Below are 49,839 nucleotides of genomic sequence, written 5' to 3'. Positions count from 1 at the left end.
AGCCGCTGGTCCCGCGCCATCGACGCGGCGGCGGGTCGGGGCGAGAAGGGCAGCGTGGCGCTGCTGGCGGCGGTCGGCATGCAGACCGCCGACTGGAACCGCCTGCCCGCCTTCCACCTCTATCATATCGTCGCGGCGCTGCATCGCGTCGGCCTCGATCCGGAGGCGCGGATGATCGCGGCGGAGGCGATGACGCGGCTCTGATGGGCGACGACGCCGCCCTTATCGACCGTTTTCTGGAAATGATGGCGGCCGAACGGGGCGCGTCCCGCAACACCCTGCTCGCCTATCGCGCTGACCTGACCGGCGCGGGGGAGATTGTCGGCGGCCTCTCCGGCGCGACCAGGGACGGCCTGGCCGACCTGACGGTGGCCTGGGCGGAACTGGCCGCATCCTCCGTGGCGCGCAAATCCTCCGCCCTGCGCGCCTTCTACGCCTTTCTGGAGGAGGAGGGGCTGCGGGCCGACAATCCCTCGTCCGCCCTGCCGCGCCCGGTGACACGCCGCTCCCTGCCCAAGATCCTATCCACGCAGGAGGTCGATTCGCTGTTCGCGCTGATCGCGGGCAAGCTGGCCGTCGAACATCCCGCGCCGCTCGACCTGCGCCTGTCGGCGCTGATCGAGCTGCTCTACGGTTCCGGCCTGCGCGCGACGGAACTGGTGTCGCTGCCGCGCCGGGCGCTGGCGTCCGACCGGCCCTTCCTGATCCTGAAGGGCAAGGGCGCCCGCGAACGGCTGGTGCCGATTTCGGACCGCGCCCGCGCCGCCGTGGCCGCCTGGCTGCACCATGTGCCCGCCGACAGCCTTTGGCTCTTCCCCTCCGGCAAGAGCCATGTCAGCCGCATCCGCCTCTACCAGATGGTGAAGGCGCTGGCCGCTGCTGCCGGAATTGCGCCCGAACGGGTCAGTCCCCATGTGCTGCGCCACGCCTTCGCCACCCATTTGCTGGAGGGCGGGGCGGACCTGCGCGCCCTGCAATCGATGCTGGGCCATGCCGATATCGGCACCACGCAAATCTACACCCATGTCGACAGCCGCCGCCTGGTCGAACTGGTCAACAGCCGCCATCCGCTGGCCGGCATGACGCATCGGCGCGTTGACGGCGACGTTTCTCCGCCCTAACGCCATGCCCCATGGTTAGTTTTCTCGAATTCGAAAAGCCCATCGCGGAACTGGAAGCCCGCATCATCGAACTGCGCGCCACCGCCAATGCGGGCGACATCGACATCAGCGGCGAGATCGACAAGCTGGAGCAGCGCGCTTCGAAAATGCTGGTCGACACCTATGCGAAACTGTCGCCGTGGCAGAAGACGCAGGTCGCCCGCCATCCCGACCGCCCGCATTTCAAGGATTATGTCGCGGGCATGTTCGACAATTTCATGCCGCTGGCCGGGGACCGCGCCTTTGCCGACGATCAGGCGATCATCGGCGGCTTCGCCACTCTGGACGAGCGGCGCGTGGTCGTGATCGGCCATGAAAAGGGCGACGATACCGCCAGCCGCGTCCGCCACAATTTCGGCATGGCCAAGCCCGAGGGCTATCGCAAGGCGATCCGCCTGATGCAGTTGGCCGACCGTTTCGGCCTGCCGGTGGTGACGCTGGTGGACACGTCGGGCGCTTTCCCCGGCGTGCAGGCGGAGGAGCGCGGACAGGCGGAGGCGATCGCCCGCTCGACCGAACAATGCCTGGCGCTGGGCGTGCCGATGGTGGCGGCCGTGGTGGGCGAGGGCGGCTCCGGCGGCGCGGTGGCGCTGGCGGCGGCCAATCGCGTGCTGATGTTCGAACATGCCGTTTATTCGGTGATCTCGCCCGAAGGCTGCGCGTCGATCCTCTGGCGCACGGCGGAAAAGGCCAGCGACGCGGCGACCGCCATGCAGGTGACGGCGCAGCATCTGAAATCTCTCGGCGTCATCGACCGCATCGTGCCGGAGCCGGTCGGCGGCGCCCATCGCGAGCCGGTGCAGGCAATCGCCAATCTGGGCGCGGCGATCGGGGAGGAACTGGATTCGCTGGCGGGCCTCAGCGCCGATGCGCTGCGGACCGATCGCGCCGACAAGTTCCTGGCCATCGGCGTCTGACCGCGCCATCCTCTGTTTCGGGGAACATCCGCCTGCTATTGCTCGTTACGCGAAGGTAACAGGGATGCAGGAGGCGCCGTGAAACGAATATCATCTCTTGCTGCCGCCGGGCTGGGCCTGACCGTCCTGGCGGCCGCGCCGTCAGTGGAAGGTCAGCAGCGGGCGATTCGCACCGTTTCGTCGATCAGCCCGCAGGAAAAGGAAGCCGGCGCCAAGCAGCATCCCCAGTTGCTCAACGAATTCGGCGGCGCTTACGCCGGACCGCAGGCGAAATATGTGGAGGGCGTGGGACGGCGCATCGCGGTCCAGTCCGGCCTGTCCAACGCGCAGGGGGACTTCACCGTCACCCTGCTCAATTCGCCGGTGAACAACGCCTTCGCCATTCCTGGCGGCTATGTCTATGTGACGCGCCAGCTCATGGCGCTGATGAACGATGAGGCGGAACTGGCTGGCGTGCTGGGTCATGAGATCGGCCATGTCGCGGCGCAGCACGGTCAAAGGCGGCAACAGGCGGCGCAGCGCAACGCCATTGGCGGCACCCTGCTGCAAGTGCTGACGGGCGCCCTGCTGGGCGATTCGGCGCTAACCGGCCTGCTGCAAAAGGGGATCGGGCAGGGCAGCCAGTTGCTAACGCTCAAATTCTCGCGCAGCCAGGAATATGAGGCGGACGATCTGGGCATCCGCTATCTCGCCTCCGGCGGTTACGATCCCAAGGCCCTGTCGTCCATGCTGGCCTCGCTGGCGGCGCAAAGCAGCCTGGATGCCCGCGTCACTGGGAGTTCCCGGTCGTTGCCGGAATGGGCAAGCACCCATCCGGATCCCGCCTCGCGCGTTGGGCGCGCTTCCCGCAATGCAGTCGCCAGCGGATCCAGGAGCACGGTCCGCAACCGCGACGCGTTCCTGAACGCGCTCAACGGCGTCCTCTATGGCGACGATCCGAAACAGGGCGTGATCGAGGGCAGCCGCTTCCGCCATCCCGATTTGCGGGTGAGCTTCGCCGCGCCATCGGGCTTCGGCATGGAAAATGGTGCGAGCGCCGTCACGATCGCGGGATCGGGAGGCCAGGCGCAGTTCAGCGCAGCACCCTATTCCGGCGATCTGTCCGCCTATATCGATTCGGTGTTCGCCAAGCTGGGCGGCGGCAATGGCGGCGTTCCGCCGGGCGAGATTCGGCGCACCACCGTTAACGGGCTGCCCGCGGCCTGGCGCACCATCCGCGCCAGAACCCAGTCCAGCCAGGTCGATGCCACCGTCTTCGCTTATGATTTCGGCGGGGGAAAGGCCTATCACTTCCTGCTGCTGACTGCGGCGGGGCAGGGGATCGGTCCCTTTTCCACCATGGTGCAGTCGGTGCAGCGCCTGTCGACGCAGGAGGCGGCCGCGATCAAGCTCCGCCGGGTCGATGTCGTGACTGTAAAGGCTGGCGACACAGTCCAGTCCTTGGCCAAGCGCATGGCTTATACCGATTATCCGCTGGACCGATTCCTGACGATCAATGCGCTGACGGCGAACAGCGTGCTGCGGCCGGGCCAGCGGGTCAAGATCATCACCTGGTAGACGTCGAGACCAATAAAAAGGGCGACGAAATTGCTTCCGTCGCCCCTTTTTCTTCAATGTGGTTCGAGCTTACTTCAGATTGCCCGAGACATTGTTGAAGGTGTTGCCGAGCTTGCCGCCCAGGCTGGTCATGGCGCCGATGGCGGCGACGGCGATAAGCGCAGCGATCAGGCCATATTCGATGGCGGTCGCGCCCTTCTCGTTCTTCATCATCTTGCGGATGAACTGCATTGGAAGTCTCCTTGCGTCAAATTTCACGTTTAACTACCCGGCCGTCCCCCCGCTTGAATGAAGGTCAGCTTCGGATGGTTTAGAGGGTGTCGGTTGATAAAGATTTAATGGAGCGAACCATCTGTCAGATATTGATGGTTAATGCGCCAGGACTTCCGTCGCGACATTGTTCCACATGCCGATGGTCTTGTTGGCAACGTTCGACAGGGCGCCGACAATGGCCAGGCAGATAAGGGCGAGGATCAGGCCATATTCCACCGCCGTCGCTCCGCGCTGGCAGTAGATCAGCTTCCAGAAGCTGAAATTTTTGAATAATGCCCGCATGCCGCACCCCATTTACACACAGCCCCTGATACCCTTGTAAAAGGGGCAGAGTTAACAAACCCCTCAAGCGGGACCATTATGACGATAAATTCTCCTCTGCTGGTGGTCGCCGCCGCCCTGGTCGACGCGGATGGCCGCGTGCTGTTGCAGCAGCGCCCGCCGGGCAAGCCGATGGCGCATCTCTGGGAATTTCCCGGCGGCAAGGTCGAACCGGGGGAGGCGCCCGAAACCGCGCTGATCCGGGAACTGGAGGAGGAGTTGGGCATCCACACCCATGCGAGTTGCCTGGCGCCCGCGACCTTCGCGAGCGAGCCCTTGGGCGACCGCCACCTGCTGCTGCTGCTCTATGTCTGCCGTAAATGGCGGGGCATAGCCGAAGCGCGGCATGCGACCGCGCTGCGATGGGTCAGGCCGGCGCAAATGTATGCGCTGGAGATGCCGCCGGCCGACCTGCCGCTGATCGGCCTGCTCGATTCGCTGATCTGACGCGAGGTGACGGGCCGGCGCGCCATTGGGCCAGCCCTGCGATCGAGGGCTTATTCCTCCGCAGCCTTGCTCTGTAGCTGGATATAATTCTGGATGCCCATGCGCTCGATCATCTCGAACTGGGTTTCCAGAGTGTCGACATGTTCCTCCTCGCTTTCGAGGATGTGCTGGAACAGGTCGCGGCTCACATAGTCGCGAATCGATTCGCAATGGGCGATGGCGTCCTTCAGCACGGGCAGGGCTTCATATTCCAGTTCCAGGTCGGCCTTCAGGATTTCCTCCACCGTCTCCCCGATCTTCAGGCGGCCGAGCAACTGGAAATTGGGCAGCCCGTCCAGGAACAGGATGCGCTCCGCCAGCTTGTCGGCATGCTTCATCTCGTCGATGGACTCTTCATATTCGAACTTGGCGAGCTTCTCGATGCCCCAGTGATTGAGCATGCGATAGTGGAGGAAATATTGGTTGATCGCGGTCAGTTCGTTCTTGAGAACCTCGTTCAGATATTCGATGACCTTGGCGTCGCCCTTCATGGCGTTCTTCTCCGGCTGTAGGGAAAGTGCCGGGAGCATAAGCGTTTCGCTTCCGTTTGTTAATCCGGAAAGCCGCAGAAATCCGCCATTTTTCGCTGCGCTATTGCGTCAAGTTCGCGTCAATCCGATGCGCTTGATTCGCAATCACTTCAAATGGAGGCGCGTTCGGCCGCTATGATGGTGCGGGCGAAGGGGACGCACTGGCCGCATTTGGGCCGACGGCCAAGGCGGGCATAGGCGCTGCAGGGGGTTGCGCAACCTTCGCGGGCGACCTGTTTCAGATCCTTCTCACGGATGGCATTGCAGACACAGACAACCATGCAAATCTCCTGAAAGGGGAGATAGCGCAGATGATAATAGGTCGCAATAGGAATTCAGTCGCTGTTGCGAATCTTTTGCGTTTGGCCCCTCGCAAGGCTGCGCCACAGCCACTCCGCCGGTCCCAGCGCGAATCGGCGCTGCCACAGCGGCGACCAGATCAGCATCATCGCCCATGCCGCGATCACGAACAGCGGCAGCCTGTGGTGTGGAACATGGCCGAACAGCCCCAGTCCCCAGCCATAGAAGATCGCGCACATGAGGAGGCTGCTGCCCAGATAGTTGCTGAGCGCCAATCGGCCCGCGGCGGCGACGCGCGCGGTCAGGGCCGCGCCGCGATGGCGCGTGAACAGCCACAGGATCAGCGCCGCCCATCCCACCGCCAGCGGAATGCGGAAGGGGAAGGACCATGCCAGTGCCGATCCCAAAGCCGTCAGCGGAGCGAACCGGCTGGAGATGATCCATGCCGCGAGCGCCGCCATCGGAATCAGCCCGATCAGGAAACAATGGCGCGCGGTCCGCCAATATTGCTCAGCCTCCCAACGGCCGGACAGGAATCCGCCCTTCAACATCGCCATGCCCAGCAGCATGAACCCCAGCGTGTCGAATGCGACGAACGGCAGGGTGGTCAGCCACTGCCCGCCGAACAGCGCGACATGATGCAGGAAGATGCGGGCAAAACCGCCGCGATAGATTTCATATTCGCTGCGAATGGCCGGATGGTCGGGGTCGGAAAGCGACGCGATGAAATTGGCGAAACCCGCACCGACATGGCCGGGGGCGCCGGGCGCGGCGGCGGCATGCCCCCATGCGTAGAGCGTGCCGACGAAGCCCGCGCAGATCAGGAAATGCGCGAGGAAGAAGAAAAAGGCCCATTTGACGAGCGACAGCGGATCCCTGCGCGCGAACGGCAGCGCCGCCAGCCCGACCAGCGCATAGATCATCAATATGTCGCCCCACCACAGCAGCAGATAATGGGCCAGGCCGAAGACGAACAGCCAGCCGACCCGGATCACCTGCGCCCGTCGTCCGTCGCGGCCGGCCATTTCCTCCCTGTCGATCAGCAGCAGCATCGACGCGCCGAACAGCATGGAGAACAGCGCCCGCATCTTGCCGTCGACAGCCATGAAGCTGACCGTCCAGAAGGCGATGTCTCCCCTCGAGAGCGGCCCCGCCGCCGCGGGATTGAAATAGGCCTGTTCGGGCAGGGCGAAAGCCGCGATGTTCATCCAGAGGATTCCCATGACCGCGCAGCCGCGCAGAACGTCCATGGCGGGAATCCGGGCGGAAGGGGCGGTCATCGGTCGGCGCTGTCCTTTGAAGGGCTGGAAAAGAAGGTGCGGCTCTGCCAATGCGACTAGCCATGAACGGCCACCGCAAGCAACGAATAAGCGACGCCTTCGGCGCGGCGGCGGGGCATTATGACGATCATGCCGGGCCGCAGCGGCTGGCCGCCGCGCTGGTGGCCGATCTAGCGCAGCGGCAAAGGCCCGATGGCGTCGGCCGGATATTGGAGATCGGTTGCGGCACGGGCTTCCTGACGCGCCACATCCAGGCGCGCTGGCCGGGCGCCGAACTGGTGGTGACGGATCTTTCGCCCGACATGCTGGCCCGCGCCGCCACGGGCGGACTGGTCGCGGGCACCTTCCTGGCGATGGATGGGGAAGCGCCGATCTTCGAGGGCGAATGGTTCGACCTCATCCTTTCCAGCCTGGCCTTTCAATGGTTCGACGATCTGGAAAGCGCGGTTGCGCGGCTGGCGGGATTGCTCCGACCGGGGGGCAGCCTGCTTTTCTCGACCATGGGGCAGGGCAGCTTCGCCCGCTGGCGTTCGGCCCATCGGGCCGCCGGGTTGAGCGCCGGCATCCCCGACTATCCTTCGCTGCAAGCATTGCGATCGATACTGGCGCGCCATGACGACGCCTTCGCTTTCGACGAGGAATATGCCCTGCCATGCGGCGGCGCGAGGGGACTGATCGCCCATCTCAAGGGCATCGGCGCCGTGGTGCCGGGCGAGGGGCGAAAGCCGCTTCCTCCCCGCGACCTGCGCCGCGTCATGGCGGCTTTCGAAGAGGGCGGCGGCGACGACGTCTATCAGATATTGTTCGGGCGGGTGACGCGCGCGCCGGTCAGGTCTGGCGGCCGTCCGCCCCTAAGGACGCCACCAGCGCCTTGAGCGCGGGCGCTTCCCGCAGCCCTGCCGCCCGCGCGCCATAGAGAAATCCGACAGTCCGCCGCTCGCCGAAATCCTTGAGCGCGACCCGCGCCATGCCGGGCCAGCGATAGCTGTCCGGCATGACCGTGATGCCCAGCCCCGCCGCGACCATCTGCATCACGCGCTCGTCATTGGTCGAGCGCAAGGCGAAATGCGGGCGGACGCCGCGATCGACGAAATAGCGGCTGGTGGCGGAGAGCGCCTCGCAATGGCGGCGCACGATCATCGTTTCGGAGGCGAGTTCTTCGGCCGCCACCATGGCCCGTCCCGCCAACGGATGGTCGGCGGCCATGGCGATGCCATAGCCTTCCTCTATGATCGATTGCGTCGGGAAACGGTCCGCGCCCGGCCTGATCAGGGTGAGCGCCACGTCGATCCGCTCCGCGTCCAACCGCCCCAGCAACTCGCGCTCGCTGCCGGGAACGATCTCGATCCGGCCTTCCCTGGGCATGGCGCCGTCCGCAATGGCGCGGGCGACCAACTCCCCCGCAATGCTCAGCAGCACGCCGATGCGCAGCACGGGGGCCTGCTCCGCCTTTTCCCCCGCCATTTCGGCCAGGTTGAATTCGCGCTCGATCCGCCTGGCATGGGTCAGCAGCCGCGCCCCCGCCTCGGTCAGTTCCACCCGCTGGTTGCTCCGCAGGAACAGCGGCGCGCCGACCGCCTGCTCCAGCTTGGATATGCCCACCGACAGCGTGGGCTGCGACACTAGGCAATGCGCGGCGGCGCGGGAGAAATTGCCCTGGTCGACGACGGCCAGGAAATAGCGCAGCAGATAGCGTTCGATCATAGACAGAAACTATACATTATCCCGCGCCGTTTCAATTTTTCCTGAACGCCGTCGCGCGTTAGGATGCGCGCCAAGGAGAGTTCGCCATGCCCGACTTCGATTTCGCCCTGGGCGAGAATGCGGAGATGATCCGCGACACGACGGCCCGCTTCGCCGCCGACCGCATCGCCCCGCTGGCGGCGGAGATCGACGCAAAGGATTGGTTCCCCCGCGAGCTGTGGCCCGAAATGGGCGCGCTCGGCCTGCACGGCGTCACCGTGGAGGAGGCGGACGGGGGCCTTGGCCTTGGCTATCTGGAACATGTGGTCGCGCAGGAGGAGGTGGCGCGGGCGTCCGCCTCCATAGGTCTCAGCTATGGCGCGCACTCCAATCTCTGCGTCAACCAGATCCGCCGCTGGGCCACGCCGGAACAGAAGGCGCGCTACCTCCCCAAACTCATTTCCGGCGAACATGTCGGATCGCTCGCCATGTCGGAGGCGGGCGCGGGGTCGGACGTCGTCTCGATGAAGCTGCGCGCCGAAAAGCGGGGCGACCGCTATATCCTCAACGGCGCGAAATTCTGGATCACCAACGCCCCCTATGCCGACACGCTGGTCGTCTACGCCAAGACGGGCGAGGGCGCGCGCGGCATCACCGCCTTCCTGATCGAAAAGGGGTTCAAGGGCTTCTCCATCGGCCAGAAGATCGACAAGGTCGGCATGCGCGGATCGCCCACCGCCGAACTGGTCTTCGACGATTGCGAAGTGCCGGAGGAAAATATCATGGGGCCCCTCAACGGCGGCGTCGGCGTGCTGATGTCGGGCCTCGACTATGAGCGGGCGGTGCTCTCCGGCATCCAACTCGGCATCATGCAGGCCTGCCTCGACGTGGTGCTGCCCTATGTGCGCGAACGCAGGCAGTTCGGCCAGCCCATCGGCGCCTTCCAGTTGATGCAGGCCAAGGTGGCGGACATGTATGTCGCGCTCAATAGTGCGCGGGCCTATGTCTATGCGGTGGCGCAGGCCTGCGACCGGGGGAAAACAACCCGCTTCGACGCGGCGGGCGCGATCCTGCTGGCCAGCGAGAATGCGATGAAGGTTGCGCTGGAGGCGGTGCAGGCGTTGGGCGGCGCGGGCTATACGAAGGACTGGCCGGTCGAACGCTATATGCGCGACGCCAAGCTGCTCGACATCGGCGCGGGCACGAACGAAATTCGCCGCATGCTGATCGGCCGCGAACTGATCGGCGCGTGAATGTGGCCCTGACCTTGCCCAAGCCTGTTACGTGTTCCTGCGAAGGCAGGAACCCAGTTCAGACGGCGGGACTAGGCTCCTGCCTCCGCAGGAGCACGCTGCACTCTCAGGACCGTCCCACGAACAGGAAACCCACCGCCGCCATGATGCACAGGAAAGCGGCCAGATGGCGCCAGTGCAGCGGTTCGCCCAGCACCGTCACCATGAACCCGCCGAAGACGATCAGCGCGATGGCCTCCTGCGCGATCTTGAGCTGGCCCGCGCTCCATCCGCTGGCGAAGCCTATGCGGTTGGCGGGCACGGCGAAGCAATATTCGACGAAGGCGATGCCCCAACTGATCAGGATGACGGCGAACAGGGGTTTGTTCATCCCGCCCTTCAGGTGCCAATACCAGGCGGCGGTCATGAACAGGTTGGAAATGGTGAGGAGCAGGATGGTCGGCATGGATGGCCCTGGATATGCAACCGTGGGGCAGGGGAGCGCAAGGGCATGAGTGCGCCTGTTCTCGATACGAAGCTTTCGGCGGAGAGCGAAAGCTTCCGCGCCAACGCCGCGCATAACCGCGCCCTGCGCGACGAACTGCGCGAAAAGGTCGCCCACGCCGCGCTCGGCGGCAGCGAGGCGGCGCGGGCCAAGCATGTCGCCCGCGGCAAGCTGCTCCCCCGCGACCGGGTGGAGCGGCTGCTCGATCCGGGCAGTCCGTTTCTGGAGGTGGGCCAACTCACCGCCAACGGCATGTATCATGGCGAAGTGCCCGGCGCGGGCATGATCGCGGGCATCGGCCGCGTGTCGGGCCGGCAGGTGATGATCGCCTGCAACGACGCCACGGTAAAGGGCGGCACCTATTATCCGCTGACCGTGAAGAAACATCTGCGCGCCCAGGAAATCGCGATGGAGAACCGCCTCCCCTGCGTCTATCTGGTCGACAGCGGCGGCGCGAACCTGCCCAACCAGGCGGAGGTCTTCCCGGACCGCGAGCATTTCGGCCGCATCTTCTACAATCAGGCGCAGATGTCGGCGCGGGGCATCCCCCAGATCGCCTGCGTCATGGGAAGCTGCACGGCGGGCGGCGCCTATGTGCCCGCCATGTCGGACGAAACGGTGATCGTGCGCAACCAGGGCACGATCTTCCTGGCCGGCCCCCCGCTGGTGCAGGCTGCGACGGGCGAAGTCATCTCCGCCGAAGACCTTGGCGGCGCGGAGGTCCACGGCCGCCGCTCCGGCGTGGTCGATCATGTCGCGGAAAATGACGAACATGCGCTGACCATCGTGCGCGACATCGTCTCGACGCTCCAGCCCGCGCCGCAAATCGACCTCAACCTGCGCGAACCGAACCCGCCGAGATACGACCCCGAAGAACTGTACGGCATCATCCCGCAGGACGTCCGCGCCCCCTATGACGTGCGCGAAGTGATCGCCCGCATCGTCGACGGCAGCGAATTTCACGAGTTCAAGGCGCTCTACGGCACCACGCTCGTCTGCGGCTTCGCCCATATCTGGGGCATGCCCGTCGCGATCCTGGCCAATAACGGCGTGCTGTTCAGCGAAAGCGCGCAAAAGGGCGCGCATTTCATCGAACTGGCCTGCCAGCGGCGCATTCCGCTGCTGTTCCTCCAGAATATCTCCGGCTTCATGGTCGGCGGCAAATATGAGGCGGAGGGGATCGCGAAGCATGGCGCGAAGCTGGTGACCGCGGTCGCGACAGCCGGCGTGCCCAAGATCACGGTGCTGATCGGCGGCAGCTTCGGCGCGGGCAATTACGGCATGTGCGGCCGCGCCTACAGCCCGCGCTTCCTCTTCACCTGGCCCAACAGCCGCATCTCCGTGATGGGCGGCGAACAGGCGGCGAGCGTGCTGGCGACCGTCCACCGCGACGCCGCCAAATGGACGCCGCAGGAAGCCGAAGCCTTCAAGACCCCGATCCGCCAGAAATATGAGGATGAGGGCAATCCCTATTACGCCACCGCCCGCCTGTGGGACGATGGCGTGATCGACCCCGCCCAGACCCGCGACGTGCTGGGCCTCGCCTTCGCCGCCACGCTCAACGCTCCAGTAGAGGAGGCGCCCCGCTTCGGGGTGTTCCGCATGTGAGGGGAGGGGACGAAATACCTCCCCGGAACGGGGAGGGGGACCGTGCGCAGCACGGTGGAGGGGTGTTCTCGGCAACGACTGAAGCCATCCGCATGGCACGCAAGGAACGCCGCAGCGGCAATCTACCGGAAGTCGTCCTGTGGCGCGCCCTGAAGGCACGCCCCGGCGGTTTCAAATTCCGGCGCCAGCATCCGATAGACCGCTACAGTCTCGACTTTGCCTGTCTTTCGGCACGACTGGCTATCGAAGTCGACGGCGAAGTCCATTCACGCGGCCATCGGCCCGCCCGCGATCAGGACCGGGATGCTGCATTGGAACGGCTGGGCTTTCACACCCTCCGCATTCCTGCCCGCGATATCCTCCAGAATCCGGACAATGTCGTCAAGGCGATCACAGCCGCCTGTGTTGCGCGCCAGCCCCTCCACCAGCCTGCGGCTGGTCCCCCTCCCCATATTGGGGAGGTATTTGGGAGTCTCTCATGATCCAGTCCCTGCTCATCGCCAATCGCGGCGAGATCGCCTGCCGCATCATCCGCACAGCGCGCCGCCTCGGCATCCGCACCGTCGCGGTCTATTCCGACGCCGACGCGAAGGCGCTCCACGTCCGCGAAGCCGATGAAGCCGTCCATATCGGCCCATCCCCGGCCCGCGAATCCTACCTCATCGGCGACCACATCATCGCCGCCGCGAAGGCGACGGGCGCGCAGGCCATCCACCCCGGCTACGGCTTCCTCTCCGAAAACGCCGCCTTCGCGCAGGCCGTCATCGATGCGGGCCTCATCTGGGTCGGCCCCAATCCCGCCAGCATCACCGCCATGGGCCTGAAGGACGCCGCCAAGAAGCTGATGTCCGAAGCGGGCGTCCCCGTCACCCCCGGCTATCTGGGCGAGGATCAGAGCGCGGAGCGCCTGCAATCCGAAGCCGACGCCATCGGCTATCCCGTGCTGATCAAGGCGGTCGCGGGCGGCGGCGGCAAGGGCATGCGCCGCGTCGACGCGCCGGAAGCCTTCGCCGACGCGCTCCTCTCCTGCCAGCGGGAGGCGGCCGCCAGCTTCGGCAACGACCAGGTGCTGATCGAAAAATATATCCTCTCGCCCCGCCATATCGAGGTGCAGGTGTTCGGCGACAGCCACGGCCAGGTCGTCCACCTGTTCGAACGCGACTGCTCGCTCCAGCGCCGCCACCAGAAGGTGATAGAGGAGGCTCCCGCGCCCGGCATGGATGCCGCCACCCGCGAAGCCATTTGCGGCGCGGCCGTCCGCGCCGCGCAGGCGGTGGACTATGTCGGCGCAGGCACCATAGAGTTCATCGCCGACGCCAGCGCCAAAGAAGGTGGGGGCCTGCGCGCCGACCGCATCTGGTTCATGGAGATGAACACCCGCCTCCAGGTCGAACATCCGGTGACGGAGGAAATTACCGGCGTCGACTTGGTCGAATGGCAACTCCGCGTGGCCAGCGGCGAACCCCTGCCGAAGAAGCAGGAGCAATTGTCGATCAACGGCCACGCCATAGAGGCCCGCCTCTATGCCGAAGACCCCGCCAAAGGCTTCCTGCCCAGCCCCGGCCGCATCGACCGGCTGCTGTTCGACAGCGGCGCGCGCGTGGAAACCGGCGTGGAGGCAGGCGATACCGTCAGTTCCTTCTACGACCCGATGATCGCCAAGGTCATCTGCCGCGGCCCGGATCGGGAGGCGGCGCGCACCGATCTGCTCCGCTGGCTGGACGGCAGCTTCGTCGGCCCGCTGCACACCAACAAGCCTTTTCTGCACGCCTGCCTGTCCATGGCCGACTTTGCCGAGGGCCGCCTCGACACCGGCCTGATCGAGCGGCAGGGGGAGGCACTGACCGCCGTCGACGGCCCGTCCGACCGCGTTCTCGCCGCCGCCGGACAGCGTTTCCGCAAGGACTGGACGGGCCGCGAGGACAGGGAAGGGCTGTTCGGCTTCCGCCTCAACGCAGCGCCGAAGACCCATGTCGATCTGTTCGTGGACGGCCGCCATGTCGTCGCGGACGCCGCGTCCGGCGACCTGCGCACCGACCTGCGTTCCGCCATGGAGCGCGACGGCACGATCATCGTCACCCAGGCGGGGCAAAGCTGGTTCTTCAGCCAGACCCCGCCGGTCAAGGCGGGCGGCGCCGCCGCATCCGACGGCGCGATCCTCTCCCCCATGCCGGGCCGCATCATCGCCGTCGCCGTGGCGAAGGGCGACCGGGTCGCCAAGGGCCAGAAACTGGTCACGCTGGAGGCGATGAAGATGGAACATAGCCTCACCGCGCCCTTCGACGGCGTGGTGGCGGAACTGGATGCGACCGAAGGCGGCCAGGTCAGCGAAGGTACGCTGCTGGTGCTGGTGGAACGGGGGGAAGACTGATGGCGGGCCGCTATTATGACGAATGGACCATCGGCGACCGGATTGACCATGAAATCCGCCGCACCGTGACGGAGACCGACAATCTCCTCTTCTCGACGATGACCCACAACCCCCAGCCGCTGCATCTGGATGCCGAAGCCGCGAAAGCCTCCGAATTCGGCCAGATCCTCGTCAACGGCACCTTCACCTTCGCGCTGATGGTGGGCTTGTCGGTGGGCGACACGACTTTGGGCACGCTGGTCGCCAATCTCGGCTATGACAGGCTGGTCATGCCCAAGCCCGTCTTCATCGGGGACACGATGCGGGCGGACAGCGAAGTCACCGACCTCAAGGAAAGCCGCTCCCGCCCCGAGGCGGGCATCGTGACATTCACCCATCGGCTCATGAACCAGCGGGACGAAATCGTCTGCCAATGCCTGCGCATGGCGCTGCTGAAGAAGAGGCCCGCATGAAGCTCCGCTCGCTGCTTTTCGTCCCCGCCGACCGCCCGGAACGCTTCGCCAAGGCGGCCGCCAGCGGCGCCGACGCGATCATCCTGGACCTGGAGGATTCGGTCGCCCCGGAACGCAAGGCCTATGGGCGGGACGCGATAGCGGAATGGCTGGCGTCGCCCCGTAACGGCGTGGCCTTCGTCCGCGTCAATCCGCTGGACGGTGAGCACACGGCCGCCGACCTAGCCGCCGTGCTGCCAGCATCGCCCGACGGCATCATGCTGCCCAAGGCGGAAGGGGCGGCGAGCGTCCAGGCGCTGATCGCCCTGTCCGGCGGCGCGCCCCTGCCGCCGATCCTGCCCATCGCGACCGAAACCCCCGCCGCCCTCTTCGAACTGGGCAGCTTCCGCCAGGTGCGCGACAGGCTGGCGGGGCTGACCTGGGGGGCGGAGGATCTGCCCGCATCCATCGGCGCGTCGACCTCCCGCGAGGAGGACGGGCGCTACACCGCGCCCTTCGAAATGGCGCGCAGCCTTACGCTGTTCGCCGCCCATGCCGCGGGCGTCCCCGCCATCGACACGGTCTTCCCCCGGATCGAGGCGATGGACGATCTCAAATCCTATATCGGACGTGCGCGGCGCGACGGCTTCACCGGCATGATGGCGATCCACCCGGTGCAGGTTGCCGCCATCAACGAAGGCTTCACCCCCACCGATGCGGAAATCGCGCGGGCGAGGGCGGTAATCGACGCCTTCGCCGCCAATCCCGGCGCGGGCGTGCTGAAACTGGACGGCAAGATGATCGACCGGCCCCATCTCATCCAGGCGCAGCGGGTGCTGGCCGCCGCCCAATGAAGAAGGCCCGGCATTGCGGCCGGGCCTCCTGTGCTTCCGGGCGACCTTATCGGTAGCGGCCCTTTTCGTAGGTCGAACCGCCAGCCCCGCTGAAACGGGCCTGGGCGTCATCGTCCTGCGATCCGAACAGGGCCTGCTGCTCCCGCTCGGTACGCCATGCGGTCTGCGCCTGTTCCGCGGTCTTTTCCAGCGTCACCTTCTGCGCATCCACCGACCGGATCCAGGATGACGGGATCGAATGATGGACGCCGCCCGCCTCCTGGTCGTTCTTGGTCAGGATGATGCGGTCGCCGCGCAGCTTGTCGACCGTGCCGACATGTTCGCCGTCGCTGCCGACGACTTCCATATGCTCGCGCACCTGCTGGACCGCCTGACGCTGCTCGCCGCGGCGCGTGCGCCAACTGCCGAACTCATTGTTGAAGCGTTCGCGGTTTTCGCGCTGATATTCGGCATAGTCGCGGTCCAGTTCGTCGATCCGCTGCTGGCGCCAGGCATGGTAATTGGCGTCGTGATGCTCGCCATAATCATGGTTCGGGCCATAGGCGCGCACGCGATAGCCATGATCCTCGCTGCCGAAGCCGCTGCGTTCGCCGGTATAGGGCGCGTAGCCGCGATTGGGCAGGTAGCGGCCCGTATTGGCGGCGGAGGCATAGCCGATCCGGCTGCTCTGGTCCCGCGGATCGCCATAGGGGCGGTTGTAATAATCGTCATATTCGCGGCGGCGCTCCGCCTCCTCATCGCCGAACCAGCTCCGGATCTCGTCACCGGCGCGGTCGAGGAAGCCCCGTTCGTCCGGATCATAATCATCCGCCGGACGCCGGTTGCCCGACCCGCCATATCCCGATCCCGGCCCGCCGAACTGGCCGCGCGTGCCATATCGATAGCTGCGATCGTCCCGCCAGTCGCGCCGCGCACGGTAACGGTCGGAATCCCGGTCCCAGTCCGTCCAGTTACGATCGCCGTCACCATAGCGACGTCCGCCTTGGTAACCCATTGTCCGTCTCCTTGTCTGCTTTTGCGTCTGCTTCTGCACGACGTCCCTCGAGATGCCGTCACCGCACCAATGAGCATGCCGCCGCATCGTTCCGGGCGTTACGCAGGAGTAATGTCCCGCCTTTGCCCCGGCAGACCGGCCGCGCCGGACGATGGAGGGCGGCTCCGTTTTTTGCGCAAAAAGACCGTTGCATGGCCGCAATCCGTCGCTTATAGGCAGCGCTCCTTAACGGGGCCGTAGCTCAGCTGGGAGAGCGCGTCGTTCGCAATGACGAGGTCAGGGGTTCGATCCCCCTCGGCTCCACCATTTTCCAGACAAGTCCTGGATTCCTACCCGACAGGCAGGCATTCGGGGATTTTTCGTCCATCTGCCGCATCGGTGCCGATGCGCAGGCGTGGAAGCCATGTCCGCGCCGCCACATGTCGCTGGACGGGCGAAGCCGATCTGCCGGGCAAGCGCGGCAGGTCAAAGCGGAAAGGACTTCGCGCCGATGGAAAGGCCGTCTCAAACGGCGCTTTCCGTCCGTTCAGGCGTCCGCAATCGTCGGATCCGCCGCGCTCATGCGTCGAAGTCGGCTTCGGTGAGGGCACGGACCTGATCGAGGTCGACGCCGGGCGCGCATTCGATCAGGCGGAAGCGGGCGCTTCGGTCGGCGCGCGCAAAGACGGCCAGGTCGGTTATCAGCATGTCGACCACCGCCGATCCCGTCAGGGGAAGGGTGCAGCTCTTGCGGAACTTGGGCGTGCCGTCCCGCGAGACATGGTCCATCAGCACGATGATGCGCCGGACGCCCGCTACCAGGTCCATTGCGCCTCCCATGCCCTTCACCATCTTGCCGGGGATCATCCAGTTGGCGATGTCTCCATTTTCCGCGACCTCCATCGCGCCCAGGACCGAAAGGTCGATATGGCCGCCGCGGATCATGCCGAAACTGTCGGCCGATGACACATAGCTGGTGCCGGCGAGTTCGGTGATCGTCTCCTTCCCCGCGTTGATGATGTCGGCGTCGACATGCGCGGCATCGGGATAGGGGCCAAGGCCCAGCATGCCGTTTTCCGACTGCAGCGTCACGTCCATGCCTGCGGGAATATTGTCGGCGACCAGGGTCGGAATGCCGATGCCCAGATTGACGTAGAAACCGTCGCGCAGTTCGCGCGCGGCGCGGGCGGCCATGTCGTTGCGGGTCCAGGGCATGTCAAACCTCCTTGCGCACGATGCGCTTTTCGATGCGCTTCTCGTTCCGTTCGGCAATGATCAGGCGCTGCACGAAAATGCCGGGCGTGTGGACATGGTCGGGATCCATCGCGCCGGCGGGAAGCAACTCCTCGACCTCCGCGACCGTGACGCGGCTGGACGTCGCCACCATCGGGTTGAAGTTGCGCGCCGTCTTGCGATAGACGAGATTGCCCTTCTCGTCCCCGCGCCATGCCTTGACGATGGCAAGGTCGGCCGTCAGCCCGGTCTCCAGGATATAGCGCTCGCCGCCGAATATCTTTTCTTCCTTGCCCTGCGCCACGATCGTCCCGACGCCCGTCCGCGTGTAGAAGCCGGCGATCCCCGCGCCGCCCGCGCGCAGCCGCTCCGCCAGCGTGCCCTGCGGATTGAATTCCAGTTCCAGGGCTCCGGTCAGATATTGGCGTTCGAACTCCTTATTCTCCCCGACATAGGAGGAGATCATCTTGCGTACCTGCCGGCTCTGCAACAGCAGGCCCAGGCCGAAATCGTCGACGCCCGCATTGTTCGAAATGACGGTAAGATCCTTGACGCCGCTGCGGCGGATCTCGTCGATCAGCGTTTCGGGAATGCCGCAGAGGCCGAAGCCGCCCGCCGCGATGGTCATTCCGTCGAAAAGCAGGCCCGAAAGAGCCTCGCTGGCCGTGTCGTGAAATTTTCTCGCCATGTCGTTGGACTCGCATGCTGCTGAGGTGGGGCCGCTATCGGCGGCGGCGATATGTGGGCGTCGGAATGCGGGGCGGCGATCGCGGGCGCCGTCTTGCCGCTAGGCACTCCCGGCCAAAGCATGTATGGAACATGATTGTAGAACAATCAAGAGGGGTCCTATGGAGGCCGGTTTGGAGTTTGAGCCTGCTGGCACGGCGCGCAAGGTGGTCCTGGGCATATTGGCCGGGCTGGACGAGCGGCAACTCGTCCCCGGCCAGCGGCTTGCGGAAACGGACCTCGCGCTTCGCTATGACGTCGGCCGTAACGCGGTGCGGGAGGCCATGCAGCATCTGTCGGTGCGCGGGATCATCGAACTGGAGGCCAATCGGTCGCCCTCGATCCGGAAGCTCGACCTGGCCGAGAGCATGGAGGTGCTCGACGTCGCGGAGGCGATGACGGCGCTCGCCGCCCGCACCGCGGCCGGCCGATATGTGGAGCGCCTGCACGGGAAGCCCCTGCGCGACGTGCTGAAGCGCCTCGACATGGCGGCGGCCGACCGGGAGGAGGGGGCCTTCAACACGGCGCGGCGTCAATTTTATCGCGTGCTGCTGCGGATCGGCGACAATCGCGAGTTGCGCAGGCTCTTTCCATCCGTGGGCATGCACATCATCCACGTTCAATATTCGATGCCCGAACTCCAGAAGGTCCGGCGCCGCGACTATGCCGATATGGCGGCCGCCGTCATGAAGAAGGATGCGGCGCTGGCGGAGGCGGTGGCCCGCCGGCACGTCGACAATGTCCGCGGCGCCATCGCCGATTGGCATGCGCAGCGGAGCGACGGCCATATGGGGGCGCGCTGATCATGCCCAAACCGGAAGGCTGGCGGCTCGACCCCGGCAATTACCCGGTGCGCGGAGACTTCCAGACGCGGTTCCAGGACCTGGACGTCAATGGCCACATCAACAATGTCGCCTTCGCCGCGCTGTTCGAGGGCGGCCGCGTCATGCTGAACCGGCAGGTCGGCGCCCTGGCCAACCGGCCGTCGAACGAGCGCACTGTGGTTGGCGACCTCCACATAAGCTATCTGGGCGAGGGCAATTTTCCCGATCTCGTCCATATCGCGTCGGGCTTCGGCCGCCTTGGCCGCACGAGCTGGACGATCCATCAGGCGATGTTCCAGAACGGCCGCATCATCGCGACTTGCGATACGGTCATCATATGCCGCACGGACGGGCAGGCAAAGCCGCTGCGCGACGAACTGAGGGCCGATCTGACCGCAAGGATGGCGAAGCAGGCATAGGGTTTTCAAGGCGGCCGTGGAGGTCCGACAAGCCCCGGAAGCGCGGCTCCCTGGTCTCCATCCGATTTTAGGGAGACTAACGTTCATCCGCCCTGCGGAAAACGGCCGCCGGAACGTTGAAGGGCGCGCCGCCGCCATTGATCCCGATGTAACGGCAATGCTCTCGGCGGAAGCGGGAAGGGGCTTCGTCAGGCTGGCAGCGAAGATCGCGCCATGGGCGCGGCAGGCAATGGGCGGCGGCTCCTTTGCCCTGCTTTCATGCGCAATGTTAATTTAATATATCGTCGAAATCTCTTTGACAGTTTCGATATATGAAACTATAAACGATAGAAAGTTCATTTTATGGATGAACGCCAAGGCATTTTTTGCGCATTGCCGCCGAAGGTCGGCGCGGCGCCGGTTTTCCGTCTGGAAATGCGCGTGGCCGCCTTGGGGCCAGGGAATAATGTATAAAGGGGAAGTGGGAGATGGACATGACTGAAAGGGCGAATCTTCATTTGCGGGGCAGGCTGGTCTTTGCGGCGGCATCGGCCGCGATTGCACTGGTGGGCGCCATGCCGGCCCATGCGCAGTCGGACGCCGTTCCGGGCGGCGCCGATGCCCCCAGGGATTCAAGCCAGGACATCGTCGTCACCGCGCAGAAGCGCGCGTCGCGCCTGTCGGACGTTCCCGCCGCGATCTCGGCCTTCAGCGGCCAATATATCCAGGAGCGCGGCGTCAGCGACTTCGAAGGGATCGTGGAGCAGACGCCCGGCGTCAGCATCACGTCCGACTTCGGGGGCAGCGCGTCCAAAGTGATTTCGGTTCGCGGCCTGGGCGGCAGCGACGATTATCGCCCGAACGGCAGTTCGTCGGCGGCGCTGCATATCGATGACGTCTACCAGACGTCCAATCTCTTCCTCTCGCTTCCCTTTTTCGACGTGGAGCGCGTGGAGGTGCTGAAGGGGCCGCAGGGCACGCTCTACGGCCGCAACAGCACGGCGGGCGTGATCAACGTGCTCACGCGCGATCCGGGCAAGGATCTCGACGGCTATGTGACGGCCGAACTGGGCAGTTACGAACGCTATCGCATCGAAGGCGCGGTCGGCGGTGCGATCACGCAGGATATTTCCGCCCGCATCGCCGTCCTGCGCGAATGGGGCGGCGGTTACATGAACGGCAAGGGCGCCGGCTCGCTCGCCGGCACGCGGGTCTTCGCGGGCACGCCGGTGGTTCCCGATCCGGGCGCTCGCAGCGGATGGGGCGACCGCGACATGCTGGCCCTGCGCGGCACGCTGCTCTGGACCATGCCCACTGGCGGCAAGTTGAAGCTCAAGGCCTTCATGAGCCGCGACAAGGGCGAGAACCAGATCACCGACAGCGTCCAGGGCATCAACAACAACGGCTGGCTGGAACCCGACAACGATCCCTACACCTTCTACTCGTCCCGCTATCCGATGCGCGACATCCGGATGCATGGCGGTTCGCTGAACTATGAGCAGCCGCTGACGGATGACATCACGCTCACCACCATCCTGGGCTACCAATATGGCAAGCGCTTCGTGGAGGGGGCCACCGGCGGCCCGGCGCGCGTATTCGATTGGGATTTCAACGACCGCGTGCGGCAGAAGTCGCTGGAAGCCCGCCTGGCGGGCGACCTCGGCCCGATCGACTGGGTGGTCGGCGTCTATGCGATCAACGACAAGGTCAACTTCATGACCGATCTGGACTATACCGATGTCGCCGCGACCCGCGTCCGGACCAATTATACCCAGACGCGCAAAAGCCGCGCCGTCTTCGGCCAGGTCGAATGGCCGATCACCGACAAGTTCACCGTTACCGGCGGCCTTCGCTACACGGACGACAAGGCGCGGTTCGCCGGATCGACGATCGACCTCAATCCCTATGGCATCTCCCAGGGCGCCAGCCGCTTTCCCGCGGTGCCCGTGTTCTTCGACAACCGGGCGCACGACAATAATGTGTCGGGACGGCTGACGCTGTCCTACAAGCCGATCGAGGAGATCAAGGTCTACGCGTCCTACGGCACGGGCTACAAGGCCGGCGGCTTCGACGGATCATCGATCTTCAGCGCGGTGGAGGCGCTGCCGCTCAAGCCTGAGAACGTCAAGGCCTATGAGGCAGGCTTCAAGGTTTCGACCGCCGCCGGCTTCTATGCATCGGTCGACGGTTTCTATTACGACCTGTCGGAATTGCAGGCATTCACCATCGTTGCGCCCAACACGCCGAACGTCCGCATCAATGTCGGCAAGTCGATCCTCTACGGCGTCGATTTGCAGGTCGGACTGAGCCTGTTCGACAATGATCGGCACAGCCTCCGCCTGGAAGCGGGTGGGACGCTGCTCGACAGCAGGATCACGGAATTCCAGGGCACGCCCGCTCAGGTCGCCGCAAACCTTGGCAACGATCTTCCCGCCGCGCCGCATCGCACCGCCAACGCATCCCTGGTTCACAAGCTCCAGCTCGGCGGGGGGCTGGAGTTCACGACCACGTTCGACGCCCGTTACAAGAGCGCCGAATTCAAGCGCCTGAACAATGTCGCGACCTCCAGGGTGCCGACATATGCCCTGTTCGGATTGCGCGGGGAACTGTCGTCGGATGCGGGCTGGTCGGTATTCGCCTATGTCCGCAACCTCACTGACGAGGTGTATGCGATCGACCGCAATCTGGCGCAGCGCCTGGTCGGGTCGCCGCGGCTGTTCGGCGGCGGCGTGCGGTATGAATTCTAAGGCCCGCTCCGCTTCGCTTGCAGGGAAATCGGCGCCCTGGAATATTGTCTGAATTGGCTTTCCAATCCGTCCGGCGCCCTGTGCGCCGGGCGGCCCGGAAAGCGCCTTGGGAAGGCCGGAACATGTCGATCAAACGCATTCTGATCTTGTTGCTTGCCATTGTCGGCACGTCGGTTGCGCAGGCCGAGGACGGGAAATTCACGATCGCCGTCATTCCGGACACCCAATATTACACCGATTACCGCCATCAGACCGAGGAGGGCTTTCCCTTCGATGCGCGGGAACTCTTCTTCGACCAGATGCGCTACATCGCGGAGAACGCGGAATCGCAGGGCGGCGACATCGCCTTCGCCACGGCGCTCGGCGATGTCTGGCAACATGCCAGCCAGCGCATGACCCCGGAATATGCCGCCCAGGGGTACAAGCATATCCAGACATATCTGACCAGCCTGCCGCAAATCCATCCGGATTCCCGCGTGCTCACGGTCGAAATGCCGACGGCGCGCCGGGGATATGAGATGATTGCCGGGAAATTGCCCTTCTCGGTCGTGCCGGGCAATCACGACTATGATTCGAACTGGGCCGATTCACGCTGGCCGGAAGGCCAGGGGGGCCTGCCCAACGGCATGCTCGCCTATGGCGGGCTCAAGAACTGGACGTCCATATTCGGCGCGGACACGCCCTTCTTCAGGAAGAAGTCCTGGTATGTCGCCAGCTATAATGGCGGCGCCGACAGCGCCCAGCTCTTCGATGCGGGCGGCTACCGCTTCCTGCATATCGGGTTCGAGATGGCGCCGTCCGACGCGGTGCTGAAATGGGCGGAGGGCGTGATCAAGCGCTACCCCGGCCTGCCCACCATCGTCAGCACGCACAGCTTCCTCAACCGCGCAGGCGAAAGGCGCGAAAATCCCGCCGTGGATTTCAAGGCGGTCAATCCCGTCCACAACAATCCGCAGGACGTGTGGGACAAGTTCCTGTCGCAGAACGACCAGATCTTCCTGATGCTCAGCGGCCACCAATATGGGCAGGCCCATCGCGTCGACCTCAACAGGTTCGGGCACAAGGTCTATCAGGTGCTGTCGGACTATCAGGGGCGGCGGCAATCCTTCGTGACCGCCGCGCCCGCGCGAGCGAACGAGCGCGAGACGATCGGCGACGGATGGATGCGGCTGATGCAGTTCGACCTGTCGGGCCCGAAAGCCAGCGTGCAGGTGAAGACCATCTCCACCTATTACAAGAGCACGGCTTCCAAGCTGCCGACCTATTCGGCATTCTACAAGGAAAAGGAAAAGCCGACTGCCACGGACGAGGAGTTCATCGCGTCCGACGAATTCGCGCTGGATCTCGACGATTTCCATGCCCGCTTCGCGCCGGCGCGGTCCGCGCGCGGCGACGGGCGCAAGTGACGGGCCTGTCGAAGCGACAGTCTCCGGAAGTCATGGCGGGCGCCGGGCCGAACGCGCCGAAGAAAACGGGAAGTCGCGACCCCATGTGAAGCCAGTTTTGATGGGCGCTGCGGGGGCAATCCCGCCGCCACATCCGCGCCCCTGGCGCCGGGAGAGAAAAGTGGATGAAACCAATCAAGTTGCGACTGCTGCGGCCGCCGCCGAAGTGCGGAACAGGTCGGGCGCCCGGACGATGCTCTGGATATTGCTCCTGGTCTATATTTTCAACTTTCTCGACCGGCAGATCGTCAACATCCTGGCAGAGCCGATAGCCAGGGATCTTTCGCTGTCCGACACCCAAATCGGCTTGATGACGGGCCTGGCCTTCGCGCTTTTCTATACGGTGCTGGGTATTCCCATCGCCCGGTTCGCCGATCGCCCCACGACCAATCGCGTCGGGCTGATCTCCATCTCGCTCGCGACCTGGGCCGGGATGACGGTGCTGTGCGGCATGGCCCATAATTTCATCCAGCTCCTGCTCGCCCGCATCGGCGTCGGCATAGGGGAGGCGGGCTGCACCCCGGCGGCGCACTCGTTGATCAGCTCCACGGTCGAACCTTCGAAGCGTTCGTCGGCCATCGCCTTCTATGGCCTCGGCATTCCCATCGGCACCCTGTTCGGGCTGGCCATAGGGGGGTTCGCCAACGATCTGTGGGGATGGCGCTTCGCGTTCATGCTGGTGGGGGCTCCCGGCATCCTGATGGCCATGGCCCTGCCCTTCCTGATCCGGGACGAGCGCAGACGGCCGGCGGCCGCTCCTCCGGCGCCTGGGGCCGACCTGACCGTCGTCGGCGCCCTGCGGGAGGTGTTCGGCACGCGCACCTTCCTTCACCTCGCCATCGGGGCCTCTTTCACGGCCTTCCTCACCTATGGCAAGAATGTCTGGGCCTTGATCCTGTTTCAGCGCTCGCACGGCCTCAGCGTGGGAGAAACGGGGCTGCTGCTTGGCATTGCCATCGGCGCGGCGGGGATCGTCGGCACCTGGCTGGGCGGTTACATGGCGGACCGTTTCGGCCGCGTGGACAAGCGGCATATGCTGACCACGCCCGTGATCGGCATGGCGCTCGGCGCTCCCATTCTCTTCCTCGGCTATTGGATCGACGAATGGCATATCGCCCTCGTGCTGATCTTCATACCCACGGTGTTCAATGCATCCTATTACGGCCCGACCTTCGCCTGCCTGCACGGGCTCGTGCGGCCAGAGGCGCGGGCGATGGCCAGCGCCATACTTCTGTTCATGCAGAATCTGGTCGGGCTGGGACTGGGACCGCTGCTGTTCGGCATCTTGTCGGAAATGCTGAAGCCCGCCGTCGGGGCCGAAAGCGTGCGATATGTCCTTTATGGCGCGGCATGGCTGGGCCTGATCCCCGCCTTCTTCCTGTGGCGCGCAAGCCTGCGCCTCAATCGCGAACTGAAGTCGGGCTGAAGCCGGGAAACGGCTCCTGGAAATGCTTGCGCGGCCAGGCTCCTGCTACGCGCCGCCGGCAAGCGCCCTGATCCGGGCGGCAAGCGAAACGAGGCGCGGCCCGACATCGTTCCGCATCTCATTCTCATTGGTCCGGAAAGCCGGAACGGCGCACACCAGCGCCAGGCATTCCCCATCGGCGGTCCGCAGCAGCGGAGCCGCCACCGCCAGCGTTTCGGCCCGCCAGGACGAGGCGAAGCAGAAACCGTCCGTCTTGCAGTCCTCCACGCCCTGGTCGGCCTCCGCCTTTCCATCGGCCAGTTGCGGGGCAGTCTCCAGGGTCCGCTGGTGAAGCGCGGCGCGCTCCTCCGGCGACATGAGCGACAGGATCGCGCGGCCGATGGCGGTGCGATAGAGCGGTACGGAAAATCCTATGTCGGAAATATAGTCGGGCAGCGCCGTGTCGTCCGATCGCGTGACGTCCAGCATGATGGCGTTGAGGTCGTTCGACATGGCGATCGACACGTTGCCGCCGGCCCGCACGGCGAAATCGCGCATGAAGGGGCGCGCGATCTGCCGGATCTTGAACCGCGCCAGCAGCGGATAGGCCACGGAAAGAACCTGGGAACCCACGCGATAGGACCCGCTTTCATTGAGGCCCAGATAGCCCAGTTGGACCAGCGTGTTGGTCAGGCGCGAGACGGAGGATCGCGGCATTCCCGTCCGGGCGGAAATCTCCGAATTGCTGAGCCACGCGTCATCCGGGCGGAATGCCGCAAGAACCCGCAAGCCCCGCTCCAGCGTCGTGGCGAAGAAGGGGTCGGAATATTTGGAGGAACGCTGCCTCGTGATCGATCCCTGGTCTTCGGCCGGCACAGATTTTCCCACTTCCATCCCCTCGCGTCCGATTCGCCTGTCGGCACCCGCGCACCAGCTTCCGCAATTACACAGGAACTGGAGCGGCCAAAAGCATCCTCCTGATAGGCCATGCCGAGAAAATTTAAAAGTTCCGACATACCGACGATAATCCTTTGACAGTTTCGATATATGGAACTATTATGACTTATCATTCAAGCTAAACCGTGGGGGGAGGCGCCGGATGCAGCAGGCCTGCATCCGGCCCGGCCTGAGCCGCGGGTCGCACGAAATGGAATATTCCCAGCATGAGCATGGCGCATAACGATGTCCGGACTTCGTACGATTATATCGTGATCGGCGCTGGATCGTCGGGATGCGTCGTCGCCAGCCGGCTCAGCGAAAGCGGGGAACATTCGGTGTTGCTCGTCGAAGCGGGCGGCCCGGACACGCTGTTCTGGATGCGGGCTCCGCTGGGGACCGGGCAGATGCTGCGCCGGACCGACGTGATCTGGCCCTATGAGACGGAGGGGGTGCCAGCGCTGAACGGCCGAAGGCTGAGCTGGCCGCGGGGCAAGGTCGTCGGCGGTTCCAGCTCCGTCAACGGCACCATCTTCATCCGGGGCCTGCGCGAGGAATATGATCGCTGGCGGCAAATGGGCAATATCGGCTGGGGCTATGACGATGTCCTGCCATTCTTCAAGAAATTCGAGAATTTCAAGGGCGGAGACCCGCGCTACAGGGGGCGGGGCGGCCCGATTTCGGTGGAGCGCCTCAGGCTGGATCTGCCGGTCACCGGCGCGTTCCTGGATGCGTGCGCGCAGGCCGGCATAGCGGCCAATGCCGACTATAACGGCGCGTCGATCGAGGGGGCGAGCCCGTTGCAGTTCAACACCCGCTATGGACGGCGGCAAAGCGCCGCCGTCGGTTATCTTTCCCCGGCCATGAAGCGCAGGAACCTGCATGTCCTGGCGAACACGCGGGTCAGGAAGATCGATGTCGTCGGCGGAAGCGCCAGCGCCGTGGTCTTGCAGAACGCCGGCGGGGAACAGACTATCCGCGCCGATAGAGAGATCATCGTCAGTGCAGGCGCGATCGGTTCACCGCAGTTGCTGGAGCTTTCCGGGATCGGCAACGGGTTCATCCTCAAAGATGCCGGCATCCCTGTCGTCCACCATTTGCCCGGCGTCGGCGAGAATTTGATCGATCACCTGCAAACCCGCATCAGCCTGAAGGCCAGGAATACCGCCGGCCTGAACGAACTGGTCCGCAATTACCTGTTCCGCATGAAGGTGGGGGCGGAATGGCTGTTCCTGGGCCGGGGGCTGATGTCGACCCCGCTCGCGTCGGCGCATGCCATCGTGCGGTCCCGGCCGGATGCTCCGATGCCCGACCTGAAGCTCCAGCTTCACCATTTCAGCGGCCAGGACCGGATGGCCTACAGCAAGGATCTGGGGATCGACCCGCATCCCGGCTTGACGATAGGCGTCGTCCAATTGTCGCCGCGATCGCGCGGCCATCTCCACATATCCTCGCCCAACGCGAATGCCGCGCCCCTCATCTACCCCAACCAGTTCGAGGACGAAGAGGATGTCCGGGTTCTGACCGCGGGGATCAGGATGGCGCGGACCATCGCGTCGCAGGATGCGCTCTCCAGATTCGTCGTGACGGAATTGCGGCCCGGCGCGGCGGCTTCCTCCGATGAGGAGATCAAGGAATATATCCGGCAAAGCGGCCAGACCTCCTACCATCCGATCGGCACGTGCAAGATGGGGCGCGACGACTGGGCGGTGGTCGACGATCGGCTGCGCGTCAGGGGGGTCGACCGGCTTCGGGTCGTGGACGCCTCCATCATGCCGACCATGCCGTCCTCCAACACCAATGCGGCGGCCCTGATGATCGGGGAAAAGGGCGCCGATCTCATCCGCCGGACGGCGGCGTGAGGCAGCCCCCATCACGCATTCTCAATCCTGGAGAGGATCATTGGCAGAGATCGTTCGGCGTTGCGAGGAAGCAATATCGCTCGGCCTGAAATGGCTTGTCGAGCGCGTATCGGACAGCGGCGAGCTTGAAGGCAGCGAGTCCATATTGTTCGGCTATTACAAGGCTCTCCTGACATTGACCGTCGCCGGCCGCTATCTGGAGGCGGAACGCGTCGCGCGCAAGATAAAGCGGGACTTCTACCGGGACGGGCAGTTCGGGGGCGAGCAATATCCGGCCGCGACGGTCGGACCGATCTACCGGGATTCGTGGCTGACCTGGGGAGCCCATCTGGCCGGTCGCTACGACATGTCCGTTCCGGCGGCGAACGCCATAAGCCGGCAGCTTTGCCCGACCACGGGCGGCGTCCTAGTCGACGGACAGGGGCGGGTCGTCGATGTCGGCCTGACATGCTGCGCCCTGACGGCGCTGCTCGCCGCTGGGAGGAGCCATGACGTCGCGAAGGGAGCCGATCTGGTTCGCGCCCTTGTCGAGGACCAGCCCGAACCCAGGGAGGCGTTATATTTCCGGTGGTCGCCTGAAAGGGGATATGTGCGGCCGGCGGCGGGGGAGGATGGCAGGGGCTGGACGGTCCGGCGGTCGGAAAGCGGGCAGATATATTGGTATATCGGATATGCTCTCGCGTTGATGGCGCAGATGAACCTGCTGACGGGCGAGCGCAAATGGATAGATGCGGCGGAAAAGCTGCTGGCGTTCGTGAACGGATGCCATCCGGAAATATCTGAATCGACCTCCAACGGCAAGATCGCCTGGGGCTGCGCCGAACTGTTCGCCGTGACCGGGGACAACGGGTTCAGGGATGTTTCCGCGCGCATGACGCAATGGATATGCGATGTCCAGGCGCAGGACGGCCGCTGGTATAGATCGCCCGACCAGTCGACCCCCGTCGCGTTCGACGCCACGTTCGAGCGCGTCTTCTATCTCAGCCGGATTGCACGGGCGCTCCAGCGGTAGATAAGGGAAACAGCATCCGCGGCGCGCCGGGGATATGGGAGAATGGCCGTGATGAAGCTCAAAGACGTCTATCCGCTCTATCTCAACAACCGGGCGGCGCAGCCCAATGCCGACCTGGCGGTGACCGACAAGTTCACCGGGGAGGTCGCTTTCCGCACCGCGCTCGCGACGCCGGAGATCATTTCCGAAGCCATCGCCGGGACGGTGCGCGCAGCCGAGCCGATGGCGCGGCTGGCGAGCTTCGAACGGCGAGACATACTCGCCCATTGCGTCGCCCGCTTTCAGGAGCGCTTCGACGAACTCGCCTATGCCCTGTGCGTCGAGGCGGGCAAGCCCATCGCCGACAGCGAGGGGGAGGTCGGCCGCCTGATCGACACCTTCCGCATCGCCGCCGAGGAAGCGACCCGCAATTATGGCGAGGTCCAGCCGCTCGACATTTCGGCCCGCGCCAGGGGCTATATGGGCATGTGGAAGCGCGTGCCCATCGGCCCGTGCAGCTTCATCTCGCCGTTCAACTTCCCCCTCAACCTCGCCGCGCACAAGATCGCCCCGGCCATCGCGATCGGCTGCCCCTTCGTGATGAAGCCCGCGTCGCTGACGCCGCTGGGCGCGATCATCATGGGGGAAGTGCTCGCCGAATGCGACATATTGCCGGAGGGCGCGTTCAGCATCCTGCCCGCATCGCGAGCGGGCGCCGACCTGTTCACCACCGACGACCGGCTGAAGCTGCTCAGCTTCACGGGTTCGCCGGACGTGGGCTGGGACTTGAAGGCGCGGGCGGGCAAGAAGAAGGTCGTGCTCGAACTGGGCGGCAACGCGGCGGTCGTCGTCGACAAGGACGCGGACCTGGAGCATGCGCTGGCGCGGATCATCTTCGGCGGCTATTATCAATCGGGCCAAAGTTGCATCCATGTGCAACGCGTGATCATCCACGAGGATATTTACGACAGGTTCCGCGACATGCTCGCCGCGAAGGTCCGGACCCTGAAATCCGGCGATCCCAAGCTGCGCGACACGTTCATTGGCCCCATGATCTCGGTCAATGAGGCCGGGCGGCTGAAGGGCTGGATCGACGATGCGGTCGCGGCGGGCGCGACCCTGCTCGCAGGCGGCGGATGCGAAGGCAACATGCTGGAAGCCGCCTTGCTCGAAGACGTACCCCACGACACCGACCTTGTGCGGGAGGAGGCGTTCGGTCCGGTGGTCATCCTGTCGAAATTCGTCGACTGGAGGGCTGCGCTCGCCGAGGTCAACGACAGCAAGTTCGGGCTTCAGGCCGGGCTGTTCACGCGCGACATCCACAAGGTGCTGGAGGCGTGGGACCATCTCGACGTCGGCGGCATCGTCGTCAACGACGTGTCGAGCTACCGCGTCGACAACATGCCCTATGGCGGGGTCAAGGACAGCGGGCTGGGGCGCGAAGGCGTGCGCTTCGCCATGGAGGACATGAGCGAAATCCGCAACCTGGTGATCCGGCGAAGCTGACGCGGCCGTGGCATTCGGTTCGACGCGGTCCGATCAATCCCCGCGCTCGACGGAAGGGCCTTTACCGCCGGCGATTTCGGCGCTTATGCCGGTTCCATGACAGATATGCTTCCCACAGGCCGCGCCGCCGCGACGGTGGTCATCCTGCGCGACCGCCCCGGCGCGGACGCGGAAATCCTGATGGTGGAGCGCGCATCCAGCATGGCCTTCGCAGCGGGCGCGCTGGTCTTTCCGGGCGGCGCGGTGGATGCCGGCGACCATGCCCTGGCCGCGACGATCGCCGACGGCCTGCCGTTGGACGAAGCGGCGGCGCGGATCGCCGCCGTGCGGGAGACGCTGGAGGAAAGCGGCCTCGCCATCGCCTTCACCTCGCCGCCGGGGCCGGACCGGATCGCCGTCATGCGGCGGGCGCTGGCGGCGGGGGCGGGGCTGGGCGACATACTCGACGACCATGGGCTGGAAATCGCGCTGGATAGGCTGCTGCCCTTCGCCCGCTGGCATCCCGCGCATCTGGATCAGGCGCGGCGGGTATTCGACACCCGCTTCTACATCGCCCGGGCGCCCGAAGGACAAGTGGCGAGCGTCGATGCGACAGAGAATGTGGCGCTTTTCTGGAGCAGCGCGGCGGACATGCTGGCGCGTTGCGACCGGGGGGAGGGGCAGGTCATCTTTCCGACGCGGCGCAATCTGGAGCGGCTGGCCCGATTTGCCAGCTTCGACGATCTGGCCGCCCACGCCTTGTCGATCCCGGTCGAAACCGTGACGCCCTGGCTTGAGGAACGGGATGGAAAGCCGCATCTCTGCATCCCCGATCATCTCGGCTATCCGGTGACGGCGGAACCAATGGGGACGGTCCGGCGTGCTTGAGCCATGCGACGAATCCATGTCTTCCTGCGCCGCCTGGTCCATGTCGCGGCGATATTGATCCTTTGCCTGGTCGGTTATGCCTATGTCGCCCGCCAGCCGCAGAATCTTCCCTGGACGCGCCTAGACCTCTCCCAGCCCGTCGGCCTCTTCACCGGGCGCAAGCTCACCATGCTGGCCGCCCGTCCAGCCGAATGCCGGGCCCTGCTGGATCGGGCGGGCGTCGCCTATGCGCGGATGAAGCCGGGCGGCGAGGGCCGTTGCGCCTATGCCGACGCCGTGCGGCTGGCGCCGGCCGAGGGCGCCATCGCGCTGGAGCCGGCGGCGGTGGCGCCATCCTGCCCGGTTGCGGCGGCGCTCAAGCTCTGGGAATGGCAGGTGGTCCAGCCCGCCGCCCAGCGCCATTTCGGCCGGGCGGTTCGGAAGGTCACGCATTTCGGCGCCTATAGCTGTCGCCGCCTCTATGGACGCAGTGCCGGGGATTTCAGCGAGCATGCCACCGCCGACGCCATCGACGTGGCGGGTTTCATCCTGACCGATGGCCGTCGGATCGGCGTCGCGGCGGACTGGAAGGGAGAGGGGAAGGAAGCGGATTTCCTGCATGAGGTCCGCGACGGCGCCTGCGCGCTGTTTTCGACGGTCCTGTCGCCCGATTACAATGCGGCCCATCGCGACCATCTGCACCTCGACCAGGCGGAGCGCGGCGCATGGGGCGGGCGCGCCTGCCGTTGAAGGCCTGGGGCCATCGACATTCAGCCCTAATCCAATATCGCCCTCGAACATGGGGCATGGAGGGTCTATGATCCCCACGCCTTTCAGGCAGGAGAGGACGCCATGCCGCAATTCGTGATCGAACGGGACATGCCGGGTGTCGGTGGATTATCGCCCGATCAGCTCAAGGACGCGTCGCAGGGATCCTGCAATGTCCTGCGCCAGCTTGGCCCGGACATTCAGTGGGTTCACAGCTATGTGACGGACGACAAGATTTACTGCGTCTATCGCGCGCCCAGCGAGGAACTGATCCGTCGGCACGCCGAAATGGCGGGGTTTCCGGCGAACAGCATCGCCCGGATATGCGCGACGATCGATCCGACGACGGCGGACTGATGCGTCGGGGAAGGGACGGGGCGGAGGTGAGGCGCGCCGCGCCCCTTCGCGGAAGCAGGCGACGGCGAAACGATCGCCGGGCCGAACCCTATTGTCGCAGCCTTTCGATCGCCTGCGCCAGCGCGACATAGAGCTTGCCCATGTCGGAGGAGAGGATCGCCACGCCCAGCGCATTGCCGTCGCGGGCCGACAGGATGATCCGCAGCATCGATTCAAAATCGTGGATATAACGGTTCACATGCTCCTGGAATTCAGGATCATTGTCGTAATGCAGGGCGATTTCGCGGGACTCGCCCGCGTCCAACAGCTTGACGGCGCGGCGGGTGAAGACGCCGCGGTCGCCCTTCAGATAGGCTGACCAGGCCGAATCCGTCACATCGTTGGACAGGATCTTCGAAACGTCGATGGCCGTGCTGTTGAGCGATTCGATGATCAGCGCGGACCGTCGCGCGAAATGGTCGCGGTCGCGGTCTTCGGCGGCGCGCTCGGCCTCCTCTATCCGCGCCTCCACGCTGGCGCTGGTGTCGGCGATGGTCAGCAGCTGGCGCGTCAGGCGGTCGGATGCCTGATGCGCGGCCTTCACCGCTTCCTCCGCCACCCTGGCGACCATTTCGATCTGGGCCGTGACCTTTTCGTCGATGGCGCGCTGCATTGCCTGCTCGCTGGCGTCGGCAAGCGCCTCCGCCGCTTCCGGAATGGCGCGGCTCAGCGCCTGGCGAGCGCGTTCGGCGGCCTGGTCGGCGGTGTCCTTCACCCGCAGCAGCGCGGTGACGAGCAGCGGACCGGCTCCCTCGGTGATGCGGGTGGCGTCCTGATGCGCATTGTCGAGCGCGGTGCGCAGCTTCTCCACCAGTTCGCGATTGGCGTCGACGCCGCTCTGCGTGCTTTCCAGCCATTCGGTCAGGCGTCGGCCCTGTCCGCGCAGCAGTTCCTCGGCCTCCTGGGTGCGGCCGAGCAGCGCTTCGGAGATCGCCTCCAGCCGTTCCATTTCCGGCGCCGCGCTGTCGAGCAGGGTGCGGCTGGTCTCGATCCGCCCGTTGAAGCGCTGGAGCGCGGCGGGGAAGGTTTCGTCGAGTTCGCGCACGCTGGAATCGAGCGCCATCATCAGCGTTTCCGCGCTGCCGATCAGCTTTTCGGCGGTCATGCCGCCAGCCCCCAGCGCGGCGTCGATGCGCTGCGTTTCGGCGGTCAGGCGCGACAGCGCTTCGGTCAGCCGCTCATTGCGGGCGAGGGCGGACTGTTCCATCGCGGCAAAGCGCGACTGGGCGGAATCGACCGCCTCGTCCAGGCTGCTTTGCAGGCCGGAGACAAGCGCCCGCTGGCCCTCGACCAGATCGTTGATCTGGTGCAGGCGGCTTTCGATCTCGCCCACATGGTCCGCGAGATGGGCGACGGTGTCATCCCCGATGGCGGCGATGCTGTCGCGCGACCGGGCTATCAGCGCCTCCAGCGCCTCCTCGTGGCGGGCGATGCTCTCGTCGCTCAGCCTGATGCCTTCATGGGTTTGCGCAATGGCCGCTTCCACCCGGCGGCGCAGTTCGGCCTCCACGGTCTCGGCGTCGCGCGCCAGTGTGGAAAGGGCGGATTGGCTGGTGGCGGCGATGCCGGCCTGCGCGCCCTCGATCAGCGCCTTGAGCGACGCGGCCTGCGCGGTCAGATTGGCATCGACCGCCGCCATGGTTTCCTGCGCCCGCCCATGGGTGGTTTCCAGGCGGTGCAGCACGTCGATCTCGACGCGGTTCAGTTCCTGCGTCAGCAGGGCGATGACCGACTGGGCGGTCTCCGCTATTTCCGCCTTTGTCCGGTCGGCGAGGCCGCTCAGCAGGATCGACTTCTGTTCGATGTCGAGCCGGCTCTCCTCCATCGCCTTGCGCGCGCTCTGGGTCGTCGCCTCGATCCGGCCCGAAGCGACATCGGCCATGCCGGTCACTTCCTGCGCGGCAGAGCGGGTGGCTTCCTGAAGTTCGGTGAGCTGGCTGGACAGGCTCTTGGTCGCGGAAAGCGTCCGGCTGCGGGCGTCGTCGGAAATCTCGCCCAGCGCATGCAGCCGCGCCTCCAGCATGTCGATGCGTTCCGCCAGCGCATGACCATTGTCCATGATCTGCGCGGACATGCGGGTTGCGCGATCCTCCAGTTCCGGGATGGCGGCGACCAGCGCCTCCATGCGCTGCACGAGCGCCAGCCCGGCGCGTTCGGCGGCCTCGGCGCGTTCGGCGGTGCTGTTGGCCCGGCTCGCGATCAGTTCGGCCGAAGCCTCCATATTGCTGCTGGCGGCGGCGCCATAGCTGTCGAGCAGTTCCGCCTGGTCCTGCATGCTCTGGCGCGCGGTTTCCAACTGGGCGGCGATTCGCGCGACCCGCAGTTCCAGCAGTTCGGCCTCCGTCCGGAGGGCGCGGGCGGTGTCGCGATAGCGGCGGGCTTCGCTCCGGCTGTTCCGCAAGAGCAGCAGGTAGCAGACGCCCAGCAGGATGAGCGGGACCAGGATGGTCGCAACCAGCCCCGGCCACGCCGCAGGCCCGGCGCGCCATTGCCCGGAGGACAGCGTCGCCCAGCCGGAAAAGCCGATCCAGCCAAGGCCGGCGGCGAGCAACGCCCAGGTCGCGGCGCGCATGCCATGGCCTTCGCTTTCCGCGGGCATGCCATCGTCCTCCAGGTCCAGGACGGCCTGTTTCAACAGCAGGGCGTCGTCCGCCCGCGCCGCGTCATCGGTCGCCGCGTCCTTGTCCCGCCAGAATTCGACGATTGTGCTGCCCCCGTTCATGCGGCCCATCCTAGCAGCTTTTGCGCGTACGAAAATGCCCTGTTACCAAAACTTAACGCAAGCCAGATAGCGTTGGCCCCATGTCCTATGATCCAGGCGCCCTGAATGCCGCTCTTGCCGCCGCTGTCGGCGACGACAGACCGCTGATAGAGGATCTGCGCGTCGCCTTCATCGAAAGCGCCGAACGGCAGGTCGATCTGCTGGGGCGGTCGCGCTGCGATGCGAACTGGCAGCTTGCCGCCTGGCGGCTGAAGGGGCTGGCGGCCAGTTTCGGCCTGACCGGCCTGATGGCGATGGCCGATGAAGCGGCCGACGCCGCGCCGGGCGACCCGCGCATATTGCGGCGGCTGCGCGCCGCGCTCGACGACCTTACGCAACGTTGACGCGTCAGGCTGCTTGCGCGATGCCCTCCGCCTTGTAAAGGTGGACTGAACAAGGATCGGGTCGGTTTCATCACGCATGACTTTTGCGGCTATTCTCAGCGCGAGCCGGGCTGGCGGCGATTCGGCCGGGTCGCTGCGCGCCAGCCTGCATTTCGCCGGGCAGACTCTGGTGGAATATCAGGCGCGGCAGGCGGTGCGCGCCGGGGCCGACCGGGTGATGATCCTGGTCAGCGTCATCACCCCGGCCCTGTCGCAGGCCGTGGACCGGCTGTCGGCCGACGGCATCGCCGTCGCGCTGGTCCGCGACATGGTGTCGATGGTGCGCGACGCCCCCCGCGAGGCCGACGCCCTGCTGGTCGCGGACGGCGCGATCATCGGACAGGCCTATTTCGAGGCGATGGCCGCCCATCAGGGCGATGCCCTGCTGGTGACGGACGACAGCCGGGCGAGCGCGCCGTTCGAACGGATCGACGCCGGGCAGCGCTGGGCGGGCCTCGTCCGGGTCAGTCCGGACCTGCTGTTCAACACGCTCGACATGATCGGCGACTGGGATCTGGCGCTGACGCTGGTGCGGGGCGCGGTGCAGGCCGGCGCGCGCCGGATCACCGTGCCGCAGGACGACCTGATGGAGGGCCGCGTCGCCCTGGTGGAGACGCAGGAGCAGGCCGATCTGGCGGCGCAGGCGGTGCTTGCCGGCGGACCGCGGCTGCGGTGCGTCCGGGGCGCGGCCGAACAATATCTGCTGGGCCCGGCGGCCCGGTTGATCAGTCCGGCGCTGATGCGCATGCAGGTTCCGGCATTGCAGGTGCGGATCGCCGCCATGGCGCTGGGCGCGATCGCGCTGGTGCCGATCGAACTGCTCTGGACCGGCACCGGCTTCTGCCTGCTGCTGCTGTCGCTGCTGCTGGCGGAAACGGCGGACAGGCTGGACGAAATGGCGTTGCGGCCGCTGCCCATGGGCTGGCTGGCCTTCGTCGCGCCGGCCTTCGCGCTAGGCGGGATCGCCTTGGCGGGGGGAGGGACGACGGCGACCTATCTCGCGCTGATGCTGGCGATCGTCCAGATGGCGGATCGCTGGCAAAAGGCCGGGCCGCTGCGGCCATGGATGATCTTCACGCCCGCCAGCGCGCTCATTCCGCTGCTGCTGGCTTCGGCGACCGGAGCGTTGGCGCCGATGTTCGACCTGGCGATGCTGTGCGCCATCGCGTCTGTGGGAACGATGATCCTGCTCCGCCGGAATTGAACGATTTTGCTCGTTACGGTTTAGTGCATTTTAACGACGTGCCACTATGCTGGCCGGCATGAGCGCCTATTCGTCCCTGATCGGACCGACCCGGGCGGACTGCTGGCCGATGGCGCAAGTCATGGCGGGCATGTCCGCCGTGCCCGTCGGCCATGCCATTGATCTGGCGTTTTTCTTTCCCGACGACGGACGGGAACGGCACGACGCGCTGGTGGCGGAGACCCGGCGCCATCTGGGCGGGTGCCTGACCGCGATGGAGATCGGATTGCGCCTGGCGCTGGAGGAAACGCCGGAAATCGCGGCGGCTCTGGCGCAATGGCCGCAACCCGTTTGCTGGCCGACGCTGCGCGCCCAGCCGACCCTGCTGGGACCGGCGCTGCTCGCCCATATGCAGATGCGGGGCGGGATCAGCCTGATGCTGCGCCAGTTCGGCGGGCCAGACGGCGGTTCGGGCGAATCGGAAGCGGACTCGCTGTTCCCCGCCGACGATCCCGCGCTGGGCGAGGCTCTTGCCGCGCTGATGCTGGCGGAGGGGCGCTGGCTGCTGACGGCGGCGGAGGATCAGCCGATGCAGCCCGATCTGCCTGCCGGTTTCTTCGCGGAGCTGTTGTGGACCGCGGCCGCCTGCCTGGCGGCCATCGTCCAGCGGAGCGGCCTGATCGAGGCGGAATCCGTGGTGCCGCTGGTCGAGGCCGCGGCGCAGCGCCAACTGGCCCGGCATGATGAGGCGACCGGGCCGATCGCCGCGGCGGACCGGCTGGTTGGCCGATTGGGCGATCGCGCCGATGCGCCCGAAATAATGGCGGCCGCCCTGCAGCACAGGCATTTCCTGCTGTTCGCCGCGCTCGCCGGGCGGCGGTTGCGGATGGAGAGCGCGCAGGTCGCCGACATCCTGGTCATGGGTCCGGTGGGGCAGGTTGCGGCGCTGTGCCGCGCGCTGGGAGGATCGGACAGCGATTACCGGCAATTATTGCTGGCGCTGCGGCCGGTGCGGCCCTCCTTGTCCGATGCGACCATCGTCGGAGAAGCCATGCGCTATCAGGAATTGAGCGTGGCGCAGGCCGATGCGGCGGTGGGCGCCCTGCGCGCGCCCGCCGCGCTGCGGGCCAAGTTGGATCATCTGCGGCGGATCGCCGGTTGATGAACATGCCGGCGCATCCCGCCATCATCCGGGCGACGGTCGCCGCGGACGGCCGGCTGCTGAGCGCGGATGCGCCCGTGCTCGCCTTGCAGCAGGAGGCAGGGGGAGACCTCGGCAGCGCGCTGGCGATCCCGCAACTGGCGGCGATGGCGCGGCTGGCGGCGCATCTGGGCATCGCCCTGTCCCGTCCGGTCGTCGCCGCGGCGGAGCGCGGCGACATCGACATGTGGGTGCGGGCCAAGCCGGAAGCCGAACGGGTGCAGCTTTCCATCATCGATTGGCATGAGCGGCAGGCAGTCGCGGCGCCGCTCGATCTGGCGCGGCGGGAAACAGACATCGCCGCCCTGTCCGACGGCTGGACATGGCAGATCGACACCCAGTTGCGCTTCCAGATGGTGCTGGAGGGGTTGGGCGGAGAGGGCGCCTTGCCGTCCGCACCGCCCCTGCCGGGCAGCCGCTTCACCAGCTTTTTCGAGCTTCGCGCCGATGCGGACGGCGACTTGGCGATCCTGCGCGGCTTTGCCCAGCGGCGCGCCTTTCGCGACCAGGTGGCCGGGTTGACCAGCGATCCGGCGCAGCGTTTCATCCTGTCGGGCTTTCCGATGTTCGACCTTGCGGGCCAGTTGGTGGGCTATCGCGGCAAGGCGCTGCCCGCGGACCGCGCCGTCGCCGCGCCGCTCGCCGCGCCGGAGCCGCTGCTATTCTACCCCGCCGAATTCGGGAAACGGCTCGACCGTTACCTGCGTCGGCCCCTGGGGCGGATCATCGCCAATGCCGATTCGATCGGCGCGCAACTGGAAGGGCCGCTGCGGCCGGATTATCTGGGCTATGCCGGCGACATTTCGGCGGCGGGGCGGCATCTGATGGCGCTGATCGACGATCTGGCGGACCTGCAGGCGATAGACCGGCCGGATTTCAGCGTGACTGCGGAAGAGATCGACCTGGCCGATGTCGGGCGGCGCGCTGCCGGGCTGTTCCTGGTCAAGGCGCGGGACCGGGGGATCGGCATCCTCGCGCCAGCGCTGGAGGAGGCGGAGCCCGCCATCGGGGAATTCCGCCGCGCCTTGCAGATACTGATGAACCTTGTGGGCAATGCCGTGCGTTATGCGCCCGAAGGGTCGACGGTGCGGATCGAAACGGGCCGGCTTGGCGGCCAGGCCTGGATCGCGGTGCTGGACCAGGGCGACGGCATAGCGGCCGACAGCCGGGAGCGCATCTTCGACAAGTTCGAACGGCTCGGCCGCGGCGACGCAGGCGGCAGCGGCCTTGGCCTCTATATTTCGCGGCGGCTGGCGCGCGCCATGGGCGGCGACATCCACATCGACGACGCGCCCGAAGGCGGCGCGCGCTTCACGCTGCTGCTTCCCGCTTTGCAGAACTGAGGCAAGGGACGGCGGGCATCACCCCCTTGCTTTCAAGCGCCCCCAATCTGAGCGCTTGCCGATAGCCCGATCCGCGCTATGTCCGTCCCCGATCATCAGGGCAGGAGACGGCATGGGCCGCATCGTCGGGAAAATCGTGAAAGGCCTGGGCGTCGCGCTGCTGTTCCTGACGGTCGCCCTCTGCCTGGCGGTGACCATCGTCCCGCCCTTTCTCGACCGCATCTATTATGAGGGGCCGGTCAGCCGCCATTATGACGGCGCGCGCTTCTTCAATCCCGACGGGGAAATCCGCTCTCCCGCGCCGCCGGGCAGCAACCCGCGCGGCTTCATCGCCCGCTGGCTGCTGGGCCAGGACGACCGGCCCTCCTGGCCCGACATGGTGGCGGTCAAGCCATCGCGCCCGCCTGCCTTCGCCGCGCCGCGGGGCATGGTCGCCACCTGGGTCGGGCATGCGACCGTGCTGGTGCAGGCGGCTGGCCTCAATATCCTCACCGATCCGATCTGGTCGGACCATGCCAGTCCCCTTCCGCCGCTGGGGCCGAAGCGGGTGGCGCAGCCGGGCGTGCGCTTCGACGACCTGCCGAAGATCGACCTTATCCTCGTCAGCCACAATCATTACGACCATATGGACATCCCCACGCTGAAAAGGCTCTGGGAACGGGACCGGCCGAAGATCGTCACCAGCCTGGGCAACGACGCGATACTGAAAGCGAACGGCATCCCGTCGACCGCGCTCGACTGGGGGCAATCGGTCAGCGGCGCAGCGCTGGGCGGCCTGGGCGACGACACGGTGATCCAGTGCGAAAATTACGAACATTGCCCGGATTATCGCGTCCATGTTCTGCGCAATCATCATTGGAGCAGCCGCTGGGGCGCGGACCGCAGCCGGGCGCTCTGGTCCAGCTTCTTCGTCAGCACGAGGGCGGGAAATATCTTCTTCGCGGGCGACACGGGCGCGGGCGACATGGCCTGGCCTCAAGAAGCGGCGCGGCTGGGGCCGATAAGGCTGGCGCTGATTCCCATCGGAGCCTTCCGTTTCTGGCCCGGCCAGATGCAGTCGGACGCGCATGTCGGACCGGAACAGGCGGTGCGGTTGTTCGGGAAGCTGGAGGCTTCCACCGCCATTCCAATTCATTGGGGGACGTTCCGCCTTTCCTATGAGAAATGGGACACGCCGCCCAGGATGCTGGAGCTTTATCTGCGCTGCGCGGGCATTGAACGGCGTCGCTTCGCGCCGCTCAGGGTCGGGCAGTCGATCCAGGTGCCCGGCTGGTCGCCGGTGCGGCGCGGAGAGCGGCGATGCGACCGGCGCGCGATCGCGGGACTGGAGTAGCTCGCCGCCGCCGGGATGGCCGCTGCCGGCCGTTTCGCGTCATTGGCCTCTTTCGGGCCAGTGGAAGGCCATGCCGCTTTCCCCCGATTGCGCGCCGTCCGCGTCGAAGCGGCGCTCCGCAATGACGCCTTGCCCCTGCGCGTCCACCGCGACGATGGTGCTGCATCGCGTGCCATAGACGGGATTTCGGATGAAGATGGGCGACACCATCGCCTCGGCCGGAACGTCGGAGGGCGCGTCGGGGGCGATGCCGGCATGGGGCAGGCTTTCCGCGCGGAGGGCGTCGAACAGCGTCAGCGGATCGTCGGCTCCCGCGACCAGCCAGTCGAGCAGGGCGGATTTCAGGGCCAGCGTCTTGGGCCAGGGCGCGTCGAGCGTGCCGTTGGAAAGGCCGTAAAGGCCGGGCGCAAGGTCGGTGCGCAACGGGGCGGGGCGGTTGGTCAGGAACTGCGCCCGATCCCCTTCGACCAGGATCAGGTTGAACGGATTGAAATCCGCCGGCGGAGCCGCTTCCCGGCCGCTCAGAAGGTCCGTAACCAGCGCGCCGCGAGAGGCGCGATCGGGATGGGGATCGCCATGGCCGCGCAGGTTGGTGACGATCGCGGCGCGCCCCTGTTCCGACACGCCCAGCCAGGTTCCGCCGGACAGCAGGTCGCGCCCCGCGATCAGATGGTCCGGATTCTCCCACCGGGCGAGCGGCGCCGCCGGGCGGGCGTGGAGTTCGTCGCGATTGCCGATCAGGATCAGCCGCCAGTGCGGGTGCGCGTCCCACGCCATCGCCATGATGCACATGCCTTTTCCTCCCGATTCAGCTGCGGCTTGATAAACGGTCCGCGCCTCTCCATATAGGCCCGTGCCGGGTTCGCCCGGCTATGGTGATAAATCGTGTCGTGCAATAGGCGCAGCGGACCCGGGGGCGGTACCCGGCGGCTCCACCACATATCCCCTTTCGCGAGGGGGTGTCTGACGGGGCCGAACTAGGATCGACGTGTGTTGAAAAGCGATATTTTCACCCGGCCTGAGTAAGCCGTAAAAAGGTTCAAAACTCACAAGTGCCAACGATAACGAGGCTCTTGCTCTTGCTGCGTAATTGATGGCCTCACGGCCGGACATTACTCAAAAAGAACGCGGTTGAACCCACCGGGCAACAGAAGGGAATTCAGCGGCCTCCGGAGGGGCCGGGCAACAGAACCCTCCGGACCCTTCTTCCCGAAAATCCATGTCCCCGACAGCCGCCTATCGCGGATCGTTCAGCCCTGCGCGCTCCTGGCGCGAATCGGAAGGGGCCGTAACCCCTTCATTCGATTACACTTTTATGACAGTTCGAAGTAAAAGTCATAAGACATTGAAAATAAAGTGATAAAAATCCTTTCCAGGGGTTTCCCGGACCCTTGTCGCCATGTCATCAAAGTGAAATACTGATGGCTATTGTAGAAGGTTTTTTCAGGAGAAACGGAATGGCGAAGGCGGCAGCGATTCTGGCCCTTGGGCTGGCGGCGATGGCGCCGGCCATGGCCTTCGCGGCGACGGAGGAGGTGGTCGTGGTCGGCGTGCCCGACGGCCGTCTCGCCGCCGGCGCGCTGGTCGCGGGGGATTACGGCCGCGCCGCCCGCCGCCTGGAAGCGGTCCGTCCCGATGCGGCGAACGATCCGGCCCGTCTCATCAACCTGGGCAATGCCTATGCCGGCATGGGCCGCATCGATGCTGCCCATGCGGCCTACAAGGCCGCCCGGTTCGCGCCGGACACCCCCCTGGTGACGGCGGACGGCAACGAGGCATCGTCGCGGGACATCGCCCGCCGCGCTCTCGGCCGGCTGAACGCGCAATACGCCATGCGCTGAAAAAAGGCGTCAGGCGGAAGCCCTGGGTGCAGGGAGAGGGGGCGTCGTCCGCTACCGGACGGCGCCCCTGCCGCGTTCGCCGTCACGCGAATGAAAGAATAGTCTTCAAACTGTCATCTCAAAGACGCCGTTTCGTCACGGAATCAAAATGAGCCTGTCATCTGACGAGCCTAGCTGCCGCCTCGGAGGGCGACAGGGGGCGTTGTCCGATTCTAGTTCCCCTTGGCGCTCCGCATTCCATCACATGCCGGCAAAGCCGGAAGCGGAGACGACATGGCCAAGTTCAACCGACTGCAAACCATCCTGATGGCAGGCTGCGCCTGCGCGGCGCTCGGCGCATGCGGCGCGGACGACATCGCTTCGCCCGGCGAAGGCACCATCGTGCTGCCCACCCCCACGCCCAGCCCCACGCCCACGCCGACTCCCACGCCGACGCCGACGGCGGTGACGCCGGCTTCGAGCTGCCCGACGATTGCGGGTTCCGACCAGTTGACCGACCTTGGCACCATCACCGACGGCAGCAACACCTGGCGGAACTGCGGCTTTCCCGCGCGGTTCAACAGCACCACCGCGATCGCCAAGGCCGCGGGCGTCATCTATTCCCTGCCGGGCCGCGTGGACGTCGGCACCGATCAGGGCGCCGCGAGCACCGGCACCAACGTCACCCTGTCGATCGACCCGGGCGTGGTGGTCTTCGCCAGCACCGGCAACGCCTATCTGGCGGTGAATCGCGGCAACAAGATCAATGCGGTGGGCACCGCGACAAGCCCCATCGTCTTCACCAGCCGCGAGAATGTGACCGGCGCCGCCAACGACCAGTCATCCGGGCAGTGGGGCGGCATCGTGCTGCTCGGCCGGGCGAAGATCACCGATTGCGACGCGCCGGCCGCCGCGCCGGGCACCACCGCCTGCACGCGCGACACCGAAGGCGCCAGCAACGCCATTTACGGCGGCGCGGACGATGCCGACAGTTCCGGCCGGTTGAGCTATGTCCAGATCCGCTATTCGGGTTTCGTGCTGTCGAACGGCAAGGAGCTGCAGGGCCTGACTCCCTCGGGCGTGGGCACCGGCACGCAGATCGACCATATCCAGGTCCATAACAGCTCGGACGACGGCATCGAGGTGTTCGGCGGTTCGACGCACATGAAATATCTGGTGCTGACCGGCAATGAGGACGACAATCTGGATACCGACGTGGGCTTCCGCGGCACGGCCCAGTTCATCATCTCCGTCCAGCGCGCCAACGCCAACATCGGCGACACCTTCACCGAGACGGACTCCAATGGTTCGACCACGAACAGCAATGCCAGCGAGGACGCGCTGCCCCGCCAATATCTGAAGGTGGCGAACTTCACCCATATCCAGCGGTCGAACACCGGCGATGACGGCGCGACCATGATGCTGCGCGGCGGCGCCGACCTTGCCATGGTGAACGGCATCATCGTCAGCCCTGACCAGAGCTGCCTGCGCATCAACAGCGCGTCGACCGTGCGCGATGCCGACCCGGCGCTGCAGGACGCGGGCAAGCCGCGCTACCTGTCGGTGGTCATGCAGTGCAACGCCACCCCGTTCAAGGGCACCGGCGGCGCTGACGTGGCGCTGGTCCAGTCGATCTTCACGACCGACCCGAACAGCACGTTCACCTACACGCCGTCGCTGACCAGCCTGTTCGTCAACGGCGCGACCGAAACCGCCCGCACCGCGATCGACCCCAAGACGGTCGACAGCGCCTTCACCACCACCAACTATGTCGGCGCGGTGAAGGACAGCAACGACAGTTGGTATGCCGGCTGGACCTGCAACTCGGTCACGGCGAGCTTCGGCAGCAGCAGCAAGAACTGCACGGCCATCCCGACCACCTGATCGGTTCCTGACCTCAACAGGGGCGGGGAAGCGTGCATCCGGCGCTTCCCCGCCTTCTTTGCACTGAATTTCTTTTGGGGGACATTTTCATGTCACAGCCGCTGAACATGGCGCGCCTGCTCCTGATTTCCACCGCGCTGGTCGCGCCTGCGGCCATGGCCCAGAACGCCGCGCCCACGCCGCCCGTCACCTCCGGCACCCCGACGCAATCGGAGGAAGCCGACGCCCAGGCCGGGCGGGTCGACGTGTCCATCCCCGGTTCCGACATCATCGTCACCGGCCGCCGCAACAGCAATGTGTCCCAGGCCGCGCCGCAGGTGGTGAACGTGTTGTCCGCCGCCGACATCAAGCGCACGGGCGAGGGCGACATCGCCGGTTCGCTCCAGCGCGTGACCGGCCTTTCGGTCGTGTCCGGCGGCTATGTCTATGTGCGCGGCCTTGGCGACCGCTATTCGCTGGCCTTGCTGAACGGTTCGCCGCTGCCCAGCCCCGAACCGTTGAAGCGCGTCGTGCCGCTCGACATCTTCCCGACCAGCGTGATCGCCTCGACGCTGGTGCAGAAAAGCTATTCGGCCAATTTCCCCGGCGAATTCGGCGGCGGCGTGATCAACCTCACGACCAAGGCGATTCCGGCGGAAAGCTATCTGGAACTGAGCGTCGGCAGCTCGGCCAATACGGAGACGTCCGGCCAGCTCGGCTACACCTATTATGGCAGCAAGTCGGACTGGACGGGTTTCGACGACGGTTCGCGCGACGTCCCGCCGCTGCTGGCGCAGGCGTTCAAGGGCGGCGTTCCCTTCTCCAACATTCCGCGGGGCGGCCTGCAGGCGATCTCGATGCAGTTCCTGAACGCCAAGACTTCGGTGCTGCAGCGGACCAACAGCCTGCCGTTCAACTTTTCCGGATCGCTGAACGGCGGCACCGCCTTCGACGTTGGGAGCGACGGGCGCCTGGGGCTGTTGCTGACCGCGTCCTACAGCAACAAATGGCGCACGCGCGCATCGCTCCAGCAGGCGTCGACCGACCTCAGCCAGGCGCCGGGCAAGACGGGGACGCAGGTCAGCACGGACAATGAGGTCACCGTCAACGCGCTGTTCGGGGCCGGGCTGGAACTGGGGGAGCAGAAGATCCGCTGGACCAACGTCTTCATCCGCGACACGCTGAAGCGCGGCGCCCTGTCGCTCGGCCGGAACAATGGCGAGATCGAGGGCGCGGACTATATGAAGCAGAACACCGCCTGGTACGAACGGCAGTTGATAGACACGCAACTGGTGGGCGAGTTCAGGCTGGCCGACGCGCTCAGCCTGGATCTGCGCGGCGGCTACGCCAATTCTCAGCGCGAGGCGCCCTATGAGCGCGAGTTCGAATATGTGCGCACCAATCGCGACCTTGCCGCCGATCCGGTGGGGGATCGCTTCATCAACGCGCTCAACCGCCAGCGCGGCGACGCGTCGATCACCTTCAGCGACCTGAACGAGGATCTGTGGTCGGCGGGCGCCGACCTCAGCTACAAATTCTCGCCCGCCCTGACGCTGACGACAGGCTATGCGTTCAGCGACACGAAGCGCACGTCGTCGCGCTATGAACTGCATTTCGATGCGACCAACCTGCCGATCGACGCGCAGCAGATGCGGCCCGACTATCTGTTGTCGGATGCCGCCATCCAGCTTTACGACATGACGCTGCTGGACTTTTCCGGCAACTATCCGGTCTATGACGCCGCGCTGCGCGTCCATGCGGGCTATGGTCAGGTGAAGGCGGAACTGGCGCCGGGCCTGACCATCGATGCGGGCGTGCGCCATGAAAAGGGCCGGCAGTCGGTCACGGGCGTCGATGTCTACAATACCGGGCTGACCCCGGTTAACAGGATCGACGAAAGCTATTGGCTGCCGGCCGCGACGCTGACGTTCGAGGCGTTCAAGGGGCTTCAGTTCCGCATCAGCGGGTCGAAGACCATCGCCCGCCCGCAGTTCCGCGAACTGATCGCGCAGCCCTATATCGACACGGAATCCAACCGCTTCTACCGCGGCAACCCGTTCCTGCAGGACAGCGAATTGTGGAATGCGGAAGCGCGGGCCGAATGGTATATGGGCCGCGACGAACGGCTGACGCTGGCGGGTTTCTGGAAGAAGATCGACAATCCGATCGAAACCTACACCACCATCAACGACAAATATGACGTGACGACCAGCTTCGCCAACGCGCCGGAAGCGACGCTCTACGGCGCGGAGGTCGAGGCGCAGAAATATCTGCCGCTCGACAGCCTGTCCGACGCGGCCTTCTTCCAGAGCCGGCGCCTGGTGCTGATCGGCAACTACACCTATACCAGGTCGAAGCTGAAGGTCGGCGAAGGCGACACGACCGTCCCCTACAGCTATACCGCCGGGCCGCTGCCCGCGGCGTCGGACTATTTCCAGGACGGCGTGCCGCTGACCGGCCAGTCCGACCATCTGGTGAACGTCCAGGTCGGGCTGGAAGATACCGACAAGCTGTCGCAGCAGACCCTGCTGCTCACCTACGCCAGTCCCCGCGTGACCAGCCGTGGCCCGAACCTTCAGCCCGACATCAGGGAAAAGCCGGGCCTGACGCTGGACTTCGTGGCGCGCCAGGCGGTGAAGCTGCCGGGCGGCATCAACAGCGAGTTCAAGTTCGAGGCGCGCAACATCACCGGCCGGAAATTTCAGGAGTTTCAGCAATTGGACGGCGCCAAGCTGTTCTACAACCGATACAAGATCGGCACGACCCTGGCCGCGTCGCTGACCGTCGCCTTCTGAACCTGCCGGCCGCCGCCTTCTCCTGGAGCGGGTTTCGATCTGGTTGAATCAGATGGCCGCTCTGGATTTTTGTTTTCCGCGATTTCTTAACCAGCGATCAGTTCCGATCGCTTGGAAATCGCTCCAAGGGCGCGCCGTGCCCCTGCGCAGGCAGGAGCACGGCGCGCCTGATGGCGCCAACGGTCATTCGCGCCCCACGCCCGATCACGCCCAGGGCCGCTCGCGATACCATTTGGTGATGACATGCTTGACCCCGCCGCGCACCTTCATGCCGTGGTGGATGCTGGCGGGATTACAGGCGCCCGGCCCCAGCCGGTTGTTCCATGCCAGCAGCTTGCCGGTTTCGGGCTGCACCGTCTTGCCGATCTCGACGAAGCGGGTCGCGCCGCCCGCCGCCGGTTCGTTCAGGTAGACCATCAGCGTCCAGGTGCGGTTGCCGGAAACCGCGCAGAAGCGTTCGAAATCGATGCCCCCGGGTTCGAAATAGTCGGTATGCGCCTTGAATTCCTGGCCGAGCGCATAGCGCTGCCCCTGAATGGGCTCGCCATGGGCGGGGTCGATGCCGACAAAGGCGGCGAGCTTCGCGTCGATCCCCGCGACGAACGGGTCGGAAGCATCCAGGTCGCATGTCTCGCTGGTGCGGAAATATCCGTCGCCATTCGCGTCCGCGATGGTGGAGGGGCGGCGGTGGGCGTCGATCCGTTCGACCAGGCCGGCGCATTCCTCCGCCGAGAGGAAATGGCGCTGGATGAACAGGGTAAGGTCGCGGCTGGGCACGCGCTGGACGCGGGGGTGGGACGCGATCCAGGCGGGATCGGCGTCGGCGGCGAAGGAGGGAAGGCTGTCTGCCATCGGCGGGTCCAGGAAGCGGAAATCAGGCCTTTTGCTATCGCTGGCCGCGCGAAATGCAAGCGCCGTCGCTTCGGTCGTTGCGATTGTCATCAAAGCGTCACAATAGTGTCATCCGGTGGTAAAACCGATTTTATAGCAGGCGCCGATATCGAGGGGGATGAACGACGCGCATGCGTGTGGCTTTCAGCGAGAATATCCGGAACATGGGCGGGCGGCTGCGGCCCGTCGACTGGCTGGCGGCGGTCGAGAAGCTGTTTCTGGGCGTGCTGGCGCTGCTGTGCGCGGCGCTGGTCTGGGCGGTGCTGACGCCCGTCGGCAGTTTCGGCCCCTGGGAAGGGCGGCAGGCCCGCTTCCTCTCCGTCGCGGAGCGGCAGGCCCTGTTTTCCCGCTTCGACCCCTTTTATCGCGGTGGCCCCCAACAGGCGGGCGGGGGCGTCGTGACCTCCCTGGCGCTGACGGTCTACGGCATCCGGCTGAACGAAGGGTCGGGACTGGGTTCCGCCATCGTGGCGGGGCCGGACGGGGTGCAGAACAGCTTTGCCGTGGGGGAGGAGATCATGCCCGGCGTGGTGCTGAAGGCGGTCGCCTTCGACCATATCACCATCGACCGGGGCGGGGCGGAGGAGCAGGTTTTCCTCGACCAGTCGCAGCCCGCGCCCGTCGCCGCGCCGGAGGGTTCGCTTCCGCCGCCGCCGGTGGCGGGGATGGACAATCCTAGCGCCGACACGCTGAAGCGCGACGTCGGCTTCACCCCCCGGATGCAGAACGGGCGCGTCACCGGCCTGATCCTGACGGCCAGGGGACCGGGCTTCCAGCAGGCCGGCTTCCAGCCCGGCGACGTCATCACCCAGGTCGATGGCCAGCCCATAGGATCGCTGAGCGATCTTCAGGCGCTGCAGGGCAGGATCATGCCCGGCGCGCGCATTTCCCTGATGGTGGAACGCGGCGCGGCCACATCCTCCGTCAATCTGACACTGCAAGGCCAATGACCAGAAAACCGCTTCTTTCCGCCGCCATGGCCCTCGCGCTGGCGGCTCCCATCGCATCGCCGGTCATGGCGCAGCAGACGCTGAACGTGCGCGACGCCGACATCCGCGCCTTCATCCAGGACGCGGCGCGGGTGACGGGGCGGACCTTCATCATCGACAACCGCGTGTCGGGGAAGGTTTCCGTCGTGACCGACCGGCCCCTGTCGCGGTCCGAATATTTCGAGATTTTCCTGTCGACCCTGCGGGCGAACGGACTGGTGGCGGTGCCGGCGCCGGGCGGCGCCTATCGCATCCAGCCGGCGGACGGCGCGGCGGGCCAGCCCAGCGCCGTGGGCCGGGCGGCCAATCGCAACCAGTTCGTGACGGAGGTGTTCCGCCTGCGCTCCATCGACGCGGCGAGCGCGCTGGAAACGCTGCGGCCGCTGGTCAGCAAGGATGGTTCGGTGACGGCGAACCGGGCGGGCAACAGCGTGGTCGTGGCCGACTATGCCGACAATATCGGGCGCATCCGGCAGGTGATCGCGCGGATCGACCGGGATACGGCCTCGACCACCACGGTCGTGCTGAAAAATGCCGGGGCGCGGGAGATCGCGACGTCCCTGCAGGCGCTGGTGACGACGGGCGGGGAAGGGGCGGCGAAGCCCGCGACCGTCGTGCCGATCGACAGCAGCAACGCCGTCGCGATCCGGGGCGATGCCGGGACGGTGGCGCGGCTGGCGCAGATGGCGCGCGACCTGGACCGGCAGGCGGCC

At 65.8% G+C, this 49,839-nt stretch carries 46 protein-coding genes, 1 tRNA gene, 1 other RNA gene and 1 pseudogene; 35 read left to right on the top strand and 14 right to left on the bottom strand.

Annotated elements, in window-relative coordinates; translation table 11 throughout:
- The 4 genes and pseudogenes from L286_RS0124330 to L286_RS30190 form a co-directional block, all read left to right on the top strand.
- Positions 1-204, top strand: a pseudogene (locus L286_RS0124330) (hypothetical protein); the annotation flags it as partial.
- Entirely contained in the window at positions 204-1,121 is a 918-nt protein-coding gene (locus tag L286_RS30200) for a tyrosine recombinase (RefSeq protein ID WP_020821041.1), read from the top strand. The pseudogene L286_RS0124330 and the gene L286_RS30200, both read left to right, overlap by 1 nt.
- A gap of 11 nt (positions 1,122-1,132) precedes the next feature.
- On the top strand, positions 1,133-2,077 hold the full coding sequence (locus tag L286_RS30195; RefSeq protein WP_020821042.1) for an acetyl-CoA carboxylase carboxyltransferase subunit alpha: 945 nt from the start codon (positions 1,133-1,135) through the stop codon (positions 2,075-2,077).
- 78 nt (positions 2,078-2,155) lie between these two features.
- Positions 2,156-3,634 carry a M48 family metalloprotease gene (locus tag L286_RS30190; protein ID WP_020821043.1) on the top strand — a complete coding sequence of 493 codons (1,479 nt, stop codon included), beginning with the start codon at positions 2,156-2,158 and terminating at the stop codon, positions 3,632-3,634.
- Positions 3,635-3,703: 69 nt separating this feature from the next.
- Here the strand turns inward: L286_RS30190 and L286_RS30185 are convergent, their stop codons facing one another.
- Both L286_RS30185 and L286_RS30180 read right to left on the bottom strand, forming a co-directional pair.
- Complete coding sequence (locus L286_RS30185; protein ID WP_020821044.1) at positions 3,704-3,865, bottom strand: Flp family type IVb pilin; 162 nt, start codon at positions 3,863-3,865, stop codon at positions 3,704-3,706.
- Positions 3,866-4,003: 138 nt separating this feature from the next.
- A complete protein-coding gene (locus L286_RS30180; RefSeq protein ID WP_013040618.1) occupies positions 4,004-4,189 on the bottom strand; it encodes a Flp family type IVb pilin in 186 nt (61 codons plus the stop codon).
- 78 nt (positions 4,190-4,267) lie between these two features.
- Here L286_RS30180 and L286_RS30175 point away from each other — a divergent pair, with 78 nt between their 5' ends.
- Complete coding sequence (locus tag L286_RS30175; protein WP_007682779.1) at positions 4,268-4,675, top strand: (deoxy)nucleoside triphosphate pyrophosphohydrolase; 408 nt, start codon at positions 4,268-4,270, stop codon at positions 4,673-4,675.
- Positions 4,676-4,725: 50 nt separating this feature from the next.
- On the opposite strand, the gene bfr is transcribed toward L286_RS30175, so the two are convergent.
- The 3 genes from bfr to L286_RS30165 all read right to left on the bottom strand — a co-directional run bounded on the left by bfr (position 4,726) and on the right by L286_RS30165 (position 6,824).
- On the bottom strand, positions 4,726-5,205 hold the full coding sequence (gene bfr, locus L286_RS30170; protein WP_007682778.1) for a bacterioferritin: 480 nt from the start codon (positions 5,203-5,205) through the stop codon (positions 4,726-4,728).
- Positions 5,206-5,354: 149 nt separating this feature from the next.
- On the bottom strand, positions 5,355-5,525 hold the full coding sequence (locus tag L286_RS47845; protein WP_007682776.1) for a (2Fe-2S)-binding protein: 171 nt from the start codon (positions 5,523-5,525) through the stop codon (positions 5,355-5,357).
- 54 nt (positions 5,526-5,579) lie between these two features.
- Positions 5,580-6,824, bottom strand: a complete 1,245-nt coding sequence (locus tag L286_RS30165; protein ID WP_020821045.1) for a DUF418 domain-containing protein — start codon at positions 6,822-6,824, stop codon at positions 5,580-5,582.
- 62 nt (positions 6,825-6,886) lie between these two features.
- On the opposite strand from L286_RS30165, the gene L286_RS30160 reads away from it, so the two are divergent.
- Complete coding sequence (locus L286_RS30160; protein ID WP_020821046.1) at positions 6,887-7,699, top strand: methyltransferase domain-containing protein; 813 nt, start codon at positions 6,887-6,889, stop codon at positions 7,697-7,699.
- On the opposite strand, the gene L286_RS30155 is transcribed toward L286_RS30160, so the two are convergent.
- Entirely contained in the window at positions 7,653-8,528 is an 876-nt protein-coding gene (locus L286_RS30155; protein ID WP_020821047.1) for a LysR family transcriptional regulator, read from the bottom strand. The genes L286_RS30160 and L286_RS30155 overlap by 47 nt on opposite strands.
- An 86-nt stretch (positions 8,529-8,614) precedes the next feature.
- On the opposite strand from L286_RS30155, the gene L286_RS30150 reads away from it, so the two are divergent.
- Positions 8,615-9,760 (top strand): isovaleryl-CoA dehydrogenase, encoded by a 1,146-nt coding sequence (locus L286_RS30150; protein WP_020821048.1) that lies wholly within the window; start codon positions 8,615-8,617, stop codon positions 9,758-9,760.
- Between the two features lie 106 nt (positions 9,761-9,866).
- Here L286_RS30150 and L286_RS30145 read toward each other — a convergent pair whose 3' ends face one another.
- Positions 9,867-10,205 carry a DMT family protein gene (locus L286_RS30145; protein WP_020821049.1) on the bottom strand — a complete coding sequence of 113 codons (339 nt, stop codon included), beginning with the start codon at positions 10,203-10,205 and terminating at the stop codon, positions 9,867-9,869.
- A gap of 45 nt (positions 10,206-10,250) precedes the next feature.
- On the opposite strand from L286_RS30145, the gene L286_RS30140 reads away from it, so the two are divergent.
- From L286_RS30140 to L286_RS30120, 5 genes are all read left to right on the top strand, one after another.
- Positions 10,251-11,852 carry a carboxyl transferase domain-containing protein gene (locus L286_RS30140; RefSeq protein ID WP_020821050.1) on the top strand — a complete coding sequence of 534 codons (1,602 nt, stop codon included), beginning with the start codon at positions 10,251-10,253 and terminating at the stop codon, positions 11,850-11,852.
- A 92-nt stretch (positions 11,853-11,944) separates the two neighbouring features.
- Positions 11,945-12,334: an endonuclease domain-containing protein gene (locus tag L286_RS47840; RefSeq protein ID WP_084498504.1), complete on the top strand. Its 390-nt coding sequence runs from the start codon at positions 11,945-11,947 to the stop codon at positions 12,332-12,334.
- Positions 12,331-14,223, top strand: a complete 1,893-nt coding sequence (locus L286_RS30130; RefSeq protein WP_020821053.1) for an acetyl/propionyl/methylcrotonyl-CoA carboxylase subunit alpha — start codon at positions 12,331-12,333, stop codon at positions 14,221-14,223. The genes L286_RS47840 and L286_RS30130 overlap by 4 nt, the downstream gene beginning before the upstream one ends.
- Entirely contained in the window at positions 14,223-14,675 is a 453-nt protein-coding gene (locus L286_RS30125) for a MaoC family dehydratase (RefSeq protein WP_007682761.1), read from the top strand. Before L286_RS30130 ends, L286_RS30125 begins: the two co-directional genes overlap by 1 nt.
- Positions 14,672-15,508, top strand: coding sequence for an HpcH/HpaI aldolase/citrate lyase family protein (locus tag L286_RS30120; protein ID WP_020821054.1), 837 nt, complete (start codon positions 14,672-14,674; stop codon positions 15,506-15,508). The genes L286_RS30125 and L286_RS30120 overlap by 4 nt, the downstream gene beginning before the upstream one ends.
- A gap of 46 nt (positions 15,509-15,554) precedes the next feature.
- Here the strand turns inward: L286_RS30120 and L286_RS30115 are convergent, their stop codons facing one another.
- Entirely contained in the window at positions 15,555-16,502 is a 948-nt protein-coding gene (locus tag L286_RS30115; RefSeq protein ID WP_020821055.1) for a DUF2171 domain-containing protein, read from the bottom strand.
- A 230-nt stretch (positions 16,503-16,732) separates the two neighbouring features.
- Here L286_RS30115 and L286_RS30110 point away from each other — a divergent pair.
- A tRNA-Ala gene (locus L286_RS30110) sits at positions 16,733-16,808 on the top strand.
- Positions 16,809-17,060: 252 nt separating this feature from the next.
- Here the strand turns inward: L286_RS30110 and L286_RS30105 are convergent.
- On the bottom strand, positions 17,061-17,696 hold the full coding sequence (locus L286_RS30105) for a 3-oxoacid CoA-transferase subunit B (RefSeq protein WP_013040607.1): 636 nt from the start codon (positions 17,694-17,696) through the stop codon (positions 17,061-17,063).
- A gap of 1 nt (position 17,697) precedes the next feature.
- Positions 17,698-18,402, bottom strand: coding sequence for a CoA transferase subunit A (locus L286_RS30100; protein WP_020821056.1), 705 nt, complete (start codon positions 18,400-18,402; stop codon positions 17,698-17,700).
- 160 nt (positions 18,403-18,562) lie between these two features.
- Here L286_RS30100 and L286_RS30095 point away from each other — a divergent pair, with 160 nt between their 5' ends.
- The 5 genes from L286_RS30095 to L286_RS30075 all read left to right on the top strand — a co-directional run bounded on the left by L286_RS30095 (position 18,563) and on the right by L286_RS30075 (position 25,280).
- Positions 18,563-19,243: a GntR family transcriptional regulator gene (locus L286_RS30095; protein ID WP_020821057.1), complete on the top strand. Its 681-nt coding sequence runs from the start codon at positions 18,563-18,565 to the stop codon at positions 19,241-19,243.
- Positions 19,244-19,245: 2 nt separating this feature from the next.
- Positions 19,246-19,683: an acyl-CoA thioesterase gene (locus tag L286_RS30090; RefSeq protein WP_020821058.1), complete on the top strand. Its 438-nt coding sequence runs from the start codon at positions 19,246-19,248 to the stop codon at positions 19,681-19,683.
- 473 nt (positions 19,684-20,156) lie between these two features.
- Positions 20,157-22,409, top strand: coding sequence for a TonB-dependent receptor (locus tag L286_RS30085; RefSeq protein ID WP_233431863.1), 2,253 nt, complete (start codon positions 20,157-20,159; stop codon positions 22,407-22,409).
- A 122-nt stretch (positions 22,410-22,531) separates the two neighbouring features.
- Positions 22,532-23,815, top strand: coding sequence for a metallophosphoesterase (locus tag L286_RS30080; RefSeq protein WP_020821059.1), 1,284 nt, complete (start codon positions 22,532-22,534; stop codon positions 23,813-23,815).
- A 160-nt stretch (positions 23,816-23,975) separates the two neighbouring features.
- A complete protein-coding gene (locus L286_RS30075; RefSeq protein ID WP_021223169.1) occupies positions 23,976-25,280 on the top strand; it encodes a spinster family MFS transporter in 1,305 nt (434 codons plus the stop codon).
- 45 nt (positions 25,281-25,325) lie between these two features.
- Here the strand turns inward: L286_RS30075 and L286_RS30070 are convergent, their stop codons facing one another.
- Entirely contained in the window at positions 25,326-26,135 is an 810-nt protein-coding gene (locus tag L286_RS30070) for an IclR family transcriptional regulator (protein WP_233431864.1), read from the bottom strand.
- 287 nt (positions 26,136-26,422) lie between these two features.
- On the opposite strand from L286_RS30070, the gene L286_RS30065 reads away from it, so the two are divergent.
- From L286_RS30065 to L286_RS30040, 6 genes are all read left to right on the top strand, one after another.
- A complete protein-coding gene (locus L286_RS30065; RefSeq protein ID WP_020821061.1) occupies positions 26,423-28,057 on the top strand; it encodes a GMC family oxidoreductase in 1,635 nt (544 codons plus the stop codon).
- A gap of 40 nt (positions 28,058-28,097) precedes the next feature.
- On the top strand, positions 28,098-29,069 hold the full coding sequence (locus L286_RS30060) for a hypothetical protein (RefSeq protein WP_020821062.1): 972 nt from the start codon (positions 28,098-28,100) through the stop codon (positions 29,067-29,069).
- A gap of 42 nt (positions 29,070-29,111) precedes the next feature.
- On the top strand, positions 29,112-30,554 hold the full coding sequence (locus L286_RS30055) for an aldehyde dehydrogenase family protein (protein ID WP_020821063.1): 1,443 nt from the start codon (positions 29,112-29,114) through the stop codon (positions 30,552-30,554).
- Positions 30,555-30,659: 105 nt separating this feature from the next.
- Positions 30,660-31,421, top strand: coding sequence for an NUDIX hydrolase (locus L286_RS30050; protein WP_037493006.1), 762 nt, complete (start codon positions 30,660-30,662; stop codon positions 31,419-31,421).
- Positions 31,422-31,424: 3 nt separating this feature from the next.
- On the top strand, positions 31,425-32,150 hold the full coding sequence (locus tag L286_RS30045; protein ID WP_020821065.1) for an extensin-like domain-containing protein: 726 nt from the start codon (positions 31,425-31,427) through the stop codon (positions 32,148-32,150).
- A gap of 102 nt (positions 32,151-32,252) precedes the next feature.
- Positions 32,253-32,525 (top strand): DUF4242 domain-containing protein, encoded by a 273-nt coding sequence (locus L286_RS30040; protein ID WP_007688441.1) that lies wholly within the window; start codon positions 32,253-32,255, stop codon positions 32,523-32,525.
- Between the two features lie 88 nt (positions 32,526-32,613).
- On the opposite strand, the gene L286_RS30035 is transcribed toward L286_RS30040, so the two are convergent.
- Positions 32,614-35,286, bottom strand: coding sequence for a hypothetical protein (locus tag L286_RS30035; RefSeq protein ID WP_025160705.1), 2,673 nt, complete (start codon positions 35,284-35,286; stop codon positions 32,614-32,616).
- Between the two features lie 80 nt (positions 35,287-35,366).
- Here L286_RS30035 and L286_RS30030 point away from each other — a divergent pair, with 80 nt between their 5' ends.
- The 5 genes from L286_RS30030 to L286_RS30010 all read left to right on the top strand — a co-directional run bounded on the left by L286_RS30030 (position 35,367) and on the right by L286_RS30010 (position 40,768).
- Positions 35,367-35,669 carry a hypothetical protein gene (locus L286_RS30030; protein ID WP_007688437.1) on the top strand — a complete coding sequence of 101 codons (303 nt, stop codon included), beginning with the start codon at positions 35,367-35,369 and terminating at the stop codon, positions 35,667-35,669.
- Positions 35,670-35,745: 76 nt separating this feature from the next.
- Positions 35,746-36,912: a hypothetical protein gene (locus L286_RS30025; protein WP_020821067.1), complete on the top strand. Its 1,167-nt coding sequence runs from the start codon at positions 35,746-35,748 to the stop codon at positions 36,910-36,912.
- Positions 36,913-36,958: 46 nt separating this feature from the next.
- Entirely contained in the window at positions 36,959-38,053 is a 1,095-nt protein-coding gene (locus tag L286_RS30020; RefSeq protein WP_020821068.1) for a DUF2336 domain-containing protein, read from the top strand.
- Complete coding sequence (locus L286_RS30015; RefSeq protein ID WP_020821069.1) at positions 38,053-39,435, top strand: sensor histidine kinase; 1,383 nt, start codon at positions 38,053-38,055, stop codon at positions 39,433-39,435. The genes L286_RS30020 and L286_RS30015 overlap by 1 nt, the downstream gene beginning before the upstream one ends.
- Before the next feature lie 112 nt (positions 39,436-39,547).
- Positions 39,548-40,768: an MBL fold metallo-hydrolase gene (locus tag L286_RS30010; RefSeq protein ID WP_020821070.1), complete on the top strand. Its 1,221-nt coding sequence runs from the start codon at positions 39,548-39,550 to the stop codon at positions 40,766-40,768.
- 39 nt (positions 40,769-40,807) lie between these two features.
- On the opposite strand, the gene L286_RS30005 is transcribed toward L286_RS30010, so the two are convergent.
- Positions 40,808-41,560: an NRDE family protein gene (locus L286_RS30005; RefSeq protein ID WP_020821071.1), complete on the bottom strand. Its 753-nt coding sequence runs from the start codon at positions 41,558-41,560 to the stop codon at positions 40,808-40,810.
- Between the two features lie 23 nt (positions 41,561-41,583).
- Here L286_RS30005 and ssrA point away from each other — a divergent pair.
- The 4 genes from ssrA to L286_RS29990 all read left to right on the top strand — a co-directional run bounded on the left by ssrA (position 41,584) and on the right by L286_RS29990 (position 47,246).
- Positions 41,584-41,930, top strand: a transfer-messenger RNA (tmRNA) gene (gene ssrA, locus L286_RS47835).
- Positions 41,931-42,225: 295 nt separating this feature from the next.
- Entirely contained in the window at positions 42,226-42,609 is a 384-nt protein-coding gene (locus L286_RS30000; protein ID WP_007688431.1) for a hypothetical protein, read from the top strand.
- A 273-nt stretch (positions 42,610-42,882) separates the two neighbouring features.
- Positions 42,883-44,472 (top strand): hypothetical protein, encoded by a 1,590-nt coding sequence (locus L286_RS29995; protein WP_007688430.1) that lies wholly within the window; start codon positions 42,883-42,885, stop codon positions 44,470-44,472.
- Positions 44,473-44,561: 89 nt separating this feature from the next.
- A complete protein-coding gene (locus tag L286_RS29990) occupies positions 44,562-47,246 on the top strand; it encodes a TonB-dependent receptor domain-containing protein (protein ID WP_031293157.1) in 2,685 nt (894 codons plus the stop codon).
- A 204-nt stretch (positions 47,247-47,450) separates the two neighbouring features.
- Here the strand turns inward: L286_RS29990 and L286_RS29985 are convergent, their stop codons facing one another.
- Entirely contained in the window at positions 47,451-48,188 is a 738-nt protein-coding gene (locus tag L286_RS29985; RefSeq protein ID WP_020821073.1) for a prolyl hydroxylase family protein, read from the bottom strand.
- Positions 48,189-48,268: 80 nt separating this feature from the next.
- On the opposite strand from L286_RS29985, the gene L286_RS29980 reads away from it, so the two are divergent.
- Both L286_RS29980 and L286_RS29975 read left to right on the top strand, forming a co-directional pair.
- A complete protein-coding gene (locus L286_RS29980) occupies positions 48,269-49,087 on the top strand; it encodes a type II secretion system protein N (protein ID WP_020821074.1) in 819 nt (272 codons plus the stop codon).
- On the top strand, positions 49,084-49,839 hold a 756-nt coding region (locus tag L286_RS29975), incomplete at its 3' end, for a secretin N-terminal domain-containing protein (RefSeq protein ID WP_031293156.1). The genes L286_RS29980 and L286_RS29975, both read left to right, overlap by 4 nt.

Origin of the sequence: Sphingobium sp. HDIP04, from assembly GCF_000445085.1 — a bacterium.
GTDB lineage: Bacteria > Pseudomonadota > Alphaproteobacteria > Sphingomonadales > Sphingomonadaceae > Sphingobium > Sphingobium indicum.
Note: the sequence above shows the minus strand (reverse complement) of the source record. Positions and strands in the feature narration are given on the sequence as shown.

Coding starts and splice junctions, on each gene's coding strand:
- L286_RS30200 (WP_020821041.1), top strand. CDS start 204: ATGGGCGACGACGCCGCCCTTATCGACCGTTTTCTGGAAATGATGGCG.
- L286_RS30195 (WP_020821042.1), top strand. CDS start 1,133: ATGGTTAGTTTTCTCGAATTCGAAAAGCCCATCGCGGAACTGGAAGCC.
- L286_RS30185 (WP_020821044.1), bottom strand. CDS start 3,865: ATGCAGTTCATCCGCAAGATGATGAAGAACGAGAAGGGCGCGACCGCC.
- L286_RS30180 (WP_013040618.1), bottom strand. CDS start 4,189: ATGCGGGCATTATTCAAAAATTTCAGCTTCTGGAAGCTGATCTACTGC.
- L286_RS30175 (WP_007682779.1), top strand. CDS start 4,268: ATGACGATAAATTCTCCTCTGCTGGTGGTCGCCGCCGCCCTGGTCGAC.
- bfr (WP_007682778.1), bottom strand. CDS start 5,205: ATGAAGGGCGACGCCAAGGTCATCGAATATCTGAACGAGGTTCTCAAG.
- L286_RS47845 (WP_007682776.1), bottom strand. CDS start 5,525: ATGGTTGTCTGTGTCTGCAATGCCATCCGTGAGAAGGATCTGAAACAG.
- L286_RS30165 (WP_020821045.1), bottom strand. CDS start 6,824: ATGACCGCCCCTTCCGCCCGGATTCCCGCCATGGACGTTCTGCGCGGC.
- L286_RS30160 (WP_020821046.1), top strand. CDS start 6,887: ATGAACGGCCACCGCAAGCAACGAATAAGCGACGCCTTCGGCGCGGCG.
- L286_RS30155 (WP_020821047.1), bottom strand. CDS start 8,528: ATGATCGAACGCTATCTGCTGCGCTATTTCCTGGCCGTCGTCGACCAG.
- L286_RS30150 (WP_020821048.1), top strand. CDS start 8,615: ATGCCCGACTTCGATTTCGCCCTGGGCGAGAATGCGGAGATGATCCGC.
- L286_RS30145 (WP_020821049.1), bottom strand. CDS start 10,205: ATGCCGACCATCCTGCTCCTCACCATTTCCAACCTGTTCATGACCGCC.
- L286_RS30140 (WP_020821050.1), top strand. CDS start 10,251: ATGAGTGCGCCTGTTCTCGATACGAAGCTTTCGGCGGAGAGCGAAAGC.
- L286_RS47840 (WP_084498504.1), top strand. CDS start 11,945: ATGGCACGCAAGGAACGCCGCAGCGGCAATCTACCGGAAGTCGTCCTG.
- L286_RS30130 (WP_020821053.1), top strand. CDS start 12,331: ATGATCCAGTCCCTGCTCATCGCCAATCGCGGCGAGATCGCCTGCCGC.
- L286_RS30125 (WP_007682761.1), top strand. CDS start 14,223: ATGGCGGGCCGCTATTATGACGAATGGACCATCGGCGACCGGATTGAC.
- L286_RS30120 (WP_020821054.1), top strand. CDS start 14,672: ATGAAGCTCCGCTCGCTGCTTTTCGTCCCCGCCGACCGCCCGGAACGC.
- L286_RS30115 (WP_020821055.1), bottom strand. CDS start 16,502: ATGGGTTACCAAGGCGGACGTCGCTATGGTGACGGCGATCGTAACTGG.
- L286_RS30105 (WP_013040607.1), bottom strand. CDS start 17,696: ATGCCCTGGACCCGCAACGACATGGCCGCCCGCGCCGCGCGCGAACTG.
- L286_RS30100 (WP_020821056.1), bottom strand. CDS start 18,402: ATGGCGAGAAAATTTCACGACACGGCCAGCGAGGCTCTTTCGGGCCTG.
- L286_RS30095 (WP_020821057.1), top strand. CDS start 18,563: ATGGAGGCCGGTTTGGAGTTTGAGCCTGCTGGCACGGCGCGCAAGGTG.
- L286_RS30090 (WP_020821058.1), top strand. CDS start 19,246: ATGCCCAAACCGGAAGGCTGGCGGCTCGACCCCGGCAATTACCCGGTG.
- L286_RS30085 (WP_233431863.1), top strand. CDS start 20,157: ATGACTGAAAGGGCGAATCTTCATTTGCGGGGCAGGCTGGTCTTTGCG.
- L286_RS30080 (WP_020821059.1), top strand. CDS start 22,532: ATGTCGATCAAACGCATTCTGATCTTGTTGCTTGCCATTGTCGGCACG.
- L286_RS30065 (WP_020821061.1), top strand. CDS start 26,423: ATGAGCATGGCGCATAACGATGTCCGGACTTCGTACGATTATATCGTG.
- L286_RS30055 (WP_020821063.1), top strand. CDS start 29,112: ATGGCCGTGATGAAGCTCAAAGACGTCTATCCGCTCTATCTCAACAAC.
- L286_RS30050 (WP_037493006.1), top strand. CDS start 30,660: ATGCTTCCCACAGGCCGCGCCGCCGCGACGGTGGTCATCCTGCGCGAC.
- L286_RS30045 (WP_020821065.1), top strand. CDS start 31,425: ATGCGACGAATCCATGTCTTCCTGCGCCGCCTGGTCCATGTCGCGGCG.
- L286_RS30040 (WP_007688441.1), top strand. CDS start 32,253: ATGCCGCAATTCGTGATCGAACGGGACATGCCGGGTGTCGGTGGATTA.
- L286_RS30035 (WP_025160705.1), bottom strand. CDS start 35,286: ATGAACGGGGGCAGCACAATCGTCGAATTCTGGCGGGACAAGGACGCG.
- L286_RS30030 (WP_007688437.1), top strand. CDS start 35,367: ATGTCCTATGATCCAGGCGCCCTGAATGCCGCTCTTGCCGCCGCTGTC.
- L286_RS30025 (WP_020821067.1), top strand. CDS start 35,746: ATGACTTTTGCGGCTATTCTCAGCGCGAGCCGGGCTGGCGGCGATTCG.
- L286_RS30020 (WP_020821068.1), top strand. CDS start 36,959: ATGCTGGCCGGCATGAGCGCCTATTCGTCCCTGATCGGACCGACCCGG.
- L286_RS30015 (WP_020821069.1), top strand. CDS start 38,053: ATGAACATGCCGGCGCATCCCGCCATCATCCGGGCGACGGTCGCCGCG.
- L286_RS30010 (WP_020821070.1), top strand. CDS start 39,548: ATGGGCCGCATCGTCGGGAAAATCGTGAAAGGCCTGGGCGTCGCGCTG.
- L286_RS30005 (WP_020821071.1), bottom strand. CDS start 41,560: ATGTGCATCATGGCGATGGCGTGGGACGCGCACCCGCACTGGCGGCTG.
- L286_RS30000 (WP_007688431.1), top strand. CDS start 42,226: ATGGCGAAGGCGGCAGCGATTCTGGCCCTTGGGCTGGCGGCGATGGCG.
- L286_RS29995 (WP_007688430.1), top strand. CDS start 42,883: ATGGCCAAGTTCAACCGACTGCAAACCATCCTGATGGCAGGCTGCGCC.
- L286_RS29990 (WP_031293157.1), top strand. CDS start 44,562: ATGTCACAGCCGCTGAACATGGCGCGCCTGCTCCTGATTTCCACCGCG.
- L286_RS29985 (WP_020821073.1), bottom strand. CDS start 48,188: ATGACAATCGCAACGACCGAAGCGACGGCGCTTGCATTTCGCGCGGCC.
- L286_RS29980 (WP_020821074.1), top strand. CDS start 48,269: ATGCGTGTGGCTTTCAGCGAGAATATCCGGAACATGGGCGGGCGGCTG.